Here is a 57,671-nt window from a genome sequence, read left to right as displayed (position 1 = left end):
AGGCTTCAAAGGCTGCCTGTTGCAAACGCGAGTCAATGGTGAGATATAATTTTTCGCCAGAGACTGGGTTTTTTTTGTTTAAAACACGGACCGTTCTGCCGCTTACATCAATTTCAACCTGCTGGTAACCCACCTCACCATGTAGGATATCTTCATAAAATTTTTCAATGCCTGACTTGCCAATGAAGTTTGTCGCCCGATAATTGGTGGAATCTACTTGACGTAACTCTTGTACGTTAATACGCCCGACATAGCCTAAAATATGCGATGTTACTTCGCCTAAAGGATAATAGCGCATTAGTCTTGCTTTAATATTGACGCCAGGAAACTGATATTGATTACTTGCAAAAATAGCTACTTCTTCCTGATTTAACTTGAGCTTTAATGGAATGGGAATAAAAGACCGATTTTGTTTGCGCGTCTTATGAAAATTATCAATATCCTCTTCAGTAATGGAGGGAAGTAAACCTTTGAGCTTTTCTAACGTTTGTGTCATGTTTTTAACACGCTCTGGAATGATTTCCAGAACATAAACAGGAATATTTTCTGCCAAAACAATGCCATTCCTATCGAGAATAATACCTCTTGGAGGCGCAATGGGAATAACATTCATTTGATTTTTTAGGGACAAGGTCTGGTAACGCTTGAATTGTGAAATTTGTAAATAGGCGAGGCGAATAATCAGAACAAACGATAGTAAAATAGTAAGAGTTATCAGCAAATTTAATCGAAAGCGTTGTAGCTCCGCGTCTCTTCGTTCATTTTTTACAGATTTGTTTAAACGCATATTAAATTGCTTGATATTAAAAAAATAAAACAACACATCTTAGCGTAAAACTTCATCGATGGTAAGGGTGATTATGGAGAATAGACCATGCTCTGTAGAGTGCTTCCAATAAAATAATACGCACCAAAGGATGGGGAAGTGTTAATTTTGATAAAGACCAGCGTTCCTGGCATCGATTGAGTACCTCTGACATTAGTCCTTCAGGACCCCCGATAATAAAACAAAGATGGCTACTAATATTGTGTAGTTGTTCCAGCTTTTGAGCCAAATGTTCACTGCTAAAAGTCTCACCTTGGATGTCCAAAGCAATAATCCTGGCACTGGAAGGAAGGGCAGCGATAATTAAAGATGCTTCTTTATCTAATATTCGAGCCAAATTACTGGTTTTTCCACGTTTGGCTAAAGGAATTTCTACAAGGTTAAAGTTGGCATACTCTTGCAGGCGCTTTGAAAACTCAGACACTGCCTCATTAATCCAGGAAGGCATTTTATTACCGCATGCAATTAAAGTTACCTTTATCATAGTTATTTATTTACTGGGTTTTGCCAGAGGCCCTCTAGGTTATAAAAAGAGCGAATATCGGCTTGCATAACGTGAAGTACAAAATCACCAAAATCCACCAATACCCACTCGCCGGTTTCCAAACCATTTTGGCTAAGGGGCATTAAACCCTCTGCTTTCATTTTTTCAATAACCAGTTCAGCAATGGCTTTAACATGCCTTGAAGAGCGGCCGCTGCAGATAATCATGTAATCAGTGACAGAGGTCTGTTGGGCCACATCAATTGTGACGATATCAATTGCCTGATTATCATCGAGAGCTTGTAAAAGTTTCTTTAATAGTAATGGTTGCTCAGACATAGTGGGTAAGAATCTCTTCAAAAGGGATGGATGATATCAGTAATTTAGTAAAGTCTCAAAGAGATTATACGAAGCATAAAGCGAAGCCATGACATATTAAAAATGCTAGAATTAATAAAAAATCAAGTTAAGAAGGTTAGCATGCGTGATTTAAGCAGAATCATACTATTTCTTTTGCTTGTTTTTTTCATTCCCTTTTCTCACGGAACAGCACCTGATTTAAAAAAACTAATCAAAGTTACCAAAGAAAATAACCCGAAATGTGTCGTCTATTATAACTACAAAAATCAGCTTTATTGCAGCAGCGAACCGGCGAAAGCGAGTGAGGGAGATATCAAGCTTATTAGCGATGAGAAACAAAACATTATGTTTGATGATCGCTTATGGCAGGCTGCCTGGGGAAATAAAACTGACGATATAGTCACTATCGAATATATACCGGCAAATGATGATATTAACAATTGGAATGAATTGATTACGAGTCAGTTTGCCCCCGGATTACAAGATAAAGTTAGTCCTTTGCAATTTAGTGCAGGAATTATTCAATCAATAAAACAATCAGGATTTAATCCAGAAGTAACTTACTATGAAAAATCACCTGATCGCGTTATTTTCGAGTTTCGGATAACTGAACCTGCCAATGCCTTGCAAGATGAGTTACAAATGATTTCAAAAGGTAAGGATGGCTTGTACTTATTGCATTATGTAATTAAAAAACCAGATATGGGTAAAGCCGAGAGGGAAAAGTGGCTACAGAATTTAAAAAATAGTGGGCCAAAAGAGAATAGCCAGTAGGCTTGGGTCGTTTTCGACCCAAGCCAAAACACGTCGCTTAAGGAATTATTTATACATGTTCTGCATTCGTCGCGTCAGTTCCTCTTCAGAAACATCTTCTATGTGAGTAGCAACGTACCATGAGTGACCAAAAGGATCTTCTAGGCAACCGCTGCGATCACCGTAGAATTGGTTTTCTACTTTGCGAACAAGTTTTGCACCATGTTTGACAGCTAGTTCAGTCACTGCATCCACATCTTTTACATAGAGGTGGATACCTACAGGAGACCCTCCAAATGCTTCAGGACTTTTTGCATTCATTTCAGGACAAGCATCAGCAAGCATAAATTTTGAGTCACCTATAGTTAACTCCGCATGACCTATTGTTTTGTCTGGTGTTTCCATGCACATTGCAACGCTGGCTCCGAATACATTTTTATAGAATTCAATAGCCTTAGTCGCATCATTAACAATCAAATAAGGAGTAATTGTTGAATAACCTTCTGGTTTATAAGCAGTCATAAAATTCCCTGTTAATTAATGTTTACTGTTTAAGATTTGAGCAGAATCGCGTGTACGTCTGACAACTGCAAGAATAATGGCGCTTCCTGCCAGACCGGCAACAGCCAACAACATGGGTAATACAGCACCTACTTGAGCAATCACGCCGGTAAAAATGGAGGTTAATCCGAAACAAAGTGCCATGATAGATCCTGTCACCCCCATAACCCAACCTTGTTCATTTTCATTAACCAAGTTGGAGAATATTGTTATTAAAACCGAGTAAGCCACTGAAAGGCTCATGCCAATTATCAGTGTAGCTACCCAGGCTACCCATTCAACAGGAATTGATATGGTAAAAAATACACTAATGGCTGTGATTATCAAGCTAATGATGACAATAGCATCATAGGGATAACGCTTTGTACAATAATCAACAATATAGCCACAACCAATACTAAAACCTAGTCCCATCAAAGCAAGGAAAAAAGAATTTTGCAAGGCAGAATAGTGGTAAGTTTGGAATAAATAAAATGAAATAAACGAAAAATAATTCGACCAGCCAAAGATCATAACCAGTAGCACCAGTGAATATTTTTCTATCGCTTTATGTTTGAACGCTGAAATAAAAATTTGAATCGCATGGTGCCATTTAATGGTAATCTTGTCGTGTGCTTTGGTAAATGTTTCGTCAAAAAAGTAATAAAGCGCGACAGCATTAATAAAGGCTAAAAGGGATGCGAAGTATAACGGGGTTTGAAAACCAAACCAACTGACAATACGATTATCTGATAATAAACCACCAAAAATGGGCCCAAAAACAAAGCCAAGAGAAACGGCCAAAAGGATAAAGCCTATATTTCTTGCCTTATGTTCTTCGGTACTAACATCAACGATGGCGGCTTGCGCAATAGGTTGGCTGCCTGCCGTAAAACCAGCAATGATTCGCCCAAAGAGAATTAGCCAAAAGCTGTGCATAAGGATAGCAATGGCAGAGATTAAATATCCCAGGAATGAACCGATTAAACAAATCATTAAAGATTTCTTTCTACCAACACTATCTGACAAATCACCTAAAATGGCAGCCCCAAAAAACCAGCAAATCATAAAAATGCCGATAGTGAGGCCATAATAAAAATCACGTAATCCCATACTAATATTCTCTGATAAGAAGCCGGATTGAGGTTCAATCAGGATAGTATTTAAGATAGGGAATAATAATCCTAACCCCATTCCATCAATAAACAGTACTAAAAATAAGGGCAGGATAGACCTTAATGATTTGGAGTCAGTCATAATTTAACCTGGAAAATCAAGTTTGCGAATGATGTCATATCTAAATTCGAGCGTCAATTTGACTGGGCCTTTACAGAGTATACGCGTCTAACAGCAAGATATAAGTAAAATGCCTGCATTCCGAGCTTTTTCGCGGAATCCAGTACCTGGCTTAAACAGATCGCATGGATGCCGTGCATAAACACGGCAAGTAGGAAAGAGAAAGCGATTTATGCTCAAAAATTTGATGTGCTTACCTGAAAATCTATAAGGCCCGAATACTATGCTGAAGCTTCAGACGGTGCTTCGTAATTAATTAATAGTGTCTTAATTGTGCGATTTAAAATAAGACAAATAAAGGTAGCACCGAGCAATATAAATAAAAGAATAGTAAAGGTATGGCTATAATGAGCCTTCAACTGCAATATAGACAGTTCATTTGGTTTTATGGCAGTTAAATTAGCTAATTTTCCGGACAAAAATGCGCCAATTCCCAAAGATACGAAAAAAATCCCCATCATGGTACTTACTTTTTTCCGGCTGGCAAGCACAGTAATTGCTGCCAATCCTACCGGTGATAGCAACAATTCAGCAATGGAGATTAATAAGTAAGCGGGGATAAAATACAGCGGTGATAGCAAAGTGGTGCCGTGGCTACTTTTGGAGACTAAGGTAATGAGCAAATAAGCCAGCGTAATAAAAACCATCGCTAGCATGAATTTATTACCGGTAACGATTCCGCTGTGAATGGCATTAATAGGTGGTCGACGTGAAAGAAAATAGCCGAATACAATCATGCCAATGCTTTGGATGCTCACATAATAGGGAGGGGGAAATAATATTCCAAACAATTTGGGCTCTACGACTCTTGAAATGAAGAGGGTAAGTGATAAAAACATCTGGAAATAAAAGGCCCAAAACATGACGGAAATCATACATAACAATCCAATCACGATGGTTTGCTTTGCTTGTTGGGGCGATTCTCGTTTTACTACATCAATCAAATAAAGAAGGGATAAAACAATAACGGCACCAAACGCCGTATCAGCAAGAATGGGATTATGGAGAATCACATAGGCAATAGCCCATAACCCAAATAAAATAAAGAAAGCTTTGATGAGCTTTATAACGGTGAGTTCAGCAGGGTGGTAATCAGCGATTTTATACCGGTGAACACCGTAGGCAAAAACAGTAAAGGCAATGATCATCCCGAAAGCTGCACTTGCAAAAGCAACCGACCAACCAAAAAAGTAATATAATTGACTGGGCAATGTCGTTCCCAGAATAATTCCTGTCGTTATACCCATATAGAAAATAGTGAAACCGCTTTCACGCCGTGAAGAGTTATCAGGATATTCATTTCCCAGTAGTGATGAAATATTAGGTTTTAATAATCCTGTACCTACTGCAATACCCGCCAGAGCAGCAGAAAGAGCATTATCAGAAGTAAGTATAAAAAGCGATAAATAACTAAAAAATAAAAAAACAGCACCGGTGAGGATGGCTTTTTTCTGCCCAAGTAAATGGTCTGCTATCCAACCTCCTATAACGGGTGAAAGATAGGTTAATGCGGTAAAAGTCCCTACCAGTGTATAGACTCGTTCGTCTTTCCATTTAAAATAAAACGCAAGATAGAGGGCTAATAAGGTTTGGACCACATAGAAACCGTACCTTTCCCACATTTCAGTGGCAAAGAAAATACTAAGCGAAGGAGGGTGTTTTATTGATGCATTAGTCACGATGAAGTCTAAAAAGCAAACATTCAGCCAGTTTATCATGTTGCCGTTTATTTTGACAGTATGGCTTGTCATTTGATTATATATCCCAGTATGATTAACAACTTACAAAAATCCTGGGATGGATAAGAAATGGATACACCTGATAAAAAACGTCATGTTTCAGCAAAAAAAGGATGGCAATTGGAGGCAAAAAGCTGGCTGACTGAGGCACCATTACGCATGCTCTGTAATAATTTGGATCCAGAAGTAGCTGAAGATCCAGATTCTCTGGTTGTTTATGGAGGTATTGGCCGAGCTGCTCGTAATTGGCCGTCCTTTGACAAAATTGTCGCAGTGTTAAAACAACTGGAAGCTCATCAAACCCTCCTGATTCAATCGGGCAAACCGGTCGGTGTATTTACAACCCATGAAGATGCCCCTCGTGTATTAATTGCCAATTCCAATCTAGTGCCGCGCTGGGCAAATTGGGAGCATTTTAATGAGCTGGATAAAAAAGGCTTAATGATGTATGGGCAGATGACGGCTGGTAGCTGGATATACATTGGCTCCCAGGGGATTGTTCAGGGTACTTATGAAACTTTTGGTGCCTGTGCGAAAAAGCATTATCAAGGGGAACTTGCCGGAAAATGGATATTAACTGCCGGACTAGGTGGAATGGGAGGAGCACAACCTCTGGCTGCGGTCATGACTGGTGCTAGTATGCTTGCTGTTGAATGCGACAAAGCACGAATCGAGAAACGTTTGAAAACACGTTATCTTGATAGATACACAGAAAACCTTGATGAAGCCTTGCATTGGATTGAGGAATCCTGCGCAAAGAAAAAACCGCTATCCGTTGGATTGCTTGGTAATGCCGCTGAGATTTATCCCGAATTAATCAAACGTAACGTAAGACCTTCCTTAGTTACTGATCAAACCAGTGCTCATGATCCTTTAAATGGCTATTTACCTATAGGATGGACGTTAGAACAAGCAGAAGAGTTACGAAAAACAGCACCAGGAAAAGTTGTTATGGCTGCCAAAAAATCCATGGCTGTGCAGGTTAAAGCTATGTTGGCTTTTCAACAATTAGGCATTCCGGTATTTGATTATGGTAACAATATCCGACAAATGGCCTATGAAGGGGGTGTTGGTGAGGCATTCACTATCCCAGGCTTTGTACCAACTTACATTCGTCCATTATTTTGTGAAGGGATAGGCCCTTTCCGTTGGGTTGCTTTGTCTGGTGATCCCGATGACATTTATGCAACCGATGAGAAAGTAAAACATTTAATGCCAGAAGACAAACATTTGCATCGATGGCTTAAGATGGCTCGAGAGAAGATAGCTTTTCAAGGTTTACCCGCTAGAATCTGCTGGGTCGGTTTAAAAGATCGTGCCCGCTTGGCGTTGGCATTTAATGAAATGGTTAGAAATAAAGAAGTAAAAGCACCTATTGTCATTGGACGTGATCATTTGGATTCCGGGTCTGTTGCCAGCCCAAATCGTGAAACAGAAGCCATGTCAGACGGCAGTGATGCTGTTTCTGACTGGCCCTTGCTAAATGCCCTGTTAAACTGTGCGAGCGGGGCTACCTGGGTAAGTATTCATCATGGAGGCGGTGTAGGTTTAGGTTTTTCTCAACACGCAGGTATGGTTATAGTAGCTGATGGTACAGACAAGGCTGCCGAGAGGCTTAAACGGGTTTTACATAATGATCCTGCAACCGGTGTTATGCGGCATGCGGATGCTGGCTATGAATTAGCAAGGCAGTGCGCTAAAGCAAATAACCTGTGGTTACCCATGGAGTCAATTGGAGGGGACTGTGAGTAAAGCATTTATGTTGGTTCCAGGGGAGTTAACACTTAAAGAGGTTAGGCAACAGTTGCAAGAGCATCGACCCATCGTGATGAGTGATAATGTTTTGTCGCGAGTAGAATCTTCTTGTGAAGTAATCCGGAAAGTTCTCGAAGATAAAAGAACAGTCTATGGAATAAATACGGGATTTGGATCCCTTGCCAGACAATCCATTTCTACCGAACACCTAAAGCAATTACAGCGTAATATCGTTTTGTCTCATGCCTGTGGAACTGGGGAGTTATTATCAGACAAGCAGGTTGCATTAATTTTACTTCTTAAAATTAATAATTTGTGCCAAGGTTATTCTGGTGTTAGGAGAGAGCTTATTACAGCACTGTGTGACCTTTATAATAAACAAGTTTTTCCTTGTATTCCCGCCAAAGGTTCTGTTGGCGCCTCTGGAGATTTAGCACCGCTTGCCCACTTGGCTCTTCCGTTGTTAGGTGAGGGGCAGGTGCGTATCGATGGTAAAGTTGTCAGTGCGCTAGAGGGTTTAAAAATTGCAGGCTTGAAACCTTTAGAGCTCGCTCCGAAAGAAGGGTTAGCTTTACTGAATGGATTGCAGGCTTCCACTGCTTTATGCATGGAGGCTTTTTTTTACAGTGAAGTTCTTTTTGAAACAGCCATTGTGGCAGGAAGCCTATCTGTTGATGCCGCAAGTGGCAGTGATGTTCCTTTTGACGATCGAATCCATCAAGCACGCGGTCATCAAGCACAACGTGATGTAGCAGCTATGTATCGAAAGCTTTTAGCGGAAAGTCCAATCAGAGAATCCCACAGAAATTGCTCACGAGTGCAAGATCCTTACTCGCTAAGATGTCAGCCGCAAATTATGGGGGCAGTTTTGCATCAAATGCAATTTGTCGGTCAAACTTTGCAGGTCGAAGCAAATGCCGTTTCCGATAACCCCTTGGTGTTTATTGAGCAGGGGGATATTTTGTCGGGAGGAAATTTTCATGGTGAAATTGTTGCCATGGCTGCTGACAATCTAGCGTTGGCTATCGCTGAAATGGGGGCGAATGCTGAACGGCGAATCGCTTTGCTAATTGATAAAAATTTAAGTGGCCTACCCGCTTTTTTGGTTAAAGAAAGCGGTTTAAACTCAGGCTTCATGATTGCCCACGTAACGGCTGCAGCCTGTGCAAGTGACAATAAGGCGCTGGCACATCCACACTCTGTAGATAGTATTCCTACATCAGCCAATCAGGAAGATCATGTCTCTATGGCAACAAATGCCGCTAGACGATTAAGTGCGATGATTGATAATACCGCAACCATTCTTGCTATAGAATTACTGGCAGCTTGTCAGGGATTAGAGTTTCATAAACCCTTAACGACTTCTATATGTCTGCAAGAAGCTTATAACAAAGTCAGAAGCCAGGTAGCTCCTTACAATAGCGATCGCTATTTTGCTCCTGATATTGAAGTGATAAAGCAAATGATTCTTAAGGGCGAGTTTGTTATTTTTTAAGCAAAGAATTTGTAATGCCGCTCTTAAACGGCATTTACGCTCAATCCATATCAACGTCATTCTGAACGTAGTGAAGAACCTCCTGAATGTGGCACGAGAACCGTCCCCTTAAGACTCTACCTAAAGGGTTCAGGACGCCCAAGCCTATTTATTCATTGACGTCTAGCTCTCTATACAGCAATATTTAGCAGGCATGCTCAATAGTTATAAGAGATAATAAATGGAATTAAGCTTTCTGTTTGAACAACTGAAAGGACATTGTTTAACAAATCCTTATCCCGCTATAAAAGAGAGACGGGAAAGTTTACTTACCCTTCGAACTTTATTGCAAATTCATGCAGAAGAGATTGTTAATGCTGTTAATACTGACTTTTCTCATCGGGCGCGTTATGAAACGTTATTGTTGGAAATTTTCCCTTCAATCAATGCCATAAATTATTGCTTAAAAAATCTAAAAAAATGGACAAAGACCCGTAAACGACACGTTTCCTGGTTATTTAAACCTGCGAAGGCTTATTTATTACCACAACCCTTAGGAGTGGTAGGAATTATTGTGCCCTGGAATTACCCAATTCTTTTAGCTATAGGTCCTCTTGTTTATGCTTTGGCTGCGGGTAACCGCGTTATGATTAAAATGTCTGAACTCACTCCTGAAACAGGAAGTTTATTTCAAAAATTAATAAGATTATGCAAGCTAGATCACCAAATTGTGATTGTAAATGGAGACCAGCAGGTTGCACAGAAATTTACGAATTTACCTTTTGGTCATCTTCTCTTCACAGGTTCACCTACTGTTGGCAAACTGGTCATGAAAGAAGCAGCTGAAAATTTAGTGCCGATTACACTAGAACTCGGGGGAAAATCACCTGCATTCATTTCAATGTCTTGTAATGAGAGACATTTCAAACGACTGTTTATGGGAAAAATGGCAAATGCTGGTCAAACTTGTATCGCACCAGATTTTTTATTGATTCCAGAACATTGGGAAAAGCGTATTGAAATAGCGGCTAAAGAGTTTGTTAATCAACATTACTCTCAATTATCAGACAGCGAGGATTATTCGAATATTATTTCAACAAAACATCAAGAACGGTTAATGACTCTCCTTGATGATGCTCGCCAAAAGGGTGCACGAATAGTACAGATTGGTGACGATAGTCAACAAGGTAGGATGCCCTTGATTTTACTGTTTAACGTGAATAATACGATGCGAGTAATGCAAGAGGAAATATTTGGCCCCATCTTGCCTGTCATGCATTATAAGTCGCTCATTCAAGCAATACAAAACATTAACGCCTACCCCAATCCTCTGGTAATTTATTATTTTGGAAATGATGCAGAAGAGGTAAAAATAGTTAAAAAGAATACATTGTCAGGCGCATTAGCTATTAATGATACTTTAACTCATATAGCTATAGATTCTTTACCATTCGGTGGCGTGGGACGCAGTGGTATGGGACATTACCATGGACAAGAAGGTTTTGATGTATTCTCGAAATTAAAACCTGTATTTGTTCAAAGACGTTTTGCTACAACAACATGGTTTTATCCGCCGCATGGAAAATTAATTAACTTTCTGCTTGGCTGGATTGCCGGCATTCATCTTAAGGAGAAGAAATGACTAAGGTAATATTTATAACCGGTGGCAGTCGTGGGATAGGAAGAGCGATTGCGCTCCGTTTTGCTCGGGAGAAAGCCTGTATCGTGATCGCAGCAAAAACAGATACCCCACATCCCAAGTTAGAAGGAACTATACACAGCGTCGCTGCTGAAATTGAAGAGATGGGTGGTAAAGCGCTCCCTTTAATGGTGGATGTCCGCGATGAAGAACAAATTCAACGTGCTATTGAGAAAACCGTGGACACCTTTGGTCAATTGGATATTTTAATTAACAATGCCAGTGCAATTAGTTTAAGTAATACCACATCAACCCCCATGAAGCGTTATGATTTAATGCAGGCAGTGAACACAAGAGCTACGTTTGCCTGTTCGCAAGCAGCAATACCCTACTTAAAAAAATCCAATAATCCTCATATTTTGACTTTATCACCTCCGCTCACTATGAATAGCAAATGGTTTGCGCCTCATTTAGCCTATACCATCAGTAAATATGGCATGAGCATGTGCACGTTAGGGCTCGCGGAAGAATTGAAATCCTTAGGGATTGCAGCCAATTCATTGTGGCCTCGAACGACCATTGCAACAGCCGCAATACGAGTACACTTTCCAGAGGAAATTTATAAGGCGAGCCGAAAGCCCGAAATTGTCGCTGATGCGGCCCACTGGATCTTAACTCAACCTGCAAAACAGATAACAGGGCAATTTTTTATAGATGAAGAAGTATTAATAAAGACTGGTATTACTGATTTTTCAAGGTATGCTATTGACCCACGTGTTGAGCCTTATCAAGATTTATTTATATGACCATTGAAATTTTTACGGATGGAGCCTGTAAAGGGAATCCAGGCATAGGAGGTTGGGGGGCATTATTACGGTATAATGGCCATGAAAAAACCCTGTATGGGGCAGAGGCTCATACCACGAATAATCGCATGGAACTAACCGCTGCAATAAAAGGGCTTGAAGCGTTAACGAGACCCTGCAAGGTGGATTTATATACCGACTCCCAATACCTGCGGCTTGGTATGACTACCTGGCTTGCCCAGTGGAAACAAAATGGTTGGCGTAATTCAAGAAAAGAGTCTGTAAAAAATGCTGACTTATGGCAGAAACTGGATGCATTAACAACAACCCATACTGTCCATTGGCACTGGGTTAAAGGGCATGCTGGACATCCTGAGAATGAAAGGGCAGATGCATTAGCCAATCAGGCAATAATCGAACTGATAACTTCGTAGTTCTGCATTTAAGTTCTTGGCTATTTACGATAAAATTGCCTCTTTCTTTTTTGTGAGTCTCTTATGCGCCAAGTTGTGTTGGACACAGAAACCACCGGTATCGGCCACGAAATAGGCCACCGTATAATTGAAATAGGTTGTGTCGAACTAGTTGATCGTAAATTAACTGGAAACCATTTTCATATTTACCTTAATCCTGAACGTAGTGTTGATGAAGGCGCTTTTCGGGTTCATGGTATTAGTAATGAGTTTTTACAAGACAAACCTCTTTTTAAAGAGGTTGTTGGTGAGTTTATCCAATTTATTGAAGGCTCAGAATTAATCATCCACAATGCGGTTTTTGATGTAGGTTTTCTTAATGCTGAACTTAAGCTGCTTAATTGGCCTTTGCTAATTAATGATTATTGTGCTGTTTGTGACACCCTTATTCTCGCCAGAGAAAAGCATCCTGGGCAGAGAAATAGCCTTGATGCACTCTGCAAACGCTATGAAATTGATAATTCAAATCGTACCCTCCATGGGGCTTTATTAGACGCAGAAATCTTAGCTTCTGTGTATCTGGCAATGACAGGAGGGCAGGGAACTTTATTTGCTAGTGAAGAAGAGGTGGTAGCGGCGAACTCTCAAGCCGTTACAGCCAATTTGGACGTTCTGATAAGTCGTTCCCCGATTCTTCTTGCTACTGAAGAAGAACGTCAAAAACATGAGGAATTTATTACTTTCCTCACTCAAAAAGCAGGAATCAACTTATGGAGTGCGGATGAGGAAATTGTTTAAAATTTGAACTATATTAAAGAAAAAGCTTATCTTGTTTGAGGAGCTGTCATGGAAGTAAAGACTCACAAGTACTGGCCTCTCGCTTTAATCGGTTTCTTTCTGGTTTATTTTGGTAGTTCAAATGATGCTTTTTCTCTAAACCTTGCATCCAAGGGGTCTTATCTCACTCTCGCATCAAATACTTTTATTTTTAACCCTCGTTCACTGACATGGAAAGCTGTAAAAAATGGAAAAGTAATTAGGAGCGGGAAGGCTTCCGGTGGGAGTAAGTATTGTAAAGATGTTCGGCGCGCTTGCCGAACCCCCTCAGGCACTTATCGGATCATAAGCAAAGGGAGTGCAAGTTGTCGCTCCAGTAAATACCCTTTGCCAAATGGTGGTGCCAAAATGCCTTACTGCATGTTTTTTAGCAAAAATTATGCGATTCATGGCTCTTATGATGTACCAAATTACAATGCCAGCCATGGATGCATCCGCGTAAGACCAAGTGATGCGCTTTGGTTACATCGAAATTTTATAAGAATTGGGACTAAAGTAATCGTTCAGTCTTATTAAGAGCTTAAGTTTAGGAATTTAAATGGTGTAGTCTGTGGTGCTTGGAAATTAGACTACATTATTCTTTACTCATCATCTATACTAAACGACGATCCGCAACCACACGTTGTTTTAGCATTGGGGTTGCGAATAACAAATTGCTCGCCTTGAATGTTTTGTACGTAATCAATTTCAGCAGCGTATAAGTATTGATAACTTATTGAATCAACAAGTAATTTAACGGAAGATTTTCCATCAGAACAAATTTGTTCAATAACGGTATCATCTTCCTGTATTGTCTCATCAAAAGTAAATCCATATTGAAATCCTGAACAACCTCCCCCTGTTACACAAACCCTTAAATTTAAATTAGGATTTTCCTCCTCAGCAATTAGTGATGCAACTTTATCGGCTGCATTCACTGAAAAGAGGATTCCTGAAGTCGGAGAGACATCTATTGCGGCCATTCTTTACTCCAAATTAATTCTTAATAAACCGTCATTTCTCTAATTGTACAATATTATCGAATGATTTGTTCTATAGTGGCGCCTCCCAGACATTGATTTTTTTCGTAAAATACAATGTATTGTCCCGGAGTCACTGCACGTTGAGGCGTTGAAAACATCACACAGTGTTGATTATTATTATCAGGCGATACTACACAAGCTTGTTCCAGTTGGCGGTAACGAGTTTTTGCGTAACATGTTAGAGGCAGTTTATCACTGTATTCAGCTAACCAATGTATTGACCCACAAATTAAACCCTGGGCGTAGAGCAGAGGATGATCATTGCCTTGAGCTACCACCAGAGTATTAGTCTTCACATCCTTGTCCACTACATACCAGGGTTCTTCACTGGCAGATTGACGTCCACCAATACCCAAGCCTTGTCTTTGGCCAAGTGTATAGAACATTAGTCCATCATGTTGGCCTATGAGTTCGCCAGTACTACTTTTAACATCGCCTGGTTTTGCCAAAATGAATTCCTTAAGAAAACTTTTAAAACGTTTTTCCCCAATAAAACATATTCCAGTAGAGTCTTTCTTATCATGGGTAATCAATCCTAATTGCTTGGCAAACTCCCGAATTTGTAATTTATGGTAGTCTCCAACAGGAAAAAGGGTTCTTCCCAAAGCCTCAGGCTCAACGGCATGTAAAAAATAAGTTTGATCCTTATCCCGGTCTTTTGCCTTAAATAACTCGCCTACACCATTATGGCTACGAACTTTGGCGTAATGGCCGGTTGCTATATAATCAGCACCCAAAGCAAGGGCATGATTTAAAAATGCATTGAATTTTATTTCTTTATTACAAAGGACATCAGGGTTAGGTGTTCTCCCTTGTTGATATTCATTAAGAAAATGGCTAAACACACGCTCCCAGTACTCTTGGGCGAAATTAACACTGTGTAGAGGTATTCGCAATTGATTACAAACTGCTTGGGCATCTGCCAAATCTAAAGCTGCAGCACAATAGCCTTCCGTATCGTCCTGTTCCCAATTTTTCATAAAAAGTCCTTCAACCTGGTAACCTTGCTCATGTAATAACCAGGCTGCAATAGAGGAGTCAACTCCACCGGACATACCGACAATAACTTTGGCTTTCATATTCACGAAGATGTATAAAAAAAATATAATTCTACGCTATAATAGCTTATTTTAAAATTTTTTGGTCACCATCGCTCTTTTCTATGACTGAATGTACTCTAATCACGTCACATTAGTCGCTTGAAGGATCTTGTTTTGCTCGGGATGAGGGTAATGGCATGATTTTGCCATATAGAAATTGTGGTAATTAAACTCATTAATTCTAGGTTGGGTATTAAAGATTCATCCGTACTGGTTTATAATATAAACTAAGTAATGGTCTCATTCGCATTATAATCTTTTGTAATACCAAATCCTGCCATCGTTGGAGTATTGCTATTAACAATGCTTATGATTTGTTAAGTGAAAGTTATGTTGATTAATCTAAAAGCTGCTGCGGTAAAAGCTGCCCCTGAGCTAGTAACCCTGGAGTTACATGAAAGATTGCCTGCACATGTTAAGCCAGTGTGCAAGGTAAGTTGTAAGTTTTCAGTAGAAGAGCAAAGTCGTTATTATCTGTTAACGTTAAGTGTGAACTCAAATTTGAAGATTACTTGCCAGCGTTGTTTAAAAGAATTTAATTATCAATACGCGAATGAAACACAATTGGCAATCTGTTCCTCAGAAGAGATGGCTGAAAGGCTGATGAGTCAATATGAATCGGTGATTGCGGATAACAATGAGGTTGATTTAGTCGAGTTAGTTACTGATGAATTACATCTCTATACACCTGAATTACATTCTGAAATCGCTGATTGTGATGACATAAATCATTTTATTGGTGCTGATAACATATAAAATCGTAAATTATCGTTATAATACTTGGATTACCGTTAAAAAATCGGTAATATTCCGCCCCAACAAATGCAAATTGCTTAGGAGTAATACACAATGGCTGTACAACAAAATAAAAAATCACGCTCACGTCGTGATATGCGTCGTTCGCACGATGCTTTAAAAAAACCTACACTTTCAGTGGATTCTGTTACTGGCGAAACCCACTTACGCCATCACATGACAGAAGACGGTTATTACCGTGGTAGAAAGGTTTTAGATACTGATAACGCTTACGAAGAAAAAGAGTAATCGCTTGAAAAACATCACCATTGCTATTGATGCGATGGGCGGGGATCACGGGTTAAAAGTTGTGATTCCTGCTTGTGTCCGTGCTGCTCGACGCAACCCTGACTTGAAGTTGTTGTTGGTTGGTGATCAAAGCCAGGTAAATACGCATCTTAAAAAATTTGGCGTAGCTAATAGTAATCAATTTTCTGTGATTCATGCTTCAGAAGTGGTTGCTATGGATGAATTACCATCACATGCAATGCGCAATAAAAAAGACTCTTCGATGCGTGTTGCTATTAATTTGGTGAAGGAAGGTCGTGCCCAGGCTTGCGTAAGCGCAGGAAACACTGGTGCTTTAATGGCAACTGCCCGTTTTGTTTTAAAGACGCTGCCTGGGATAGATAGACCCGCTATTATCGCTGAGTTACCAACGATGCACGGCAAAACTCGTGTGATTGATTTGGGTGCGAATGTTGATTCCTGTGCGGAACACCTTTTTCAGTTTGCTGTAATGGGATCAGCGTTAATTCAAGCAGTGGATAAAAAACCAAAACCTAGAATCGCCTTACTCAATATTGGTGTTGAAGAAATTAAAGGTAATGACCAGGTAAAGCGCACTGCCCACATGTTAGCAGAGTGTAATCTGATGAATTATGTTGGCTATGTGGAAGGGGATCAATTTTATTCGGGTTATGTTGATTTGGTTGTTTGCGATGGCTTTGTTGGGAATGTGGCTTTAAAAGCAAGTGAAGGCTTAGCAAAGCTGATGATCGCCGTTCTTAAAGAATCATTTTCAAAAAATATATTGACCAAGTTAGTGGGTTTAGTAGCTAAACCAGCTTTAGGACATCTTAAAAAACGAATGGATCCCGCGCGCTATAATGGAGCAAGTTTGCTGGGTTTAAATGGTATCGTTGTTAAAAGCCATGGCGGGGCTAATGAGCTAGCCTTCCAATATGCGATTGAAGAAGCCATGCTTGAAGTGAAAACTAATGTGGTCGATTTAGTTCGTGACCAAATTACTGACTTTATTAATCAAGGTTTGTTGCTATGAAAAATGCCGTTATTAATGGAACAGGCAGTTATTTACCCGAGCGCTCTATCACCAATCATGAATTAGAAGCGAGCTTGGAAACCAGTGATGAATGGATACGTACCAGGACAGGCATTAGCAGCCGACATGTAGCATCCCCACATGAAACAACCTCTTATATGGCTTCTCAGGCGGCACTTAAAGCATTGGAAGCTTCCAATATTGAAGCGGACGAAATTGATTTAATTTTAGTGGCTACCTGTACGCCTAATCATTTTTTCCCTAGCATGGCTTGTCATGTGCAGCATGCTTTAAAGATAGCTCGACCTATTCCTGCATTTGACGTAGGAGCTGCATGCAGCGGTTTTGTCTACGCCATGGATATTGCCAAACAATATATTAACGCAGGTACAGCCAGGCATGTATTGGTTGTTGGCAGTGAGAGTATGTCACGAGCACTGGATTGGACTGATCGGTCGACTTGTGTCTTGTTTGGTGATGGTGCAGGGGCAGTAATTTTAAGTGCTAGTGATAAACCTGGCATTTTGGCCAGTACACTACATGCTTCCCATGATGTCGACGCATTATTAACTTTTCCCAATTATGCGACATTGGAACAGCAAGCATTTATTGGTATGCGTGGTAATGAAGTTTTTAAAATTGCGGTGAACATAATGGGGGATATTGTTGATGAGATTCTTCAATCATGCCATCTGCAAAAATCAGATATTAATTGGTTAATTCCCCATCAAGCAAATATTCGCATTATTCAGGCGATTGCTAAAAAATTAAATATGCCTATGTCACAAGTCATTATAACCATTGAAAACCAGGGTAATACTTCGGCTGCTTCTATTCCTTTAGCTTTGGATTATTCCATCAAAGAAAATCGTATTAAGCGGGGCGACTTGCTTCTTCTGGAGTCATTTGGCGGAGGTATGACATGGGGTGCCATGGTGATACGTTATTAGATATCTGCCTGTTGGAGCTTACTACTAATGAATAATTCTGCCTTTGTATTCCCCGGCCAGGGGTCACAGTCAGTGGGTATGTTAGCGGAATTTGCTAATAGTTATCCTATAGTGCGCGAACTATTTTCACTGGTTTCGGATACAGTTGGATATGATGTTTGGCATCTGATACAAGAGGGGCCTGAATCAAAATTAAATCAAACTGAGCATACACAGGTGGCAATGCTGACAGCTGATGTTGCTGTTTTCACGGTGCTAGAAAAGCAAGGGGCAGCTAATGCTCAAATAATGGCCGGGCATAGCCTTGGTGAATATGCAGCACTGGTATGTGCTGATGCTATTGCGCTTGCTGATGCAGCAATACTTGTAGCTAAACGAGGCCAAGTGATGCAAAAATATATTCCCTTAGGCCAAGGCGCTATGGCTGCCATAGTAGGCTTGAGCGATGAGCAAGTGGAGCTGTTATGCAAGCAGGCGAGTAGTGTTGAATATCAAGTAACCCCTGCAAATTATAATGCTATAGGACAAGTAGTCATTGCCGGACATACGGTGGCTGTTGAAAGAGCAGTGCAAATTGCTGAAACAATGGATGCTCGTATGGCGAAGGTTATACCAGTTAGCGTACCTTGTCATTGCTCCTTGTTAGTTGAAGCAGCTGATGCTTTTGAAGAACACCTTGCCCGTGCAAATTTTAAATCTCCCAAGGTGGCTGTTATTTCAAACGTGGATTTAAGTATTTATAATTCGCCAACGCACATTCGCACACTGCTAAAAGAGCAACTTTATCGGCCAGTAAGATGGGTTGAGACAATTCAACTTATGAAAAATAGAGGAATTGAGCGTATTGTTGAATGTGGGCCTGGTAAAGTACTTACGGGTTTAATCAAACGTATTGATAAAAGCCTAACAGCGATAAGTATTAATGACAGTGCCAGTCTTCATCAAGCTTTATCACAGTTGACTGAACAATCGTATTGAGGATTTTGCATGGGAAATTTACAGGGTAAAATAGCACTGGTTACCGGTGCTACTAGAGGAATTGGAAAAGCAATTGCTTTAAATTTGGCAAAAAAAGGGGCTTATGTTATAGGCACGGCAACGTCAACTGCCGGAGCAGAAAGTATTACAAAAGAATTTGCAGAAGAGGGGTTAAGTGGCGAAGGTCGTGTTCTTAACGTCACAAGCAAAGAAGATATTGACAATTTAATGTCCACGCTATCTGATGAAGAAAAACTTCCCTCTATTTTAGTTAACAATGCCGGTATTACTTGCGATAATTTATTGTTAAGAATGGACGATGATGAATGGGAAAAAGTCATAGACACTAATTTAAGTGCTATATTTCGATTAAGTAAGGCTTGTCTTAAACCAATGTTTCGGGCACGATGGGGTCGTATTATAAGCATTGGTTCTGTCGTAGGTGCCAGTGGTAATTCTGGCCAAGCGAACTATACAGCAGCCAAAGCAGGTGTTGTCGGATTTTCAAAATCACTGGCTCAGGAAATTGCCAGCCGCAATATTACAGTTAATGTTGTTGCGCCAGGTTTTATTGATACTGACATGACAAGTGCTTTACCTGATATAGTTAAAGATGAAATGCTGAAACGAATACCAATGAAGCGTTTGGGTAGGGCTGAAGATGTTGCTGAAACAGTTGCCTTTTTGGCATCTGATAGTGCAAATTATATTACTGGTGAAACCATTCATGTGAATGGTGGCATGTATATGGATTAAATAGGCTTGCGTTCTTTTTATAATTGAATAAACTAGCCTACAGGATTTTTTTAACCGAAGAGGAAAGACAAGTTATGAGTACAGTTGAAGAACGAGTTCGCAAGATTGTTGTTGAGCAATTGGGCGTTAAAGAAGAAGAGTTGAAGAATGACGCATCGTTTGTAGATGACTTAGGTGCTGACTCACTTGATACTGTTGAATTAGTGATGGCTCTTGAAGAAGAATTTGAAACAGAAATTCCTGATGAAAAGGCTGAAAAAATCACTACAATTCAAGAAGCAATCGACTACATCGAATCAAATCTTAACAAAGAAGAAGCTTGATAACTTCGAGGAGTTTTCATTGATTAAGCGGCGTGTTGTTGTTACCGGCCTGGGAATGCTAACTCCGGTCGGTCTAAATGTAGAGCAAACCTGGCGTAATATTTTAGCGGGTAAAAGCGGTGTTGGTATGGTTGAAGGTTTCGACACCACTGACTATCCCACTAAAATATGGGCTAAGGTAAAAAACTTTAATATTGAAGACTATGTGCCGCTCAAGGAAGCTCGAAAAATGGATGTATTCACCCAATACGGTATAGCGGCCGCAGAGGAGGCCCTTGCCGATTCGGGGTTGGTTATTGATGAGCAGCTCTCATTACGAGCGGGTGTTGCGGTTGGTGCTGGAATCGGTGGTATTGAAACCATTACCAACAATCAAGATAAGTTGGTAGCTGGCGGGCCACGTAAAGTATCGCCATTTTTTATCCCTGCAGGCATTATCAATATGGTAGCAGGGCAGATTTCTATTAAGCATCAGTTAAAAGGACCCAATATTTCTGTCGTTACTGCTTGTACAACCGGAACTCATAATATTGGTTTAGCAGGCCGCATGATTGCTTATGGGGATGCCGATGTGATGGTATGTGGTGGTGCAGAAATGACAACTACCCCCCTGTGTTTGGCAGGATTTTCGGCAGTTCGTTCTTTATCCAAGCGAAACGACGAACCTGAAAAAGCATCTCGTCCATGGGATAAAGACCGTGACGGGTTTGTAATGGGAGAGGGTGCCGGTATTTTGATTCTTGAAGAGTACGAGCATGCCAAGGCGCGCGGCGCTAAAATTTACGCAGAATTAGTCGGATTCGGCATGTCTGGTGATGCTTATCATATTACTGCTCCTGATGAAGATGCTGATGGTGCTACTCGTGCTATGGAAGCTGCAGTTAAAGATGCTCATATTGATGTGAGTGAGGTTGATTACATTAATGCACACGGTACCTCAACCTATTTAAATGATTTAAATGAGACAAAAGCTGTAAAACGCCTTTTTAAAGATCATGCCTATAAACTGGCTATCAGTTCAACTAAATCGATGACTGGGCATTTATTGGGTGCTGCCGGTGCGGTAGAAGCTATATTTAGTATTCTTGCTATTAAAGATCAGATAGCTCCTCCAACGATTAACCTGGATAATCCTGATGAAGGTTGCGATTTAAATTATGTGCCTCATAGAGCTCAGGAAATGCGAATTAATTATGTATTAAGTAATTCACTCGGTTTTGGTGGTACTAACGGAAGTTTGATATTTAAACGAGTGTAAATGAAGGGCTGGCTTAAAAGAACCATATTGGGATGTATTATTCTCAGTTTAATTAGCTTCTCGTTAGTCGGCTTATATACTTATATCATGCTAACCAAACCCATGATAGCTGGAAAGTTGCCAGTTATTGTGTCTGTTAATAAAAACACTTCCGCCGCTTCATTTGTGCATGCATTGCGTACTAAACATCTCATCAATTCCAGTCGGGTGTTGTTAGCATTTATTCGCATAAAAGGACTAGCACCGCATTTAAAAGCTGGAATTTATAAAGTGTTTCCAGGTGAGACCACGCAACAATTTCTTAATAAAGTGGTTGCAGGACAAGTCTTGATAGAATCATTCAGTATTATTGAGGGGACAACAGTTAGCCAGATTAAATCCAATTTAAATAATGCCCCGTTTTTAAATTACAGTGAAAGCGATTGGCTAAATGTTGGGAAAATTTATTCTAATCCAGAAGGCTTACTGCTTGCTGATACTTATAACTATGATGCGGGAAGTGATGCTAAACAGATTCTCACGCTTGCACATCAAAAATTACTGCGGTACCTGGACAGTTGTTGGAAGAGTCGCTCTCCGGGATTACCTTATAAATCACCCTATGAATTACTTATTGTTGCTTCTATTTTAGAAAAAGAAAGCTCTTTACCAACCGAAAGAAAATTGATTGCAGGGGTTGTTATTAATCGCTTGAAGAAAAATATGCCTTTACAAATGGATCCAACAGTTATTTATGCATTAGGACCCAATTATCGTGGCAAATTAACCCATGATGATTTAGCAGTCAATTCCCCCTATAATACTTATCGTTATCGCGGTTTGCCACCTACACCGATTGCGGTGGTAGGCAGGGATGCCATAGAGGCAGCAGCACATCCACAAGTTACCGATTATATTTATTTTGTTGCCAAGGGCGATGGGTCACATCAATTTTCAGTGAGCTATGAAGAACAAAAAAAAGCCATCGCCCGCCTTAAAGCCAAGGGATTATCATGACCAAGCGAGGACGTTTTATAGTAGTTGAAGGCCTGGAAGGAGCCGGAAAATCAACAGCCATCCAAACAATTAAACAGTATCTGGAAAACCATGTTAATGAAGTGTTACTAACAAGAGAACCAGGGGGTACCCGTGTTGGAGAAACAATTCGAACAATTATTAAAGAAAAGATTGATAATGAAATGCTGGATCCCCGTGCTGAGCTGCTTTTGCTTTATGCTGCGAGAGTACAATTGGTAGAGCAAATTATACAACCTGCTCTGAACCATGGTTGTTGGGTTTTGGCGGATCGGTTTGAAATGTCAACCTTCGCCTATCAAGGTGGTGGTAGGCATCTCGATGAGCAAATGATTTCGGCCTTATCCACGTTTTGTTTACAAGGATTTAAACCAGATTTAGTGTTATTTATGGACATTGAACCTGAGGAAGGGCTTAATCGTGTGCGACAACGCGGCACCTACGATCGGATGGAGCAAGAATCTTTAGTTTTCTTCACTGATGTTTACCATAGTTACCAGCGCTTGATAAAGACTATGAGTAATGTAGTTTGCATCGATGCTGGTCAATCGTTGGAGATCGTGCAACAATCCATAATCACCCAACTCGAAACATTTATAGCCAACAATGCAGTTGCCTAACTCGTCTGAACTAGATTCTTCCCACGCGCATTGGTGGAAGCAATTTTGTACTATTTATGCAAGAGAACGTCTACCTCATGCGCTTCTATTAATTGGGCCACAGCATGCGGATCTCGCTGACTTTTCTTACAAAATGGCTTCTGTGCTGTTGTGTTCTCAAGATACAAAACCATGTGGGACATGTAAATCCTGCCGCTTATTGCAAGCAAAAGAGCACCCTGACGTGAACCGGTTGCAACCAGAGAAAGCAGGGGGCATCATTAAAATTGACCAAATACGTGAATTGCAGACAATTGCTTTTACCTCGCCCCAGTTAGGTGAGAAAAGGGTGATCATTATCCATCCCGCTGAGAAGATGAATATCGCCGCGGCGAATGCTTTATTAAAACTGCTGGAAGAGCCACCCTCTTGTTTGTTTTTTGTATTAATTGCCGAGCAAATTAGCACAGTGCTGCCAACTATATTAAGTCGTTGCCAACAGTGGCGATTTCCCAATAAAGAAAGTACTGATATAGATTATCTGGCTATAGGCGAATACTATAACCCTGAAAGCGAACGAGGAAAAATTTTTAGCTGCCTTACGGCAATACTACAAGATTTAATGGATTTAAAAAATAAAAAAACTTCCGTATGCGGAGTGGCTACTAGGTGGTTAACGTATGAGTTTAATGAGTTAATCTGGTTGCTTTATTTACTAAATTCTCAGCTTATTCAGACTCGACTCGCTAGACGTTTGCCCGAGAAGAGTTGGTCTTCACAAGTTTATCAACTCTCCCAATACTTTCATCCTGTCTGCCTTTTTCATCAGCTCGACGAATTGAACCGCATCACAAAAAAAATGAATCAAAACATTAGTATTAATCAAACCCTGGCATTAGAAAATTTATTATTAAGATATATGCAGGACTAAGAGCATGACAGTTTTTTTGTCATGGATAGAGGTATTTTTCCTGAATAGTAGAGAGCTGCCTTCGGAACATGCTAAAATCAATACATCGAACTATATCCCATAGAAATTATGCTTGTTGATTCGCATTGCCACCTCAATTTTATTGATTTAACAGAATTTAATAATGATTTAAAAAATGTGTTCGCTGCAGCACATGATAACGGTGTTAAGCATTTTTTATGTGTGTGTGTAGAATTGGATGACTATCCTGTGCTTTGCAAAATAGCGGACAATTATCCTGACGTCAGTATTTCTGTAGGCATTCACCCAAACAGTGAGGTTGCTCAAGAACCAGATGCAAACACTTTGTGCCAACTGGCAGAGCATCCTGCCTGTATTGCTATTGGTGAGACAGGGCTTGATTATTACCGGACGGAGGAAGTAAATGCGCAGGAGCAACAAAGAGAACGTTTTCGTAACCACATACAAGCAGCAATAACCTCTTCTAAGCCCTTAATTATCCATACACGTCAAGCAGCTGAAGATACTTTAAAACTCATGAAAGAGGAAAAAGCTGACGAAATAGGCGGGGTAATGCACTGTTTTGCAGAGGATTGGGATATTGCCAAACGCGCCCTGGACTTAAATTTTTATATCTCCTTCTCTGGAATTGTAACCTTTAAAAATGCTACTAACCTCCATGAAGTGGCAAAAAAAGTTCCTCTAGACCGTATACTTATTGAAACGGATTCCCCCTATCTTGCTCCAGTGCCTTTTCGAGGAAAGCAAAATCATCCGGCGCTTGTCAAGCATGTGGCGATTGCCTTAAGTGAGCTACGCCAAGTAAGCATAGAAGAAATTGCATATCATACAACGACTAATTTTTATAAGTGTTTTAGGATTGGTCGCCAAGGGCTGTAAAAATAAATTAAAAATTGAGTTTCTTGCAGCCTCACTCGCTTACATACAAACTAAACAATGCGCAGATTAAAGCGCAAAAAAGCAAGCCAAATGCTAAACTGCTGGTGTTTATAGCGATTAAAATTCCCGTTACTCCCCCAACAATAGCTGAACAGGTCATTCTAACTGTATTTATAATAGCGGTGGCAGTACCTGCTTCCTGAGGATAGTCGGTTAACGCCAATGCAAAGGCGGGTGGATTTACAAGGCTGACCCCTAAATTAATAAGCAGGGTTGGTGCTAGGGCTAATAGGGTTAACCCTTCTTTATAAAATATCGCCAGCATTAAAATTGCACTAGAAATCATTATTAAACTGCCCAGACGAATATTCCAAACCAGCGATTTTTTTTCTCGTAATTTAATTCCAATGTAGTTACCTAGAATAAGAACAATACCATTACTACCAAAAAGGATTGCAAAAACCAAAGGTGAAAACTTTAAATTATCAATGACTATATAAGCGGCATTAATCACGACAATCATAACGCATGAATAGGAGGCAGTAACGAGGGCAATACTTACCCATAAGCGTTGATGAGATAATATTTTTTTATAGTTACTCAGTGACGTTTGCCATAAAAAGCCAATGTCTGTTTTTTTCCAGTGCACTGATTCTTGCAAAGATCTCTCTGCAAAAAAGAATAAAAAAAGCGCAATTAGTGCCATGAGTATAAACGTTGCCTGCCATCCGTAATGAATAAAAACAAGTGATCCTAAAAGTGGTGCAAAGATAGGCGAGACAGAAACAATCATAGAAATATGAGAGAGTACCCTTGCTCTATCAGTACTATCGTCTTCATCCCGTGAGGCTGAAAAAGCAACGATATAAGCACAGCAAATCGAAAATCCTTGGAATACACGAGCAACAATTAACATTTCTATACTGGTTGAAGCCATACAACCCAGGGTTGCTATGAGAAAAACAACCAAACTAAGACGTAACGTGATTCGTCGGCCAAAACAATCAACCAATGGACCCCAAATTAACTGAGAAAATCCAAAAACGAAAAAAAATAAACTTAGAGTTAATTGGCCAAGCTCGTGAGTGGTATTAAAGTAATCCGTTATCGCAGGAAGCGCTGGCTGGTACAAATCAAAGGTTAATAAAGAAAATGTCGAGAGACTTCCTAAAAGCAAAAACGGTGTTTTCTTGTTTTCTTTACCCTGCATAAGATACTGCTTATTGATTACGGTTGTAGCCAGCTTAATGAGGCTTTGCTAAGATTTCAATCTTATTTCATAAACTGGATGGATTTAGGTAGCGCTTATTGCATCTGCCAAAAAACTGCCATTCAATTCAAATCAAAAAGTAATTAATGATGATAACAACCCCTAAACATGAAAAAATATACATCGGCCTAATGTCTGGCACCAGCATGGATGGTATTGATGCGGCGATGATAGAGCTAGAGTCCAACTCTTTTATTGCTGGGATTACCAAACCCTATAGTCAGAAGGCAAAGGATTTTCTTGAGCAAGTGCTTCAAGAAAAAAAACAATCTTTACCTACATACAGCCAGTTAAATACCATGCTGGGAAGAGAATTTGCCAAAGCAGCACTTACATTAATTGAGCAAGTTCATTTACCTTGTTCCAATATAAAAGCGATTGGAAGCCATGGACAGACATTATATCATGATGCAACAGCAGAAATCCCTTATACGGTGCAATTGGGGTGTGGACATACGATTGCTGAATCAACAGGCATTACTGTAGTCGCAGACTTTAGAACACGCGATCTAATCGTTGGTGGGCAGGGTGCGCCATTTGCTCCCATTTACCATCAAGCTTTATTTAAAAATCAGCCATTGCCTTTAGTGGTAGTGAATATCGGTGGGATTGCCAATTTATCCTATCTTTCTGAAGACTCAACTGTGCATGGTTATGATACAGGACCAGGAAACTGCCTGATGGATGCATGGATAAAAAGAAATTTAGGGCAAGAGTATGACAAAAATGGTGAGTGGGCAGCCTCAGGGAAGGTAATTGAGTCATTGCTAACGGATTTATTGCAGGATTCTTATTTTAAAAAAGCACAGCCTAAGAGTATTGGTAAAGAGTATTTTTCGCTGGCATGGCTTGAACGCCACCTAAAGCCTGAATATTCACATGCTGATATCCAATCCACTCTACTAATGTTAACGGTGCATACGATTGCTCGAGCCGTTAATTTTGAAAAAAAGCCCCCATCCCAAGTCTTAATTTGTGGTGGAGGCGCACATAATTTAACGCTTCTAAATGCTTTAGGCCTATTGTTACAGGACATTCCTGTAAAGAGTACAAATGCTTACGGTGTTAACCCTGATTTTATAGAAGCCTTAATGTTCGCCTGGCTCGCTAATAAAACCCTTACCAGTGAAGCGTTGGATATGCATTTGATTACTGGCGCCAAACGTCCTGCGATATTAGGTACAATCTATCCTGCAGGCATTGACAAACGAAATTGGCTTAGGGTGTAATGTGCATTTTTAATTACTAAGATACTATTTTGAACGCATATCAATCAAATGATCATCATCCTGGCAAATTCACAGCATATGTGATTTTTTTGCTGTCTGCTTCGTTTTATTTGTACGAGTTTGTGTTGCAGGTGGCCCCGAGTGTTATGGCTGAATCAATGATGAAAACATTTAATGTCAGTGCGGCAGGTTTTGGTATCGTTTCGGCATTTTATTTTTATGCTTATGCGCCCATGCAATTGCCAGCGGGATTGTTATTTGATCGTTATGGACCACGCAAATTAATGACATTTGCCTTAATACTGTGTGCCGTTGGTTCTTTCTTTTTTGCCTCAACAGATAGTTTATATACTGCCGCGTTGGGTCGTTTTCTTATTGGTATTGCATCGGCATTTTCCTTTATTGGCGTCCTAGTCCTTGTTTCACGTTGGTTTCCACCGCAGCAGTTTGCTTTTTTAGCCGGTATTGCGCAGTTGATGAGTTCCGTAGGTGCCATGTTTGGTGAAATGCCTTTGGCAGCCCTGGTGGGACAAGTGGGTTGGCGAAATGCCAGCTTTATTCTGGCACTCATAGGCTTGGCTTTAGGAGCACTTATCTGGTTTGTCATTCGTGATTATCCTAATCAACCCACACAAAGTCCTCCAAAACGGCAACTTATCGAGGAATGGCATCGTTTGGTGAATGTGTGTAAGCGCTCCTATACCTGGCTGACAGGTGCTTATGCATTTGCTATATGGACTCCAATCGCGGTTTTTGCTGCATTATGGGGAGTACCTTATTTGCAACAGAAATATCAGGTCAGTGTCATTATGGCTTCAGGCATGTGCAGCATGATATGGCTAGGTATCGGGATTGGTAGCCCGTTATTGGGTTGGGTTAGCGATCGTCTCTATAGTCGCCGCTTGTCATTAGCGCTTAGTTCAATATTTGGTCTTCTGGCTACCATTTTATTATTGTATGTACCCAATATATCCATTAACTGGATGTATGCTGTTCTGTTTATTCTGGGTTTTGGTGCGGGTGGGCAAACCGTTAGTTTTGCAGTGGTTAAAGACAATAATCCTCCAGAGTTAGTAGGGACCGCTTCAGGATTTAATAATTTATCGGTGCTTGTTGGCGGCGCTATTTTTCAGCCTTTAGTCGGCGTTATTTTACATCACAGCTCTGATTGGTCAACTGTGAATGGCATTCCTGTCTATCCCATAGAAAACTATAACCAAGCGCTATTGGTAATGCCACTTTGTTATTTAGCAAGTTTAATTATCGCATTATTTCTTCTAAAGGAATCTCATCCAGGCCATGTAGAGCCTCGTTTAAAGGATTAACATTTGCATCTGTCCTTATTATCTGTGATAGTAAGTTTTTAACCTTTGAGATCGGTATATGCCTGAACTTACCCAGTACTTAGGAGCAATTGGAGTAGAGTTAACTCAAGATGCAGTACCGGATTTAACATTGTTAAATCGAATTATTGCAGCCCATCTTAAAAATTTTCCCTACCAAAATACTGATCTCTATATAGCTGGTACGAAGGAGGTTGGGCAACGAACAGTAAATAGTTTAACGGCCGACGCTCTCTATACGCAATTAATTATTAATAAACAACCGGGATATTGCTTCCAAAACATTGAACTATTAGCCTGGGCGTTAACATCGCTTGGTTTTGAGGTGAATCGTCATTTAGTAAAGATACTCAATAAATCCAGTGACCAAGTTGAACCTGGCTTGCTAGATGAAGAGGAGTTTTCTCATGAATGTCTTATTGTGGCGCTTGAAGATCATCAATGGTTAATAGATACCGCTTTTGCGAATAACAGTTTGCGTACAGCGTTAAAAGTTATACCCGAACGGCAAGTCATTGGACAAGAGCATTATCGATTTATTTCTGATGAGAATAATTTTTATCTAGAAACTCGGACTAAAGAGGGGTGGTTTTGTCTGTATGCTATTGATAAACACCCTAAAACAAAAGAGGAAATACAAGCAGCCCATCAAAATCTGGTGATAAGCCCTCAAGAATTTCCTATTCGAGATAAATTTTTAAAAATGGGCAAGGTAACGGATGAGAAACGAAAGACACTTGTTTTTTTTAAAGAAAATAAGCAAGGATTTTTTAAATCCATAAATAATTCCTACTACAAAAATAGAGTCATTTCTTCGATTGAAGAGTTCGCAATAGTTGCCAAAGAAAAATTTGATATAACGGTGGACGATGAAGTTAGAGGGCTTTTCGCTTAAAGGAACATGAATTAAGGCTAGCTGTTTCATTCCCGATGCAAAACCACCTACGGGTGGTTTTTGTTCATAAAGCAACCATTTATCGTTTGCAGGACTTACCCAAGGATCATTAATAGTGAGAATATATAAATTAATAAGTATTTATATTACTTCTTATTACTTTTTTGGAATAGTAGTTTTTCTTTTGATATTTGGCTTTGCAGATAGCTTAAAAATTTTAAAATCTTCACCTATGACCGACGATTTAAACGGAACACTTATTTTATTTTCCTCATTAATAGCCTGTATTTTAGTGATTTCACTGATGAGAAAGCGGTTATCACTGCAACCCTATCCCTATTTTATGCTAGGTTTTTATATTGGAAATTTATCGTTGTTATTAATTTTTCTAATACAGGCTTTATTGAACAATTATATCATTTGGGAATTTCCCGAATTTTTATTAATCTTTTTTGCACCATTTATAGAATTATTTTTCGCTTATCTTTTTGGTTTTGCCTTTATGGCGCTAATTCCGTCCTGGTTAAGTGCGTATATTCTATTTAGGGTAATAAAAAACAAAGAAAAATAATCTCTTAGCTTCGATTTGCATTCGAGGGTACAAAAAACTAGAACATCTCTGCACAGGACTTCGTAGTAACTTGGGGTGCTTTATCTGAAAACCGTTATGGTATTTAAATTTATCCTATGATATTGCCGAAGTCGATTCTATAGCTCAAGTTGACTATTGCAATTTTGGGTATCTACATATCCTTCACTTAAATAGGAGTAACAGGGATGTTTTTTAAGATTTTCCAGCAATTTATATGTGTTTGTTTCCTTTGCAGATCTAGCGCTTGTATTGATAGAAAAGAAATTGAAAAAATTAATGCACGTAGGCCTTGGTTTGATAAGGGTTTTGTAAATTTCATGGTGGGGATCGGCCAGAATCTGCATAAGCGCCTCTCCTTCCAAATTTTCTGCAGCTTTAATAAAATAATTTAAGGCCTTTATTTTTTGAGCTAGGATAATACATTGATTACCTTGACTCTGTTTTTGTGTTAAAGCATTTCGGTATGATTTTATTTCTCTCATAGCTTGAGATTCAATAAATTTGTTAAAATAATACAGTTTTTCTTGTTCATTAAAATTACTATGGTACGCCTCAGGATTATCGATAATTCTGCCATCATTAAAGACAAAGTACTCTGTCTCAGAGCTATAAGGAGATGTATCGAATTTCATGATAGCAGGAGTTGCGACAAGGATGGGTTTACCATTCGACCCTTTTCGATATTTTACTGAATATATAGGCAATTTTTCTTGTGTCTTACAATTGTAGAAATCGATATCAAGACTATGAGGTTCTCCCAAATCGACGTATTTCTTCTCGATTTTGTCTTTATACGAAACATTAAGTATATAAAAACAAGAGCTATTAAGGTGATCGCCTATATACAATATTCTTGCATTTTCTGGTTTAAATGTATTTGAGGACATTAAAGAAGATGAACGAGTATTTTTAGGCATACATACTTTCCTTAACAAAAAAGACACAACAATTAACAAATTTATTGCATTGTACATTTAAAAATTAATATGAGCAATAAATTTTCAATTATTGGGGTTTTGCCGCAAAAACAGATCAGCCGAGATCATCTCCACATATTGCATAGGAACGTTTGTTGTCCTCTGTACATGACAGGTTTTCTCTCATGTACAGAACAAGTCGTCTAAGCATGTCGGTTAAAGTAGCCCGACTATTTAATGAAATGTTTGTGAGTCAGATTCAATCGATTCGTCAGGGGGTTCATGGTCTTTCAGGGAAAGAAGCTTTTCTTTCATACAATGTTGAATTTCTTTTCGTTGACTGGAGTCAACACCAGCTTTGTAGGTAGCCATTCCTGAGTTTATCCATGTTTTTGAATGCCCAAGTGAGAGAGGATATAAAATAACTCCGGCAAGCATTTTCATAATCCCTGCGAGCTTTTGTAGAGTAGGAGAGTGGATTACAAGTCTGTCAGCCAGTGCCTCATAAGTCTTAAGACTTGCTTTATCCGGATTTAAAGTGATACTTGTTGTGCGAATTGCCGCTTCAAGCAACAAGCGTTTACCACTCACACCATTCTCTTTTTGTAATTTAATTTGTTCGAGAATGGACAAACCGGTATTAATTGCAGCTTCATTGAAATGTGGATTATTTTTATGATTGGATTTGGCTGCAAGAAGTTCTTGAATTCCTTGTTTTACCCGCAAGGTTAATAAATCTTCTACACGCTTATGCGGACAGTTATAATCGCGCCATTCTATAAGCCAACTCTGATTTGAATCCTCTCTTAAGTCATTATAATGTTCATTAACGTAAGCATCAATCACATTCCAAAGGGTCTTTAAGTGGTGATTCATGCCACGTGCCTTCACCATAGCCGGTGCTGCATGCAGAGCACATTCAAACTCTTCGCGACTCATAGGGGTATTTGTTTTAAATGATGTAAGTAAATTGTAATAGGCAGAAGAAACCCCGCCACGATCGATAGCGTCCTTGCATGAGAAATTTACACTTTCAGGGTTAAGGCGCTGGATAATATGATTAGTTAATTCGAACTTGATAAAATGAAACCACACTGCTTGTCGTTGTGAACTGGATAAAAAAGGAGTTTTATCAAAACCTAAGGCTTTAAAACTATTTACTAAAAGTTTTTCAAGCTGTTTTTTTTCTTCGGCAAGAGAGTACCTATTCCATTCATCCGTGAAAATAAGTTGCCTGACTTTATTACTGATATAGAAATCGTTAACTTTCGAGACTGCCTCAGAGTCCTGCTGTGCAATTTTAATGAATTCATCATAAATCTTTGTAGCACTGATGCGGTCTTTGGTTTTTCGATAGTGTGAGCCGGACATTAGACCTTTGTCTGCAGGGAGGGTAATTACTGCAATATTGGGATGTTTGTCTTCAAGTTTATGAAGCGCTTTGCTAAGTGCTTTTTCTTTTTTGCCCTCTGCATCGGTTCTATCAAGACCAAGATTATTGAAATAAATGTGGAGGATAGCTGATTTATCAACTGCTCTTTCATGTTTTACCTGTAACCATCTTTCGAAGAGGGGGCTTACTCGTTCTATGCCTTGGTCGCGTTGGGCTTGAGTACCAAAACGATATTCTTGTGGATAATATTGCGATGCCTCATTGGTATAATTATAGTTGCGAACGGTCGCAAGGCTGGTAGTATGTTGGGGTTTAAAATCGTCTGCAATCATTGCAGTAAATCGACCAAACATGGAGCCAGCTTCTGCAGGAGACAATGCGCGTTTATTAATTTTCTTCCCATGATCGGTCAGGACGATAGAAATTGACTTTTGAATTTCGGTATCTGTTAAAGTATGGTTCAGTGGAATAGATTTGATGGCCTTAAATGTTTCTTCAAGGATAGCATTGTCATTATGGTAAATCGAGAATATAAAATTATCTAAATCAGCGACTTTTGACGGATCTTGAACACTATCGTGCCTTGGCTTGTCATAAATTGTTTCGATGTTATCTTCGACTTCGGTAAAAAAATCGGTATAAACATCCGCGTAGGCAAAATCCTGATGATAGACAGACTGTGCTTGTATAATTTTAAGGTTGTTAGCTAACCCAGGGGATAAGCGGGTGAAAATTGAATCCGTTAATTGCAGGTGTTTTAAATAGGAAAAACAGTTTTTATTATGAAGACTATCGCTAGTCAATTTTGTTTCTGTCATGGTAACGCCATTATTTATTAAAAGTTCCCTAGAGGGTATTCTAGGTTTTAATTCTTAAGGAAATATGAGATAAGCTTACGACAAATTAAACTTTCATTGAACCAGAAAATGGACTTATGATCGAAGACCCCGTAAGTGTGCTACTATTTTATTGGTTGGGAACAGGACTTGAGTAAAACAGATTTAATGATAATGAACAAACTAATCGATCCTTTAATAATGAACACTCACCCTCAATGGCATCCTATACTGGCTAAAGCATTGCAAGAGGTGGATAAGAATTATCTCATTGAGCTTAAGGAAGATAAAAATTGGTTACCAGGTATAAATAATATGTTTGCAGCATTTAGCATACCTCTTGATAAAACAACTTATCTCTTGCTTGGGGAATCTCCTTATCCTCGTCCACAATCTGCAAACGGCTATGCATTTTGGGATGCGGCTGTTCAGAATCTTTGGAGTCCCAAAGGACTTAGTAAAGAAGTCAATCGCGCTACATCGCTAAGAAATTGGATGAAAATGTTGCTTGTGGCTCGTGGCGATTTAAAAGAAGACTTATCACAGGTGGCGATTGCACAGTTGGACAAATCCCATTTTTGCCAGACAGCCGAAGATTTTTTCAAGGGATTAATTAAGAAAGGATTTTTATTATTGAATGCTTCTTTGGTGTTCAGCAAGGATGGTGTACGTATGCATGCGCGGCAATGGAAACCTTTCATGAATAGTTTATTAGATCAGTTGGCTATCTATAATCCTTCTGTGAAATTGCTTTTATTCGGAAATATTGCAAAAGAAATACCCCAAACGAAGTTTTCTTCTTGCTTAATTGCCGAGCATCCTTACAATCTAAGCTTTATTAATAATCCACAAGTGCTGGAATTCTTTAAACCGCTGGACTTGCTTACTAATTATGAAAACAAAACCAACTGTTGATCTGCAAGAGATTGCAAAATTTTCACAACATGCGTCACGCTGGTGGGATAAAGATGGACCATTAAAAACCTTGCATGATATAAATCCAGTACGTCTTGAATTTGTTAAAAAAAGTGGTTCTTTAAATAACAAGCTTGTACTTGATGTGGGCTGTGGGGGAGGTATTTTATCAGAGGCCATGGCAAGTGAAGGCGCCCAGGTAACTGGACTAGATTTATCCGAAGAGGCGTTGGAAGCGGCAAAAGCGCATGCGGCTTCCAATACATTAGAGATTGAATACCTTTGTTGCTCCGTTGAAGAATATGAGCATCCGGGTTTCGATATTATCACCTGTATGGAAATGTTGGAGCATGTACCTGACCCACAAGCCATTATTACCCACTGTGCGCGTTTACTGAAGCCTGGAGGGACCCTTTTTTTATCGACAATCAATCGAACAGTTAAAGCCTACACAACTGTAATTTTGGCTGCTGAATATATTTTAGGTTTATTACCCAGGCAAACTCATGAGTTTGCCAAGTTCATTAAGCCAAGCGAGCTTGTTGCCATGATACGCCAATCGGGGATGGAGCTTATTGAGCTTACAGGCATGAGCTATAATCCCTGGAACAAAATGGCAACATTGGATGATTCTGTGGCAGTGAATTATTTAATCTCTTGCTTTAAGCCTTGATTTTTTTTCTCTGCATAACGTTGTTGATAACGTTGATGAGCATATTTGGCTTGCTCTTCTGTCACGACATCAACCTCATTCCCAAAAAGATCAACACGAGCGACATTGGGTTTTTGGCAATTTAAATAGGCAGGCGATGAGCTGTAATAACTCAATGCTTCTCGTAATGCCTTTTTGCTGAAAGGGGGTGTGTCCAAACGTTCATAAAAATCGATAATTTCATCAAAAATACCAATTTGTAATGGTTTCACCTGATTACCCTTTTTAAAAAAAGCACAGGGAAAATGTTCAATCAGCCAGTCGATGATCTGCAATTTGTCTTTTTTCACGCTTTCTGGTTGCTGACTCATAATTGTCTCAAAGGAAAAATTAAGTGCATTTAAACTACCATAATTACGGGTTTTGGCAAGTAAGTTTTACTGTTTAAATACCCTGCATAGAAGATAAATTTTGAATCATGTCGATTGCAAGCGTATCAAGATGCTATACTTGTTCTTCCTAGGAGTGGGGATTTTTTATGGTAGCCTGAATAGAGTTGATCTGCTCTTTTTCAATACTGGGGCTAGCCTCTTGATGGGTTGTTTGTTTAAAGCGTGCTTTAAAATCGGCTGTATTTTCTTTTTTGGAAACTTTATTTAAAAAGTCTGTTTCAATGTCCTTGGCAATATATACCTTTGTCCCTTGTTGAAATAATTTGGTCTTATTTTGGTACCCCATGGCATCACTAAAAGCACGAGCCTCTTCTCGAGAAGCAAAAGTAAGCTGCATGGAATAATCTACAACCCCTCTAGTATCTTGGCGAATGCTAGTTGGTTGGTGTGAAACACTAGGTGATTTAACTTGTGCATCAGTAAACAGTTGCGCCTTTTCACGACAAGCTTTTTGAAGGTCAATCAACCCTTCACTGCTAAGTTTTGGAGGAGGCGATAGTTTGGATACACTCAAATTCACTGCAGTGATTTTAGACAGAGCATCGGTCGTAAGATAAACGTCTTTTTCATTTTGAAACAAATTTCGTCGATCATTGATCATGACTAAATTAGTAAATTGCCTTGCTTGATTTGCATCTTGAAACGTTAATTTTGTTGTGTAGTTTGCGGATTCATTTTTACGAGGAGATAGCGGATAATGTCCTGTTTGCAGTTTGGCATTATTGAAATCCTTGCTTGCGGCAATGTTTGAAGATAATTGTGCCTCAGACGTGGTCGAAAGCTCTTGGGATGACTTTTCTATTCTTTTCTTTTCTGCGTCAAATTTCTCAACAAAGTCTTTATTGCAATTGTTCATATCCGCAAGTGTTTTTAAGGGAGTTTTTTTATCCGTTGAAATAACGGCGTCTACTGCTATTGGGGTTCCATCTTTTTTAAATGTAGTCTTATCGCTATGTTGATATCTAAAATCAGGGTGATTTGGATTTGCAGCAAAGCCTAAATCTAAGGGTAATTTTTGCGTTCCCGCATTCATGTCACCACCAACAACAAAACCAATTTGATGCTTTTTGCTGACAGTATTTACATCGTTCATGACCTCTTCTAAGTTTAGCCGTTTTATCTGAACCCCATTCTTTTTTTTATAGTCTGCTTTATCACTTTCAGCATGAATATTGGCTAATAGCTGTTTCTTACCATCAGGACCCACTCCCACACTAAATAACACTTGACCACGGGTGGCGGGATCAGAATCATATTTTTGTTGCAATTTGCTAACAGCAGCTTTCAATTGGATGTCTTCTGTCGAAGACGCCCCAGGGGTTGCAGAGTTTTGACATGAAAAGGTTAAGTTCCCAAACTTATGCTCACCGTTTTGAGCATAGCTCATTTCAAGTTTTTGCTTGGGGTCTAAATATTTTTCAATCGCTGCAATGAATTTATGTTGCTCCCCATGCGGCATTTCCTGAAGCATGCCACTATCTATCTTCCCTTCATTGATTTTTTGCGCGATTGCAAAAGCTTCCATTTCCAAGCCTTGGGTTAAATTTTTTCCAGTTTTAGCTGGACCATTTTCCTTGTCAAGATTCCAAATCAACGTTTTGCCAAATAACTGAGGATGGTGATCGGAATGTAAGTTTAAAGTAGAGTTTGGTGTCACCTTAATTTGTCTTGCCATTAGGAATTCGGTATGTGCGGGGCTATACCCACTAGTATAGGTGGTTTTGAATTAATTTTCATCAATTTGAAATAAAGAGGATACTTCCACTATACTATTTAAATTTACCCCTGCTTGATGCTAGTTTCAGTAGATGGATGATGAGTCAATTATTTGCTAAATTCAGATTAAAAAACTATCCTATATTTTTGTTAATTATAGCGAGTATTTTTTCATTACAACCTGCCTCTCTGTCTTATAGTTTACAGCCAACAGTAACGCGATACGCCCCAGAGATCGTCTCTATTGTTCAATCCCATGAATATTTGCGCAGTCATGAGTCACCGCTGTATTGGAAATTAAGTGCTTATTATATTCCCCAGCGCAATGACAGCTCTTGCTCTATAGCTACTGCAACGATGGTTATCAATGCAGCACTTGCCCATCAACACTTATTCACAAGAAAACCTTTGGCAACTCAAAACGACATTCTAAAACGCGTAAACGACGAGGTTTGGAATAAAGGGGTGAAAAAAGACGGTGAAGGCGTTTCCCTGGCGCAATTAAAGAGATTATTAGCCAAAGCATTTAAAGCTTATGGGCTGAACAATTTTACCATTCACCTCATTTATACAACGAACAGTGCGCCGCAAAATGAGAGGGTGTTGCAAAATTATCTTTTAGAAAGTGAGACGCATGGTCAGCCTATTATAATAGTCAATTTTGATCAGAAATTTTTCACGAATGACATGAGTGTTGGGCACTTTGCACCTGTTGGGGCTTATGATGCAGAAAAAAAGCGTGTTCTTATTATGGATCCTGACAGGGAGTGGTATGAACCTTATTGGGTTCCACAAAAAAAACTTTTACAAGCAATGGCGACTCAAAACACGGGTAGTCCTCATTACAGGGGCTACCTGATTATTTATTTCAAGCCTGAAAAGGGGGAAAAAGTAAATCAGTAGTGTAGACTATCTCATAGAAGTCCAAGAGATTTCTCAAATTGCAACAAGATATTTCTATATTCTATGAGCTCCTAAGCTTGCAACTAAGATTAACTTATTGAATTTAAATGTTTATTTTTAATAATGATTAAAAAATAATGGTTAGTCCTTTAAATAAACACTCTTGCAGAGTATAAAACCGGTTGCTAAATTTTAAGTATGACTTCAACGGATTTGAGGTCTCTTAAAGGGATTTTAATCATAAGGATATGACAGTCAGGGATGATATCAAGATAGGATATCTTGATTGGAGACTGCAAAGCCAGGGTGTTCACCCTGGCTTTATTTTTTATACACTCACATAACCTGAATGAGACAAGTAATAGCTATCAGGATAATAGGCAAAAACGACAGAGCCATTTTTAATAGTATTAATCACGGGCTTGGCTAACGTTTTCGCGATAGAAGGGCAGCCCCAGCTGCGTCCGGCACGCCCTGATTTTTTAATAAAATCAGGTTCAACATACCAAGCACCATGAATAACTACGCGTCGATTGTACGCATTATCATTAAAGCCGCGCTCTAATCCCTGTAAGTTGAGGGAATAGCCCTTTGAACCAATGTAAGTATTACGGGTAATGTAGGTACCTAGGCTGCTTTCTTTGCTGGAAGGCCTATTAGAAAAATGATGGGCAACCCTGTCTCCGGAGTTTCTTCCATGAGCTACGTAGGTATTATATAAAAGACGCTCCCTACGAACGTCAAAAACCCACATACGTTGTTTATTAGAGGGTAATGAGTAATCGATAACAGTTAAGACAGGTTTCTTGACGGCTCCTTTATCAGCTGCTTTTTTATAAGCAGTAAGAGCTAGTTTTAATACTTTTTTATTGAGTTGGGGTGCTTTTTGGCTAAGGTGTTGTACCTCCGTATTAACGTCAAATCCAGTTTTGGCCGGAGGAGGGGTGTGCGTCATGCCGGTTGATAAAAATGCTGCAGAAATAAAGTTTAATATGGTGTTCATAACACTCCTTTTTCCGTAGTAATTCGCAAGAATAAAGGTCGCAAAAATGTGGTGATTATATTTACAACTAAGACAAATGTAAAATTATAAGGGTGCTGCTTGTACATAAGAGGGAAATTTTAGTCTATTCAGAGGGTTAAAGAAGGGGTATATAGTAACATTTGTTTCAAAATTAATCAATAAGAAATTTATTTAATCTAAAATTACTAAAATTTGTACACTTCCGTGTGCAAAATAGAATCCAATTTATCATAATTAGTTCTACTTTCTTCCTTAAAACATCCCAGTGATTGCTTGGTTTGCGCTAAATTTATGCGCATAAATGAAGGTAATTTATGGGTGGATAGATTTCAATTCGACCTATTCTGCATTATCATCCCTGGTATTTTTGACCGGCTACATTTTGGAGAAAAACATGCTTGAGCGGTATTCTATTCAACCTCCGCAAGGCTCTCGTGCACTTATTAACAAAGCATATCGAGTCGATGAATTAACATTGATGAGCGAACTTATCGAAAAGGCCGCATTGGATAGTGGGCAGGTAACAGCAATTCGAAATCAGGCCACAGGGTTGGTGGAACAAGTTCGAGCAGAACGAAAGAAAAGTACCGGTATCGATTCCTTTTTGACAGAGTATTCACTTTCGAGCGACGAGGGAATTGCTTTAATGTGCCTTGCTGAAGCATTACTACGTGTACCTGATAATGCAACAATCGACAGTTTAATTAAAGATAAATTAACAAGCGCTGATTGGAAGTCGCATCGCGGTCAGAGTGAGTCATTTTTTGTAAATGCAACAACCTGGGCGCTCATGTTAACAGGAAAAGTTTTAACGCCTGAGAAGGCGGATTCTGTTTTAAGTAAAGCCTTATTTAAAGTGCTTAACCGTAGTGGCGAAGGAGTAGTCCGTAAAGCAGTTGATACTGCTATGCGTATTATGAGCAAACAATTTGTTACTGGCCGCACTATTCATGAGGCACTGTCACGCGCCAAGAAAAAAGAGGCAAGAGGGTATCGTTATTCTTATGATATGTTAGGTGAAGCAGCACTCACTGCTACTGACGCACATCGTTATTTTATTGCTTACAAGGAAGCCATTGAAGCGATTGGTTCAAGCGTAGATAAAAATACCAATGTTTATCAGCGGCCCGGTATTTCAATTAAATTGTCCGCATTATTTCCCCGATATCAAGAATCTCAGCATGAACGAGTAATGGCTGAGTTGCCACCCAAATTACTAGAACTAGCCCAACTTGCTAAAACGTATGATATTGCACTTACCGTCGATGCAGAAGAATCAGAGCGCTTAGAACTTTCTTTAGACATTATTGAGCGCGTATTTCGGGATGATAGCTTGCATGGCTGGCATGGTTTTGGAATGGCTGTTCAATCTTATCAAAAAAGAGCCTTTTATCTGCTGGACTGGATAGCAGATTTGGCCAGAAGTAAGCAACGTCGCATGATGGTTCGCCTGATAAAAGGCGCATACTGGGACAGCGAAATTAAGAAAGCTCAAATGCAGGGTATGTCAGAGTATCCTGTTTTTACTCGTAAAGTATTTACGGATGTTTCTTTCCAGGCTTGCGCGAAAAAATTATTAACAATGACGGATGCAATATACCCAGCTTTTGCAACGCATAATGCCTATTCTGTGGCTGTGGTTTTGAACTTGGTGGGGGATTACAAAGATTTTGAATTTCAATGTTTGCACGGCATGGGTAATGAACTTTATGAGCAGATCGTACCTGCAAATCGTTTGGGAATTCCTTGCCGTGTGTATGCGCCTGTAGGCAGCCATGAAGATTTATTACCCTATCTGGTTCGTCGACTGCTGGAAAATGGGGCTAATTCTTCGTTTGTTAATCGAATTGTGGATGAGAAAGCACCCATCAGTTCATTGGTTGAGGATCCTGTTAGCAAAGCCAACCATCTGTTGGGAAAAATTAATCAAAATATACCTTTACCAGCTTCCATCTTTTTACCCGAACGAAAAAATTCAAGCGGTTTTGATTTTACGGATAGAGCAGCTATTGCAAAATTACAGCAATTTTATGAAGGAATGGATTTTTCAGGTTGGCATGCTAAACCGCTTGTGGCAGGAAGACAAGGTGGAGGAATTGATAGAAGTGTTACTTCACCGCAAAATTTTGATAATCCTATTGGTCGTGTTAGTAATGCAACGACTGAGGATCTTGATTGGGCATTAACCAAATCGCAACAAGCATTTCCTTCCTGGAGTAGTATGCCAGTTAACGAGCGAATCGCTTGTATTGAGCGTTTTGCGGAGCTTCTGGAAGAACATACGCCTGAATTGCTTGCTATGGCTTGCTTGGAAGCAGGGAAAACATGGAATGATGGTATTGCCGAAGTACGGGAATCTGTTGATTTTTGTCGTTACTATGCCATGATGGCTGAGAAATTAATGGCAAAACCCCTACGATTGCATGGTTATACGGGGGAACTTAATGAATTAAGCCTTCATGGCAGAGGCGTGATTGCTTGTATTAGTCCCTGGAATTTTCCTTTAGCCATTTTTACCGGCCAGATTGTTGCAGCACTTGTGACAGGAAATTGTGTGGTTGCAAAACCTGCAGAACAAACCTCAATCATTGCTACATTTGCTGTACAACTAATGCATGAGGCTGGCATTCCTCTCGATGTTGTTCAATTATTACCTGGCAGCGGGGAAGTAATAGGTGCAGCTTTAGTCGCTGATCAACGGGTAAAAGGAGTAATATTTACCGGTTCAACGCAAACTGCAACTAGCATCAACAAAACGTTGGCTACTCGTGGTGGTGAAATTATTCCATTAATTGCCGAGACAGGTGGACAGAATGCGATGATCGTAGACTCATCGGCCTTATTAGAGCAAGTGGCGGTGGATGTAATGACCTCCGCTTTCGGCAGTGCTGGTCAACGCTGCTCCGCACTGCGTGTATTGTTTGTTCAAGAAGAAGTTTACCCGCGTATGATTGAATTGCTACGAGGGGCGATGGCGGAGCTGCAAATAGGGGACCCGCGCTGGTTATCTACGGATATTGGACCAGTGATAGATAATGATGCCTTGGCCGGTTTAAAAGCGCATGTCCATTCGATGCAACAAGAGCATGAAATAATTTACCAGTGCGAGTTGTCTAAAGATTGTGACAAAGGTTATTTTATGCCGCCTACCGCCATCGCTCTTAAAGACATGTCCGCCCTTAAAAAAGAAGTATTTGGTCCAATTTTGCACGTTATCAGTTATAAACGTAAGACATTGGATAATGTGATTGAGCAAATTAATGACACAGGTTATGGGCTCACACTCGGAATCCACAGTCGAATTAATCAGACTGTTGAATATATCCGCAATCGCGTACATGTTGGAAATTGTTATGTTAATCGCAATATGATTGGTGCAGTAGTAGGATTACAACCTTTTGGTGGGGAAGGGTTGTCAGGAACTGGCCCTAAAGCAGGTGGTCCTTATTATCTACAGCGTCTATGCCATGAGCGAACTTATACAGTAGATACTACAGCCGCTGGAGGTAATGCCAGTTTAATGTCCCTTCCTGAAGGCTTTTAAAACAGCTAAACTCCCGTTTGCACCCAACATAAGCGTTATTCTGGATTCAGAATAACGCTCAGGGTATTCCTTTCAATCCACATAATGATCTGGATGGGTTTTATCAAACACTTCTTCATGCTTTTTGGCAAACCACCAAGGTATAACAACAAACAAAAATAAACCGCCGATTAAAAAAGCTTCAAAGAAAAAAACATTACTGATAGGAATTTGAGTAGGGGGAACAAAACCAATTAACATTGCTGTAATGCAACATAGCGTACCAACTCCAGCAACTAGCCACATCACTGCATTGCCTCCTGGTATTTTATAACTGCGCGGTTGATCAGGTTTACTATAACGCAATTTAATTGCCGCAGAAAACATAAAAACATAAACTAATAGAGCCATCTGGGCGCTTAAATCACTTAGAATCCAGTATGCAGCATTAATAGAATCGAATAGAATAAACACTGAACTCAATAGTGAAAAAATAATACCTTGAGTCATTAAAATTGCCACAGGGGCGCCATAGCGGTTAATCTTGGAAAATATCTCAGGAAGTGATCCATCTTGGGCCGAAACTAACAATCCTTTTGTGGGGCCTATAATCCATGCCGAAACCCCACTTAATCCTCCAAGAATGATAAGAAGGGCAATTACAGCCGTCATCTTGGGTAAATTATAGGCGTTAAAAAATACGGCATAAGCATCGATTAATCCTGAAACTACGCTCAATTGCGGATTGGGAACCACAATCACAATAGCTAAAGAGCCAAACACCAGTGTGGCAAAGATGAGTAGGGCAGAGTATAAAATAGCGCGTGGATAGTCTCGTTGCGGGTTTTTAACTTCTTCTGCATGCACCGCAGACATTTCCATGCCTAACAATCCAAATAAAACAGCAGAAAAAAGAGATAAATTGCCGATGGAGCTAAAGTCCGGTAACCAGTTGGAAGGCATATCCACAGCAAGAGGACGCCCTTGTAAAAGCCATAACACACCCAAAATACTAATGCCAACCATAGGCAAAATTGTTCCCAATGTCGCACCGATAATACTGACGATGCTTGAAATTTTCATGCCAAAACAATTTAATAATGTAAATATCCAAAACAAGCTTAGCGTTGTGCCCAATAGGTAGAATTTATTATTAGCTAATTGAGGTGCAAAGAGATAAGACAGCGTGGCGGCTATAAATGCCAAAATGGTTGGATACCAAACGACATTGTAAATCCATTGCAGCCATATCGTAATAAAGCCGGCGCGTCGCCCGAATGCTTCACGAACCCAAACGTAAAGTCCACCGGTATTAGGATATGCCGTAGCTAATTCTGCAGCCACCAGTGCGACAGGAATAAAAAAAGTAAATGCAGCAACGGCATAGTAGGTTACTAAAGGTAATCCAAGTTTTGCACTTATAGGAAGTGTCCGTAAGCTGTCAACTGCAATGATATTAATCATTACCAATGAAAAAACCGATAAAACCTTTTTAGGACGCATGCGAAATCCTTAATGGATGCCCAGAAACTGTTGGGCAGAAGCCCAACCAACGCAAACTAATTCACACTTCAACGTAAGGATTGTCGGGTCTCGCCCCGACCTCTCACCAAGAAAAGTAATGTTTTAAAGTCCTTTGATTCAATCGCAGGAGATTTAAATAATTTACATTAGATTGCGAAGTACATATTGCAAAATACCGCCATGCCGGTAATAGTCCAGCTCATTATTGGTATCGATGCGACAAATTACCTCAATGGTTTCTTTTGTTCCATCCCAACGCTCGATGACCACCGGTAATTTAGCGCCTGGCTTCAAGGAATCATTAATATCAATGCTGATTCGCTCAGTGCCGTCCAAGCTTAAAGTTAAACGATTGGTGCCTTCCTGGAACTGTAAAGGTAATACGCCCATACCAATTAAATTGGATCGATGAATACGCTCAAAACTTTCCGTAATAACGGCTTTAACGCCTAACAAATTAGTTCCTTTAGCTGCCCAGTCACGAGAAGAACCAGTACCGTACTCTTTACCGGCTATTACTACTAGTTGGTGATTCTCCTTTTGATAGAGCATTGACGCATCATAAATGGACATAATTTCATTGGATGGAATATGCCGGGTAATACCCCCCTCAATGCCGGGAGTCATTTCATTACGGATGCGAATGTTAGCAAAAGTACCCCGCATCATGACTTCATGATTTCCCCGTCTGGAACCATAAGAGTTAAAGTCCGCTTCACTTACGCCCTTGGATTTCAAATATAAACCGGCAGGTGAGCTCGCTTTAATTGAACCAGCGGGCGAGATATGGTCAGTCGTTATTGAGTCACCAAGGAGAGCCAATACATAGGCTTTCTTAATTGGTTTAATAGGGACTGGAGTTTTGGGTAAGTTTTCAAAGAAAGGTGGATGCTGGATATAGGTGGATTCGGCATTCCAATTGTAGGTTGACCCGCTTCCGGTCTGAATCGCTTGCCAATGTTCATCTCCCTTGAATACTTCAGCATACTCTTTACGAAACATCGTTCCGTTGACTTTGGCAACTTCTGCAGCCACTTCTACATTGGAGGGCCATATATCTTTTAGATAAATGTTGTTGCCACTGGGGTCTTGGCCAATAGGATCTTTACTTAAGTCAATACAAGTTGTACCACACAATGCGTAGGCTACTACTAATGGCGGAGAGGCTAACCAATTGGCACGAACCTGTGGATGTACTCTACCTTCGAAGTTACGATTCCCAGAAAGAACAGAACACACAACCAGGTCATTGTTACTGACACATTCGGCGATAGGATCAGGTAATGGACCTGAATTACCAATACAAGTAGTACAACCATAGCCGACCAGGTTAAAGCCTAACTGGTCTAAATACTTTTGCAAACCTGCATGCTTTAAATAATCCGTAACCACTTTGGAGCCCGGTGCTAAAGAAGATTTCACCCAGGGTTTTCTCTGTAATCCTTTCTCCACTGCTTTTTTGGCGACTAATCCTGCGGCCATAAGCACACTGGGATTGGATGTATTGGTACAACTGGTTATAGCTGCGATCACGACATTCCCATGTGCCATTGTGTAATCATGTCCCGCTACCGGATATTTCATTTCTTGTTCGAGCGTTTTGCCAACTTCTTTCATGAAGGTACAAAAAGCGTCAGGGAGCGATGTCAAAGTAACCTTATCTTGTGGGCGTTTAGGTCCAGCGAGTGAGGGTTCAACTGTCGTTAAATCAAGGCTTAAAATATCAGTAAAAACAGGATCTTCCATATCTTTGTCATACCATAAACCTTGTGCTTTACAATAAGTTTCCACCAATGCAATGGTATGTGGGTCGCGGCCAGTTAATTCCAAATAACGCAAGGTTTCTTTATCCACCGGAAAAAATCCACACGTAGCGCCATATTCAGGAGCCATATTAGAGATGGTTGCCCGATCGGCAAGTGGCAAATCGGCGAGGCCAGGACCATAAAATTCAACAAATTTACCAACAACCCCTTTCTGGCGAAGCATTTGTGTTACAGTTAACACCAAATCAGTGGCTGTAATACCTTCCTTTAACTTACCGGTTAATTTAAAGCCAATCACTTCTGGAATCAGCATAGATACAGGTTGCCCCAGCATAGCAGCTTCTGCTTCAATACCACCAACACCCCATCCGAGAACACCTAAACCATTAATCATTGTGGTATGGGAATCTGTACCAACTAAAGTATCAGGATAAGCATAAAGTTTCCCTTTATCTTCACAAGACCACACTGTCTTCCCCAGATATTCCAAATTCACTTGGTGACAAATACCTGTGCCAGGGGGGACAACCTGAAAATTGGCGAATGCTTTTTGTCCCCAGCGTAAAAACTCATAGCGTTCCTTATTGCGTTTCACCTCAATTGCTGTATTCACTTCGAGGGCATCTGTGCTTGCAAATTTATCGACCATGACGGAGTGGTCAATGACTAAATCTACAGGGGATAATGGAGAAATCCGTTGTGGATCTCCCCCTAATTGCGCCAAAGCATCGCGCATGGCTGCTAAGTCTACGACGGCGGGGACGCCTGTAAAATCTTGCATAAGAACTCTTGCGGGACGATAAGCAATTTCATGCTGTGAGGTTCTGGTCTCTAACCATTTGGCAATTGCTTTAATATCCTTTGTAGTCACTGTTATCCCGTCTTCAAAACGCAGTAAATTTTCAAAGAGTACTTTCAATGAGTACGGTAAACGGTTAATGCCTGGAAAATGCGTTTTCTCAGCATCTTTAAGACTGAAGTAATGATATGTTTTGCCGTCTACGGATAATTGTGATTCCGTTGAAAGGCTATCTTGACCTACTTTCATAGATACCAACTCCATTGAGTTCAAAAAAAAAGTAATGATAGCCTAAATGAAGCAAGTTTTCATGAGAAAAGGATATATACTTCTCAAATTTTTTAATTTAAAGAACAAAGCAACTCAAGAAAATTGCCCCTGCTATCTCTTGAGTCATAGGATTATGCGGTAGCTGGCTGGTCAACCCTTACTTCTAATTCGGGTGAATTAGTTACATTTTCTGAGTTTAAGCAAGAATAAAGTTCGGTAAACAGGGCTTTTTCCTCTTTTTTAATTTTTGTTTGATTAGGGATAGTTTCCACTAAGGCATAAAATGCAGTTGGTAACATGACGGCTAAAGAGATCCCAAGAACAATTAAGCCAATAGGCATACTAAAAGGAAGGGTGACGAAACTAAAAACAAAAGCAGTTAAACCGACTTTTAAGAGGGTATTATTTATTTCATCAAATAATGTGTAGGCATGGTTGTCATCTGAGCCAACGGGACAATAATCAGAAGATTCATAGTAATTTTTAATATACTCATTAATATTTTGCGGCGTTTGAATACATTGTAGAAGCGTTTCGGCAAAAAGTGCATAACATCGTAGAATAGCGTTTTTTTCCAAAGCATTTTGAGAGTGAGACAGTTGGCATTGAAAGGCCCATTGCTTTTGTGTGATAAGCTGTAAAATTACTTGCTGATTCTCTAAATACTTCAAGCTTTGTGAAATCAAGGTATTGATTTTGTCTTCGCTTTTTTTTGCTTTTGATTGAAAGAAAGTTAGCATAAGCTCATCCTGATCTTGTGTATTCAAAATGAGCCTACCATCACTTGGGATGTGGCGTATTTATGTTTTACATCCGAGTAATAATTTTTAACAAATGGAATAATCCTCCTAAAAATGATCTAAACTTCTCTTATTGGAATTTTTCAAAAGATAAAGATTGGTATGGATTTTGCATCAGAGGAAGGGATAAACAGGGAGTTATAGATGCTTGATTTAATTCAGTTAATATCGATGCAATTAACGGCCGCGGAAAAGAGTATTTCGCTACAACAAGAAGAAACTGCAATACCTAACCCTGGGCAAGATGAAGTTGCTTTTATAGCTTTAATGACTGAATTATTAGGCAAAGAACCTGCTAGTCCCCAAAGGCTTTTTTATAATCTGCAAGCTCTGAATTTAAATCCTGATGGACCTGAAGAGACAAAGCCGATTGAACTGCAAATAGAGTCCCAAATAGAATCTATAGATACTAACGAATTAATCCCAAGCCATGACTCAAGTGAAATAAAGAAAACAGAGGGTAATGAAAAAGACATAAATGACTTGGAAGAGAGTACTTTGCCGTTTGCCTGGTTTAAAGCCTCCTCTTTTGAACCTCCCAATGCAGAACGCTTCAATGGCATGGAGGAGGAGAGTGAATCACTATCACGCCTAACTTTAAACTCTGAAATAGCTAATGAAACTATTCCCTCAACGCGTGTTTTAAACAATAACCCAAAAGTGGAGGCTGTGCCTCTATCCACCATTCCTTCGTTGTTCACTGAGACTCAAGCAGAGCCACCTGCAAGGACTCAAGAGAGCTTGGTACAGGAAGCGGTATATAAAGAAACTTTAAAACTGGCGACAGACAGAAAAGAGACTATCCCTGAAAAGAGCGAAATCGGCGCTTATCAGGGGATAGATGAGGCATTGTTATTCAGTAGTGACGCTGAGGTAGCTCGCTTTAAAATAGAGAGTAACGATAATTTTTTCGACAACACTCTTATAAAGCCCCCTAACAGCACTACCACTATTAAAAGGTCTCCTGTTGAAATAACTACTCCTGCTATGCCAATGAATTCAGGAAATGATTTAAAAATACCTACTAACGAGATAGCTCCTAAACTACTCCATTTGACACAGGCTGTTTCTGATGCTGAGTGGGGAGAAAATTTTAACCAGCAAATACTCTGGCTAGGTCAACAAAAAATTAAATCCGCAGTGATAAAGCTAAACCCTCAAGAGCTGGGGCCATTGGAGGTTAATATTAAATTGGTTAAGGATGTGGCCAGTGTGAATATAACCACCCACACCACCCAAGTGCGTGATTTAATTGAGCAATCACTTCCAAGACTAAGGGAAATGATGTCTGAACAAGGGGTTAATCTCTCACAGGTAAATATTGAATCAAATAGTCACCAGCGTAATCCATCAACACAAACTTATGAAGCCACGACATCTGAGTCAGAGAATAATGAGGAGCCGCTTCTTCTCACTTCCTTAACGCCCCCCCATAATAAGGGAATTGTTGATTATTTTGCATAATGTCCTTGACTAAATAGCTTAGCTGTTCAATAGTAAAATTTAGCCAATAAACAAGGATGATTACGGTGTCTAAAGTCAATATTTCCACATGGGTAAAAAACTTCGGTTTTCTATTAGAGGCGGTTATTCCACTTGATGCAGTTCAATTGAATGTTGGAAAAAAAATTTCCGATTTTAATAACAATTTAAAATTAGCAAAGGATAATAAGGAAATTGTAAGAACTCAGGCAAAGATTATTGATTGCAAATTAAGACAAGCCTTTTCAAAACTTTCTATTAATGATTTTTCTGATCCTTCCGGATTTGCCGAAATGAAGAAAGCCAGTTTTCGCGTGAAACATTATTTGGATGTACGCAGTACCCTGGAATCCTACATAAAAAACAATATAGAGGGGTATAAGCAAAAGGAGTTGCAACTTAGAGGTTTTCAACAATGGCTGATGACCGCTGAGCATTTGCAAAAAGCTCAATGTTACGAAGGTGCATTTTTAGTAATTAATGCATTATTACAACTGGATATTAAATTTAAGTTGACGCCTCATTTATCTGCTTCAGACCAACGAAAATTTGCTAATCACATGGAAATGATTTCACCCTCGGGGAATTTTATAAAACTTCGCAAGGAAATTGCCCAAGCTAAATCAGCACAAAAATTCGTTCCGGTTTTTTTAAGGGCGAAAGATATTACTACCTTAAACTATTTGTTGGAGGAGAATTCTAATGCGGAAACCAAGGAGGCAAATTTTAAGAAAAAAATAGGAATTCTTAAGGGTATTAAGCAAGAGCAAACACAAAAAGTCCCTGCTTTACCTGATGAGTTAGAGAAAATTTATCAAAGGGCTCAAGCTAGATATGGTAGTGAGTGTCATGTACCCGCAAAGCATATTGAAGACAAGAATCAATTCAATTCTTCTTCCAATAAAGCTGACTTGCCAGCCGGAAACGAGACTACCCATTATCGGGTTATCAAAATTAGAACTGAAAAAAGTACCCGAGTTTATCTCCATAATGAGCTACCTTCTTTTTGGCAAAAGGAATATCGAGAAACCGTGCAAATGGAGCAGCTGATATCACAGTCCAGTATAAATTTGGCACGCTAATCGTTTCAAATGCCTTAACCAATTAGTAGCAACGTTTAACACAACGGATAATGACCCCATTCCAACGATTTATTAGGCAGCTTCGTTGGCAACGGTAACCATGACGATAATAGTAGGGGCGCCAGCCTGTCCAGTACACATTTGAATGATAATGGCGATGTCTCCATGGTCCCCAATATCGACCGGGATATCTGTCATAAACGTAAAAGTAAGCCAGCTCCGTCTTGTTTGCATTAGGCGTTAGAGGCGTTGATGTTGCTGCCTGAGTGGTTGCTGCAAAAAAAACTGCAGCAACGAACAAAAATAAAGAAGCCATGAAAGCAGGTAGCAACCTAAACTTTTTAATAGAACAGTGATGCATAACCATGTCCTTAACCTTAGATTGGCCTATTTCTAATTATAGGATATGGATTTTATTTAACCAAAGAGGGTTCAATTGGAAAAATTTTTTATTGGCTTGCGCCGATATGTATTAATAGGGCTAATTTTAACAAGTTCGTCCCCCCTTGCACTAGCGAATGAAATTTCCTTTTGCCCTAAAAATATTGAAGTATCCGAACAATTAGTTAAGCTTCCGCCTAAATGGGAATCATTCGCTACACACTCTGTCCATTTTTTAAATGCCATTTCTATTTATTCAGGGCATCCACGAGAATTAGCGAGTCTTAAACCTGCCATGCGCTCCAAAGAAAAATCAACCTGGTTTTTTTCGCTTGACGACACGATTTACATTGTTTGTGAATACAGAGACACGGGTATTCAACTTACCCAAAAGCTACCTGCAAAGATGCGTTATTGTGATGTGTTTTATGATCTGACCGCACAAGGTGGAAGAGGATTTATACCCACGCACATAAAATGTGGCAACAATCCCAGAAAATAGCAGTTGAAATTTAATTGTCCAAGACAATTGCCATCTATTTTAAGTTGATGGCACTGGGATTAAAAGCACAGTGCCGGACAATGACATTTGCAATCACTATGGGTTTAATTGAGAGAGCCTTTTCTCAATGTTGTGACATTCTTCTACGAATGCACCGCCTCGTGCTTTTGTACTGAAGAAGGAAGGTGGCTTATTGGTAAAACTTGAATAAATAAGTAGGCCAACCCCAGGTACAATACCTGTGGCAATAACACCGATAATAATGAGTGATTGTTTAAGGAACCGTTTCCATTGTGGGTCACGGTGTAAACTCAACTTATGTTCAATAGCCGTTAATGAGTGTTTGAAATGTTCTAGTCGTTCGCTTGCCAACGGCACAGATTTGCTATCTGCCAAATCTTGCTTTAAATCGCGTACAGCATTGAACTTTTCTTTTATTTTTTCGTAAATTGGATTTTCTTGCAGAGACTCAGGCAATGGTTGATTAATATCATGCCTTTTTAACTCTGGTTTTAACGCAATAGCTTCCTCTAATAAATGTTGCATGTAGTTATTGACTAAGGGAATGAGCTTGTCATTTATTAATGTTGCTTTTTTCAGCTCAACTGGTGATAGTAGTCTTTCAAGCAACTGCTCGGTTTCTGATGCTAACTGTTTAATCGTTTCTTCTTTTCCATTAATGTTATCCGCGTAGTTCTCACTGAATAACTGTTCCTGTTGTAAGTGCTTTTCTTGGGCTGATGCCATTTCTCTTTGCAGCGCTTCTTTTTCTTCTTCTAACTGAGCAATGAATCGATCATTTTCTGCTGTTTTCACCGCTAAATCTTCTACTTCAGGAGAGCTGGATCCTAAGGCGATGGCTTCATTTTTAATAAGCTCAAAAAAAGGCTGGCTGATAGAGTCAGGTTTTTGCCGTAAATTGACATGGCGTTCTTTAAGAAGCATCGCGCCTAGGTGGATTAAATTCAGACAGCGGAAGTGAAGTTGTTTGTTATCAATGGTTAGGGGTACTGGCGAAAGAAGTCCATTAAGGCCTGGAAAATCTTTCTTTAAATTTTCTGCTAAAATGTAAAGTTGCTCAAGGGTAGACAAATATTTTTCAATTGAAATTTGCGATTCCTCAAAAAAGCGTCCTAAATGAGAATTTTTTTCATTCAATATCAAAGCATTGATTTGTCCCTTTTGTTCGATAGACAAGCTATCGTCGAGTCGGATTTCATCCAGGACGACGGATAGTGTTTCATTGACTTTTTCAATAGAAACTGGTTGTTCAAGTGACTGTAAGCGTTGTTTAATTTGCCCAATCCTTCCTGTTTTATCCGCTTCGACATTGAGATTGCGAACAAAGGCATGAAAGGTGTTTTGAAATTCTTCAGGTGAAGCAAGTGCAAAGCTAATTTGATTATCAAGTTCATCCACTTGTTCAAGGATCGAATGATAATGGGTTTCGATGGTTTGTTTTAACCTGTTTTTCAAGAACTCTCTGCATTCGCTAAGGATAGCTTGATTATTTTCTGATAATTCCCCATTAGCACCTGCTAGCGCTGTATTTAGTACTTCAAACGGTTCTTGAATGACATTGCGCAACAGAGTGGCTTCTTCAATGGTTAAATGGTTTCGTAAGTATTTTTGGCTAATGACATCAATACATATGGACAGTCCATCAAAAAGAATTGCTCGTCCCTGTTTCGCCTGCACCAGCTTTAATAGTTTAGAGGGCTCTTTTTTATTAGCGACCATTTCAGCAATGATGGCTTGCATGGCGTTAGTTATGGCTTTAACTAACGTATCGGGGGTTGCCACAACCAGGCGATCAAGCTGTATAAAATCTCTAAGATAAAGCATTGCATGCTCTGGATTGACAAAACTGCCATGCATTTGGGGGGCCACATTGACCATTTTATCGTGCCTATTACCGCGGTAATGGACAAAACGTTCACGCTCTTTTGTGTATTGAGCGCCCAGGTAAGCATAAGACCCATTGGCAAAATAACGAAAAGCTTCATCATTTTTTTCGACGGCCAAATAGTGTTGGAGTATCACTTGGTATCTTTCAGATTCAGTAGCATTTAAAAACTGATTTAACACATTATCAAGTGCATCATGTGCAAGATTTAAGTGATAACCAGCGGGTTTAAAAATACCGGTTGACTGATGAAAAAAGTGAAATAATTTACAAAGCACCAGATCTTGTACGGTTGTGGTATCTCGATGTTCTATCGTATTCGGAACTTCCATCAGCTGCTGGTTGTAACGATTACCGCTTGCTGACCCATGATGGCCTGGAATGATCAGGGGTTGCATGCCGTTAGGTACAATAGGGGTGAAGCAGCGTGTACGCTCATCACGGTATAATAATAATTCATAGCTATTACAGGCAGGTTGTTCAAAAAAGCGTTCATCTTTCCAGGCAATACCAGGAATTTTTAAGAAACCGCCGCCAGGAACAGGATCGATTAAGAAGGAATTAATTTTAGCTTCCTTTAATCGTTTTAAAAGTTCCGCTCTTAATTCTGCACCTCTTACATCCGCTTCTGCGTCTGTTTTTTTGAAAAATTTCCCTATGGCAGTGCTGGTATAACTACAGGGACTTGCGTTAAGAATTTCAAAAAGTGATTTTTGAGGTTCGTTCTCAAGTGCTGTTTGAATACGTTTCAATTCATGCATTACTAAAATTGATTCAACTGCACCCCGACTATGCGCAGAGATTTGTATCGTTTGTTTACCGGATGCTAAAGCACGCAATGCTAGAAACACGGCTTGTGCGATACGCTCACCCACTTCACTGCCCAAGGTAGTTGGGCCATTAACAACATCAACCGAAGGAGAACTATAGGAGAGAGGGTTATTGGATTTAGTAACTTCTGCTTTTTCACCTAATAAGCTAACAACGGCCTGTGCCGCATAGGATAAAGTTTCCCCACGTTCATAGGATTTTTTATCAATAGGATTTTCAAGCGTAATGGTTGGTGTTTCTGTAAAGACAGTGTCTGTCCCTAATAAAAACAAAAAATAATGCGGCTGTGCAGTTTTTTCTTGTCCTAAAAGGGTAAAAATTTCGTTTAGATCGTTAGGCTTAGGCATGTATAACTCCCGAGAAACCATATTTCATTCCCTGGAAAGTTATTTATCCCTAATTTATAAATGGTTGCTCATTTATAAGTGGGATAATTGTACTACTTTTGTACTTTTTGAGTCAATGCTTGTATGGTTGACTTACAAATAATTTACATATTATAAAAACAAGCACTTTTTATTGATTTAAAAATTAAACATACCGCTCGAACATTCGATTGGGATGGCTCAATCTATGTGTAGTAGTTGTGGAGACATACAATTCTGCAGTGTATACTGGGGAAACTTTTTCATTTTTAATGATGAATATGCAGTTACTCCATATTACGAATGGTGACTACGCAGCTGAATTAATAAAAAAGGCTTTTAATACACAGGACGTTGTTCCTTTGTGCGATATTCTGTACGAAGGTCCCGTTCAAAGTAATTTAAACAGTAAGCAGTTCAGTCATGAGCGTGCAGAATACCTTGCCAGTCGAGGCTATGGAAGCTATGAAACGATAGCTGCTTCCTTTCATAAAATAGAAACCCAGCTTACTTGCCTAACCCAATTTAATGAAATAGTTTTATGGTTTGAACATGATACTTATGATCAATTGCAGCTTTTGCAAATACTTTCTTACCTTAGCCAACACCAGCCCAATAGTGCACTGTCTTTGATATGCATTAATCATTATCCTGGAATAGAGCTATTTTTAGGGTTAGGGCAGTTGGAAGAAGAGCAGATAAAAGCGTTGTTTCCTTGTCGTCAGAAAATAACTGAAACGCAATTAAAACTGGGCAATCAACTCTGGGAAGCATTTATAGCACCAGAACCTTTACCTCTTTTAAAACTAACAAAAAATGATTTGTCAGATTTGCCCTTTATCAAAAATGCCTTGATACGATATTTCCGAGAATTTCCATCTAACCATAATGGATTGACCTGGACTGAACAATATATTTTGGATTCTATTCTCGCAGAAACTAATACTATTGTGGAATTATTCCGACAATTGCCTGTCATAGAAGAAGAGTATTTTTTAGGGATGGGGGATGTCACGTTTAAACAGATCATTACCCGCTTGGCAGAAGCTGAAAGTCCTCTGATTAAAATCAAGCCTATAAAAGGAAATGATGATGATGTGGAGCTTGAGTTAACCACTCTTGGTGAACAAATAGCCCAAGGTGGGGGGGATTGGGTAGTCGTTAATGGAATTGATTGCTGGCGAGGTGGTGTTCATTTAACACCCGAAAACCTCTGGCGATACTCCCTAGCCACGAATGAACTTATCGGTCCTTTTAATTTAAATGTATGAGAGAGATAATTTCGCTAATCCACATACTGATGCTGCTCTATATGAAACGCAGGACGGCAAGAAATGAGCAATTCCATGTCGCCTTCCCAAAAGTATTTTTCGCCCGGTTCAATTAATACCACATCACCCGTATTAAGTTTATTCTCACATCCTTCCACAACAACTTTACCGTTACCGCTTTTAATATAAACAATTTCCTGACAAGTTAAATTGGTTGCCCTTCGGGTATCTGGGTAGCGTCCATTGATTTTGACCATGGCAAAATCAATATTTTTATCATTAATTGGGTATTCTGTAACCAGACAATTATCGCTATTTTTTCGGTGTATCGTCTGATTTTTTAATGCAATTTTCATTAGGTTTTATCCTTGTTTATTTTTCTAACAGCAAACTGTATTTGGCCAAAGAAGGGATATGAGCCATCATAATTTTTGCAACGGTTAGTAATGGAATAGAGAGTAACCCCCCGCCAATACCCCACAACCATACCCAAAAAATGATACTAAAAAAAACAATAAGTGGATTTAAATTCAAGCGGTGGCCTAATAAAATGGGAGTGATAATTTGTCCCTCGAGATTACTAATCAAAAAATAGAGAAGGGGGGGGAGCAAAATATAGAAATAGGAGTCAAACGTTAATAAAGAAACAAAAAATATCACGAAAATGCCTATAGCGGCTCCAATATAGGGAATAAAATTAAGACAGGCAGCCATTACTCCCCATAGCATGGCATTGGGAATTGAAAGCAGCCATAATACCGTAGTAATAACCAAGCCAAGACAGATACAAATGATCGTAAATGTAATTAAATAGGTAGAAACATCTTTTTCAATCGTTAATAAAAAATCATTAGCAATTTTTGTTTGTCGATGGGTAATAATTCTTTGGAGGTTTTTAAAAATAGTGTCAGTATAAATGAGGAAAAAAAATAAATAAGCCAATACAAGAAAAATTAACAATATAACATTCGTTGTTAAATCAAATATTGAATAGCCAATATCAGTAATACCAGTTTTTATTTCAACCTTAGGTGATGGTTTGGTTTCTGTAATAGTTTGTGCTCTTTTAAGGGCATCACTTAATTTCGCAATTGGTTTTTTTATAGAAGAGAATTTTTGCTCCAGGACTTGCATTTTTTGAGGCGCTTGATCTATCCAATGCGCTGCAGGCTCTGTTAATGAAGATATGCCAAAGCTAATCAAAGCTAGCAGGGATGCTGTGATGATTGCAGAGGCAAGTATTTTAGGAATTCTAAGTTGTAGTAGAACTTGCATTAGCGGGTTTAATAACAAATAGAGAAAAAAAGCCAATAAAAGCGGAAGTAAAATAGTTTGTGCTATATACAAAACAAAAATGATAGCAAGAAACGTTACTATTTTTATTTCCCAATTAACGGTGGTTTGGGCGCTTGATTTATTCATATAAAATTAAGCCTAATGTGCTTATAGTTATGGGTATGATTTATCTGCTAATGCGTTTTACATGGAAGGATAAGTATGTATCTTTTCCTTTTCTTCCATTCGTAAAGCCCTTTGTCGGACTGCTTCCTGTAGCTCTTTGAAAAATTCACTGGTTGGGGGAGAGGATAGCGGTATTTCTTCCAGTGTTTCACAAGGCATATCAGTGTAATTCTCTTTATATTCTGTCAAGATATGTAAAGGGTTTATTTTTTGTTCATAAGCGATTAAAAAAAATCTTAAGCATTTAGAAAAACCTGACTCAGGAGACATTTTTAATACAATAGCCGAACTAGTCAACCGTGCTATCAGCGTTTGATCAGAATAATGATGGGGATTTTCTTTTATCTCTTTATGAATCGCACGTAGCTTTGGGTAGATATGAGGATAGAATTCATCGGGTGAGCTTTTATAAGACTTCATAAATTGCTCAAATAACCGACTCACTCCAGGACTAATAGGCATTCGCTAGACTCCATTCTTCTATTTTAATTATTAAATATCAACAGGGGTGAAACTGCAACCATAATTTTTTATATTATCCCACTCTAGCTTTGTTCCCTTACCCTAGTTATTATGTAGGAGTCTGTAAGTCTATGTGCAGAAAGACAAAAAGAATGGTTCATTTGTGACTATACTATAATATAAGATAAGGAAATAAGGAGAAAGTCATGGCTGATAACAATGATAATAGTGTTGGTATTGTTGCTATTATTGTAATTATAATTTTGGCAGGTATCGCATT

At 39.4% G+C, this 57,671-nt stretch carries 54 protein-coding genes (1 of these 54 only partly in view); 32 read left to right on the top strand and 22 right to left on the bottom strand.

Going from position 1 to position 57,671, the window contains the following annotated elements; genetic code table 11:
* The 3 genes in view from mrdA to rsfS are tightly spaced (at most 52 nt apart) and all read right to left on the bottom strand, a layout consistent with a single transcriptional unit that may run on beyond the window.
* On the bottom strand, positions 1-787 hold the 5' end (the start) of the coding sequence (mrdA, locus tag Ljam_RS04170) for a penicillin-binding protein 2 (RefSeq protein WP_058448868.1). 1,067 nt of this gene lie to the left of the window's left edge; 787 of the gene's 1,854 nt are visible here — the first part of the coding sequence; the start codon lies at positions 785-787; its stop codon lies beyond the left edge, outside the window.
* 52 nt (positions 788-839) lie between these two features.
* A complete protein-coding gene (gene rlmH, locus Ljam_RS04165) occupies positions 840-1,310 on the bottom strand; it encodes a 23S rRNA (pseudouridine(1915)-N(3))-methyltransferase RlmH (RefSeq protein ID WP_058448867.1) in 471 nt (156 codons plus the stop codon).
* 2 nt (positions 1,311-1,312) lie between these two features.
* Complete coding sequence (gene rsfS / locus Ljam_RS04160) at positions 1,313-1,648, bottom strand: ribosome silencing factor (protein ID WP_058448866.1); 336 nt, start codon at positions 1,646-1,648, stop codon at positions 1,313-1,315.
* 141 nt (positions 1,649-1,789) lie between these two features.
* On the opposite strand from rsfS, the gene Ljam_RS04155 reads away from it, so the two are divergent.
* Complete coding sequence (locus tag Ljam_RS04155; RefSeq protein ID WP_058448865.1) at positions 1,790-2,443, top strand: hypothetical protein; 654 nt, start codon at positions 1,790-1,792, stop codon at positions 2,441-2,443.
* A gap of 45 nt (positions 2,444-2,488) precedes the next feature.
* On the opposite strand, the gene Ljam_RS04150 is transcribed toward Ljam_RS04155, so the two are convergent.
* The 3 genes from Ljam_RS04150 to Ljam_RS04140 form a co-directional block, all read right to left on the bottom strand.
* Positions 2,489-2,944: a VOC family protein gene (locus Ljam_RS04150; protein ID WP_058448864.1), complete on the bottom strand. Its 456-nt coding sequence runs from the start codon at positions 2,942-2,944 to the stop codon at positions 2,489-2,491.
* A 15-nt stretch (positions 2,945-2,959) separates the two neighbouring features.
* On the bottom strand, positions 2,960-4,219 hold the full coding sequence (locus Ljam_RS04145; protein WP_058448863.1) for an MFS transporter: 1,260 nt from the start codon (positions 4,217-4,219) through the stop codon (positions 2,960-2,962).
* Between the two features lie 260 nt (positions 4,220-4,479).
* Positions 4,480-5,976, bottom strand: coding sequence for a peptide MFS transporter (locus Ljam_RS04140; RefSeq protein WP_074881779.1), 1,497 nt, complete (start codon positions 5,974-5,976; stop codon positions 4,480-4,482).
* A gap of 90 nt (positions 5,977-6,066) precedes the next feature.
* Between Ljam_RS04140 and hutU the strand changes: the two genes are divergently transcribed.
* The 7 genes from hutU (at position 6,067) to Ljam_RS04105 (ending at position 13,437) form a co-directional block, all read left to right on the top strand.
* The gene (gene hutU, locus Ljam_RS04135; protein ID WP_058448862.1) at positions 6,067-7,749 is read left to right on the top strand and encodes a urocanate hydratase; all 1,683 of its coding nucleotides are present in this window, start codon (positions 6,067-6,069) and stop codon (positions 7,747-7,749) included.
* A complete protein-coding gene (gene hutH, locus Ljam_RS04130; RefSeq protein ID WP_058448861.1) occupies positions 7,742-9,247 on the top strand; it encodes a histidine ammonia-lyase in 1,506 nt (501 codons plus the stop codon). The genes hutU and hutH overlap by 8 nt, the downstream gene beginning before the upstream one ends.
* A gap of 220 nt (positions 9,248-9,467) precedes the next feature.
* On the top strand, positions 9,468-10,868 hold the full coding sequence (locus Ljam_RS04125; RefSeq protein WP_058448860.1) for a coniferyl aldehyde dehydrogenase: 1,401 nt from the start codon (positions 9,468-9,470) through the stop codon (positions 10,866-10,868).
* Entirely contained in the window at positions 10,865-11,671 is an 807-nt protein-coding gene (locus Ljam_RS04120) for an SDR family oxidoreductase (RefSeq protein ID WP_058448859.1), read from the top strand. Before Ljam_RS04125 ends, Ljam_RS04120 begins: the two co-directional genes overlap by 4 nt.
* The gene (gene rnhA / locus Ljam_RS04115; RefSeq protein WP_058448858.1) at positions 11,668-12,105 is read left to right on the top strand and encodes a ribonuclease HI; all 438 of its coding nucleotides are present in this window, start codon (positions 11,668-11,670) and stop codon (positions 12,103-12,105) included. The genes Ljam_RS04120 and rnhA overlap by 4 nt, the downstream gene beginning before the upstream one ends.
* 63 nt (positions 12,106-12,168) lie before the next feature.
* On the top strand, positions 12,169-12,882 hold the full coding sequence (dnaQ, locus tag Ljam_RS04110; protein WP_058448857.1) for a DNA polymerase III subunit epsilon: 714 nt from the start codon (positions 12,169-12,171) through the stop codon (positions 12,880-12,882).
* Positions 12,883-12,930: 48 nt separating this feature from the next.
* On the top strand, positions 12,931-13,437 hold the full coding sequence (locus Ljam_RS04105; RefSeq protein WP_058448856.1) for a L,D-transpeptidase: 507 nt from the start codon (positions 12,931-12,933) through the stop codon (positions 13,435-13,437).
* Between the two features lie 65 nt (positions 13,438-13,502).
* On the opposite strand, the gene erpA is transcribed toward Ljam_RS04105, so the two are convergent.
* Both erpA and mnmA read right to left on the bottom strand, forming a co-directional pair.
* A complete protein-coding gene (gene erpA, locus Ljam_RS04100) occupies positions 13,503-13,883 on the bottom strand; it encodes an iron-sulfur cluster insertion protein ErpA (RefSeq protein ID WP_058448855.1) in 381 nt (126 codons plus the stop codon).
* 53 nt (positions 13,884-13,936) lie between these two features.
* Positions 13,937-15,022, bottom strand: coding sequence for a tRNA 2-thiouridine(34) synthase MnmA (mnmA, locus tag Ljam_RS04095; protein ID WP_058448854.1), 1,086 nt, complete (start codon positions 15,020-15,022; stop codon positions 13,937-13,939).
* 351 nt (positions 15,023-15,373) lie between these two features.
* Here mnmA and Ljam_RS04090 point away from each other — a divergent pair, with 351 nt between their 5' ends.
* The 12 genes from Ljam_RS04090 (at position 15,374) to Ljam_RS04035 (ending at position 24,829) form a co-directional block, all read left to right on the top strand.
* On the top strand, positions 15,374-15,799 hold the full coding sequence (locus tag Ljam_RS04090) for a YceD family protein (RefSeq protein ID WP_058448853.1): 426 nt from the start codon (positions 15,374-15,376) through the stop codon (positions 15,797-15,799).
* A 93-nt stretch (positions 15,800-15,892) separates the two neighbouring features.
* Positions 15,893-16,087 (top strand): 50S ribosomal protein L32, encoded by a 195-nt coding sequence (gene rpmF, locus Ljam_RS04085; protein ID WP_058448852.1) that lies wholly within the window; start codon positions 15,893-15,895, stop codon positions 16,085-16,087.
* A gap of 4 nt (positions 16,088-16,091) precedes the next feature.
* Positions 16,092-17,120, top strand: coding sequence for a phosphate acyltransferase PlsX (plsX, locus tag Ljam_RS04080; RefSeq protein WP_058448851.1), 1,029 nt, complete (start codon positions 16,092-16,094; stop codon positions 17,118-17,120).
* On the top strand, positions 17,117-18,070 hold the full coding sequence (locus tag Ljam_RS04075) for a beta-ketoacyl-ACP synthase III (protein WP_058448850.1): 954 nt from the start codon (positions 17,117-17,119) through the stop codon (positions 18,068-18,070). Before plsX ends, Ljam_RS04075 begins: the two co-directional genes overlap by 4 nt.
* Before the next feature lie 27 nt (positions 18,071-18,097).
* The gene (gene fabD, locus Ljam_RS04070; RefSeq protein WP_058448849.1) at positions 18,098-19,048 is read left to right on the top strand and encodes an ACP S-malonyltransferase; all 951 of its coding nucleotides are present in this window, start codon (positions 18,098-18,100) and stop codon (positions 19,046-19,048) included.
* A 9-nt stretch (positions 19,049-19,057) separates the two neighbouring features.
* Positions 19,058-19,804: a 3-oxoacyl-ACP reductase FabG gene (gene fabG / locus Ljam_RS04065; protein WP_058448848.1), complete on the top strand. Its 747-nt coding sequence runs from the start codon at positions 19,058-19,060 to the stop codon at positions 19,802-19,804.
* Positions 19,805-19,878: 74 nt separating this feature from the next.
* Positions 19,879-20,127, top strand: coding sequence for an acyl carrier protein (acpP, locus tag Ljam_RS04060; RefSeq protein ID WP_003631752.1), 249 nt, complete (start codon positions 19,879-19,881; stop codon positions 20,125-20,127).
* 19 nt (positions 20,128-20,146) lie between these two features.
* Positions 20,147-21,385: a beta-ketoacyl-ACP synthase II gene (fabF, locus tag Ljam_RS04055; protein ID WP_058448847.1), complete on the top strand. Its 1,239-nt coding sequence runs from the start codon at positions 20,147-20,149 to the stop codon at positions 21,383-21,385.
* Positions 21,386-22,381 (top strand): endolytic transglycosylase MltG, encoded by a 996-nt coding sequence (gene mltG / locus Ljam_RS04050; RefSeq protein ID WP_058448846.1) that lies wholly within the window; start codon positions 21,386-21,388, stop codon positions 22,379-22,381.
* A complete protein-coding gene (tmk, locus tag Ljam_RS04045; protein ID WP_058448845.1) occupies positions 22,375-23,019 on the top strand; it encodes a dTMP kinase in 645 nt (214 codons plus the stop codon). The genes mltG and tmk overlap by 7 nt, the downstream gene beginning before the upstream one ends.
* Positions 23,006-23,929, top strand: coding sequence for a DNA polymerase III subunit delta' (holB, locus tag Ljam_RS04040; RefSeq protein ID WP_058448844.1), 924 nt, complete (start codon positions 23,006-23,008; stop codon positions 23,927-23,929). The genes tmk and holB overlap by 14 nt, the downstream gene beginning before the upstream one ends.
* A 108-nt stretch (positions 23,930-24,037) precedes the next feature.
* Positions 24,038-24,829: a TatD family hydrolase gene (locus tag Ljam_RS04035; RefSeq protein WP_058448843.1), complete on the top strand. Its 792-nt coding sequence runs from the start codon at positions 24,038-24,040 to the stop codon at positions 24,827-24,829.
* 31 nt (positions 24,830-24,860) lie between these two features.
* On the opposite strand, the gene Ljam_RS04030 is transcribed toward Ljam_RS04035, so the two are convergent.
* Positions 24,861-26,039 carry a multidrug effflux MFS transporter gene (locus Ljam_RS04030; protein WP_065235519.1) on the bottom strand — a complete coding sequence of 393 codons (1,179 nt, stop codon included), beginning with the start codon at positions 26,037-26,039 and terminating at the stop codon, positions 24,861-24,863.
* Positions 26,040-26,185: 146 nt separating this feature from the next.
* On the opposite strand from Ljam_RS04030, the gene Ljam_RS04025 reads away from it, so the two are divergent.
* From Ljam_RS04025 to Ljam_RS04010, 4 genes are all read left to right on the top strand, one after another.
* Positions 26,186-27,328, top strand: coding sequence for an anhydro-N-acetylmuramic acid kinase (locus Ljam_RS04025; protein ID WP_238583690.1), 1,143 nt, complete (start codon positions 26,186-26,188; stop codon positions 27,326-27,328).
* Between the two features lie 26 nt (positions 27,329-27,354).
* Positions 27,355-28,653, top strand: a complete 1,299-nt coding sequence (locus tag Ljam_RS04020; protein WP_131762350.1) for an MFS transporter — start codon at positions 27,355-27,357, stop codon at positions 28,651-28,653.
* Positions 28,654-28,711: 58 nt separating this feature from the next.
* A complete protein-coding gene (locus tag Ljam_RS04015; RefSeq protein ID WP_058448840.1) occupies positions 28,712-29,566 on the top strand; it encodes an arylamine N-acetyltransferase family protein in 855 nt (284 codons plus the stop codon).
* Between the two features lie 115 nt (positions 29,567-29,681).
* Positions 29,682-30,137, top strand: coding sequence for a hypothetical protein (locus tag Ljam_RS04010; RefSeq protein WP_058448839.1), 456 nt, complete (start codon positions 29,682-29,684; stop codon positions 30,135-30,137).
* Positions 30,138-30,274: 137 nt separating this feature from the next.
* On the opposite strand, the gene Ljam_RS04005 is transcribed toward Ljam_RS04010, so the two are convergent.
* Together Ljam_RS04005 and Ljam_RS04000 are read right to left on the bottom strand one after the other, a co-directional pair.
* The gene (locus tag Ljam_RS04005; RefSeq protein ID WP_058448838.1) at positions 30,275-31,075 is read right to left on the bottom strand and encodes a hypothetical protein; all 801 of its coding nucleotides are present in this window, start codon (positions 31,073-31,075) and stop codon (positions 30,275-30,277) included.
* A gap of 234 nt (positions 31,076-31,309) precedes the next feature.
* Complete coding sequence (locus Ljam_RS04000) at positions 31,310-33,286, bottom strand: hypothetical protein (RefSeq protein ID WP_058448837.1); 1,977 nt, start codon at positions 33,284-33,286, stop codon at positions 31,310-31,312.
* A 192-nt stretch (positions 33,287-33,478) separates the two neighbouring features.
* Here Ljam_RS04000 and Ljam_RS03995 point away from each other — a divergent pair, with 192 nt between their 5' ends.
* Both Ljam_RS03995 and ubiG read left to right on the top strand, forming a co-directional pair.
* Positions 33,479-34,219 carry a uracil-DNA glycosylase family protein gene (locus Ljam_RS03995; RefSeq protein ID WP_065235518.1) on the top strand — a complete coding sequence of 247 codons (741 nt, stop codon included), beginning with the start codon at positions 33,479-33,481 and terminating at the stop codon, positions 34,217-34,219.
* Positions 34,194-34,892 (top strand): bifunctional 2-polyprenyl-6-hydroxyphenol methylase/3-demethylubiquinol 3-O-methyltransferase UbiG, encoded by a 699-nt coding sequence (gene ubiG, locus Ljam_RS03990; RefSeq protein ID WP_131762352.1) that lies wholly within the window; start codon positions 34,194-34,196, stop codon positions 34,890-34,892. The genes Ljam_RS03995 and ubiG overlap by 26 nt, the downstream gene beginning before the upstream one ends.
* Here ubiG and Ljam_RS03985 read toward each other — a convergent pair.
* Both Ljam_RS03985 and Ljam_RS03980 read right to left on the bottom strand, forming a co-directional pair.
* The gene (locus tag Ljam_RS03985) at positions 34,865-35,242 is read right to left on the bottom strand and encodes a ProQ/FINO family protein (RefSeq protein WP_058448835.1); all 378 of its coding nucleotides are present in this window, start codon (positions 35,240-35,242) and stop codon (positions 34,865-34,867) included. The genes ubiG and Ljam_RS03985 overlap by 28 nt on opposite strands.
* A 148-nt stretch (positions 35,243-35,390) precedes the next feature.
* Entirely contained in the window at positions 35,391-36,998 is a 1,608-nt protein-coding gene (locus tag Ljam_RS03980) for a hypothetical protein (protein ID WP_058448834.1), read from the bottom strand.
* A 137-nt stretch (positions 36,999-37,135) separates the two neighbouring features.
* Here Ljam_RS03980 and Ljam_RS03975 point away from each other — a divergent pair, with 137 nt between their 5' ends.
* Complete coding sequence (locus Ljam_RS03975) at positions 37,136-37,942, top strand: phytochelatin synthase family protein (protein WP_082651569.1); 807 nt, start codon at positions 37,136-37,138, stop codon at positions 37,940-37,942.
* A gap of 328 nt (positions 37,943-38,270) precedes the next feature.
* Here the strand turns inward: Ljam_RS03975 and Ljam_RS03970 are convergent, their stop codons facing one another.
* Positions 38,271-38,897 (bottom strand): murein L,D-transpeptidase catalytic domain family protein, encoded by a 627-nt coding sequence (locus Ljam_RS03970; RefSeq protein ID WP_420795602.1) that lies wholly within the window; start codon positions 38,895-38,897, stop codon positions 38,271-38,273.
* A 463-nt stretch (positions 38,898-39,360) separates the two neighbouring features.
* Here Ljam_RS03970 and putA point away from each other — a divergent pair, with 463 nt between their 5' ends.
* The gene (gene putA, locus Ljam_RS03965; RefSeq protein ID WP_058448831.1) at positions 39,361-42,510 is read left to right on the top strand and encodes a bifunctional proline dehydrogenase/L-glutamate gamma-semialdehyde dehydrogenase PutA; all 3,150 of its coding nucleotides are present in this window, start codon (positions 39,361-39,363) and stop codon (positions 42,508-42,510) included.
* A gap of 72 nt (positions 42,511-42,582) precedes the next feature.
* Here putA and Ljam_RS03960 read toward each other — a convergent pair whose 3' ends face one another.
* From Ljam_RS03960 to Ljam_RS03950, 3 genes are all read right to left on the bottom strand, one after another.
* The gene (locus Ljam_RS03960) at positions 42,583-43,992 is read right to left on the bottom strand and encodes an APC family permease (protein ID WP_058448830.1); all 1,410 of its coding nucleotides are present in this window, start codon (positions 43,990-43,992) and stop codon (positions 42,583-42,585) included.
* Between the two features lie 162 nt (positions 43,993-44,154).
* The gene (acnA, locus tag Ljam_RS03955) at positions 44,155-46,827 is read right to left on the bottom strand and encodes an aconitate hydratase AcnA (RefSeq protein WP_058448829.1); all 2,673 of its coding nucleotides are present in this window, start codon (positions 46,825-46,827) and stop codon (positions 44,155-44,157) included.
* 152 nt (positions 46,828-46,979) lie between these two features.
* Positions 46,980-47,588, bottom strand: coding sequence for a lpg1689 family Dot/Icm T4SS effector (locus Ljam_RS03950; protein WP_058448828.1), 609 nt, complete (start codon positions 47,586-47,588; stop codon positions 46,980-46,982).
* Between the two features lie 204 nt (positions 47,589-47,792).
* On the opposite strand from Ljam_RS03950, the gene Ljam_RS03945 reads away from it, so the two are divergent.
* Both Ljam_RS03945 and Ljam_RS03940 read left to right on the top strand, forming a co-directional pair.
* A complete protein-coding gene (locus tag Ljam_RS03945) occupies positions 47,793-49,112 on the top strand; it encodes a flagellar hook-length control protein FliK (RefSeq protein ID WP_058448827.1) in 1,320 nt (439 codons plus the stop codon).
* Between the two features lie 65 nt (positions 49,113-49,177).
* Positions 49,178-50,212: a RasGEF domain-containing protein gene (locus tag Ljam_RS03940; protein ID WP_058448826.1), complete on the top strand. Its 1,035-nt coding sequence runs from the start codon at positions 49,178-49,180 to the stop codon at positions 50,210-50,212.
* A 22-nt stretch (positions 50,213-50,234) separates the two neighbouring features.
* Here the strand turns inward: Ljam_RS03940 and Ljam_RS15125 are convergent, their stop codons facing one another.
* The gene (locus Ljam_RS15125; protein WP_131762354.1) at positions 50,235-50,573 is read right to left on the bottom strand and encodes a hypothetical protein; all 339 of its coding nucleotides are present in this window, start codon (positions 50,571-50,573) and stop codon (positions 50,235-50,237) included.
* A 75-nt stretch (positions 50,574-50,648) separates the two neighbouring features.
* Between Ljam_RS15125 and Ljam_RS03935 the strand changes: the two genes are divergently transcribed.
* Positions 50,649-51,095: an STY0301 family protein gene (locus Ljam_RS03935; RefSeq protein WP_058448825.1), complete on the top strand. Its 447-nt coding sequence runs from the start codon at positions 50,649-50,651 to the stop codon at positions 51,093-51,095.
* Positions 51,096-51,191: 96 nt separating this feature from the next.
* Here the strand turns inward: Ljam_RS03935 and Ljam_RS03930 are convergent, their stop codons facing one another.
* Positions 51,192-54,179, bottom strand: a complete 2,988-nt coding sequence (locus tag Ljam_RS03930) for a hypothetical protein (protein WP_058448824.1) — start codon at positions 54,177-54,179, stop codon at positions 51,192-51,194.
* A gap of 299 nt (positions 54,180-54,478) precedes the next feature.
* Between Ljam_RS03930 and Ljam_RS03925 the strand changes: the two genes are divergently transcribed.
* Complete coding sequence (locus Ljam_RS03925) at positions 54,479-55,468, top strand: DUF1835 domain-containing protein (RefSeq protein WP_058448823.1); 990 nt, start codon at positions 54,479-54,481, stop codon at positions 55,466-55,468.
* Between the two features lie 14 nt (positions 55,469-55,482).
* On the opposite strand, the gene Ljam_RS03920 is transcribed toward Ljam_RS03925, so the two are convergent.
* From Ljam_RS03920 to Ljam_RS03910, 3 genes are read right to left on the bottom strand one after another with little or no spacing between them, the layout of a single operon-like run.
* Positions 55,483-55,824, bottom strand: coding sequence for a cupin domain-containing protein (locus Ljam_RS03920; protein WP_058448822.1), 342 nt, complete (start codon positions 55,822-55,824; stop codon positions 55,483-55,485).
* 16 nt (positions 55,825-55,840) lie between these two features.
* Positions 55,841-56,890 carry an AI-2E family transporter gene (locus tag Ljam_RS03915; RefSeq protein ID WP_058448821.1) on the bottom strand — a complete coding sequence of 350 codons (1,050 nt, stop codon included), beginning with the start codon at positions 56,888-56,890 and terminating at the stop codon, positions 55,841-55,843.
* Positions 56,891-56,947: 57 nt separating this feature from the next.
* Positions 56,948-57,391, bottom strand: a complete 444-nt coding sequence (locus tag Ljam_RS03910; RefSeq protein WP_058448820.1) for a hypothetical protein — start codon at positions 57,389-57,391, stop codon at positions 56,948-56,950.
* Between the last annotated feature and the right edge of the window lie 280 nt (positions 57,392-57,671).

This window comes from Legionella jamestowniensis (assembly GCF_001467745.1).
GTDB lineage: Bacteria > Pseudomonadota > Gammaproteobacteria > Legionellales > Legionellaceae > Tatlockia > Tatlockia jamestowniensis.
The sequence above is the reverse complement of the archived record's forward strand: the minus strand, read 5'-3'. Positions and strand labels throughout refer to the sequence as shown.

What these genes read in the sequence shown, in the direction of transcription:
- Ljam_RS04035 (WP_058448843.1), top strand. Translation starts at nt 24,038, where the DNA reads ATGCTTGTTGATTCGCATTGCCACCTCAATTTTATTGATTTAACAGAA.
- erpA (WP_058448855.1), bottom strand. Translation starts at nt 13,883, where the DNA reads ATGGCCGCAATAGATGTCTCTCCGACTTCAGGAATCCTCTTTTCAGTG.
- Ljam_RS04155 (WP_058448865.1), top strand. Translation starts at nt 1,790, where the DNA reads ATGCGTGATTTAAGCAGAATCATACTATTTCTTTTGCTTGTTTTTTTC.
- Ljam_RS04075 (WP_058448850.1), top strand. Translation starts at nt 17,117, where the DNA reads ATGAAAAATGCCGTTATTAATGGAACAGGCAGTTATTTACCCGAGCGC.
- Ljam_RS04015 (WP_058448840.1), top strand. Translation starts at nt 28,712, where the DNA reads ATGCCTGAACTTACCCAGTACTTAGGAGCAATTGGAGTAGAGTTAACT.
- Ljam_RS04120 (WP_058448859.1), top strand. Translation starts at nt 10,865, where the DNA reads ATGACTAAGGTAATATTTATAACCGGTGGCAGTCGTGGGATAGGAAGA.
- Ljam_RS03960 (WP_058448830.1), bottom strand. Translation starts at nt 43,992, where the DNA reads ATGCGTCCTAAAAAGGTTTTATCGGTTTTTTCATTGGTAATGATTAAT.
- rnhA (WP_058448858.1), top strand. Translation starts at nt 11,668, where the DNA reads ATGACCATTGAAATTTTTACGGATGGAGCCTGTAAAGGGAATCCAGGC.
- holB (WP_058448844.1), top strand. Translation starts at nt 23,006, where the DNA reads ATGCAGTTGCCTAACTCGTCTGAACTAGATTCTTCCCACGCGCATTGG.
- putA (WP_058448831.1), top strand. Translation starts at nt 39,361, where the DNA reads ATGCTTGAGCGGTATTCTATTCAACCTCCGCAAGGCTCTCGTGCACTT.
- Ljam_RS03985 (WP_058448835.1), bottom strand. Translation starts at nt 35,242, where the DNA reads ATGAGTCAGCAACCAGAAAGCGTGAAAAAAGACAAATTGCAGATCATC.
- Ljam_RS03945 (WP_058448827.1), top strand. Translation starts at nt 47,793, where the DNA reads ATGCTTGATTTAATTCAGTTAATATCGATGCAATTAACGGCCGCGGAA.
- fabD (WP_058448849.1), top strand. Translation starts at nt 18,098, where the DNA reads ATGAATAATTCTGCCTTTGTATTCCCCGGCCAGGGGTCACAGTCAGTG.
- Ljam_RS04030 (WP_065235519.1), bottom strand. Translation starts at nt 26,039, where the DNA reads ATGCAGGGTAAAGAAAACAAGAAAACACCGTTTTTGCTTTTAGGAAGT.
- Ljam_RS03995 (WP_065235518.1), top strand. Translation starts at nt 33,479, where the DNA reads ATGAACAAACTAATCGATCCTTTAATAATGAACACTCACCCTCAATGG.
- Ljam_RS03920 (WP_058448822.1), bottom strand. Translation starts at nt 55,824, where the DNA reads ATGAAAATTGCATTAAAAAATCAGACGATACACCGAAAAAATAGCGAT.
- rsfS (WP_058448866.1), bottom strand. Translation starts at nt 1,648, where the DNA reads ATGTCTGAGCAACCATTACTATTAAAGAAACTTTTACAAGCTCTCGAT.
- Ljam_RS03910 (WP_058448820.1), bottom strand. Translation starts at nt 57,391, where the DNA reads ATGCCTATTAGTCCTGGAGTGAGTCGGTTATTTGAGCAATTTATGAAG.
- Ljam_RS03975 (WP_082651569.1), top strand. Translation starts at nt 37,136, where the DNA reads ATGATGAGTCAATTATTTGCTAAATTCAGATTAAAAAACTATCCTATA.
- Ljam_RS03980 (WP_058448834.1), bottom strand. Translation starts at nt 36,998, where the DNA reads ATGGCAAGACAAATTAAGGTGACACCAAACTCTACTTTAAACTTACAT.
- Ljam_RS04000 (WP_058448837.1), bottom strand. Translation starts at nt 33,286, where the DNA reads ATGACAGAAACAAAATTGACTAGCGATAGTCTTCATAATAAAAACTGT.
- Ljam_RS03915 (WP_058448821.1), bottom strand. Translation starts at nt 56,890, where the DNA reads ATGAATAAATCAAGCGCCCAAACCACCGTTAATTGGGAAATAAAAATA.
- fabG (WP_058448848.1), top strand. Translation starts at nt 19,058, where the DNA reads ATGGGAAATTTACAGGGTAAAATAGCACTGGTTACCGGTGCTACTAGA.
- Ljam_RS03925 (WP_058448823.1), top strand. Translation starts at nt 54,479, where the DNA reads ATGCAGTTACTCCATATTACGAATGGTGACTACGCAGCTGAATTAATA.
- Ljam_RS15125 (WP_131762354.1), bottom strand. Translation starts at nt 50,573, where the DNA reads ATGCATCACTGTTCTATTAAAAAGTTTAGGTTGCTACCTGCTTTCATG.
- Ljam_RS03970 (WP_420795602.1), bottom strand. Translation starts at nt 38,897, where the DNA reads ATGACGCACACCCCTCCTCCGGCCAAAACTGGATTTGACGTTAATACG.
- mltG (WP_058448846.1), top strand. Translation starts at nt 21,386, where the DNA reads ATGAAGGGCTGGCTTAAAAGAACCATATTGGGATGTATTATTCTCAGT.
- dnaQ (WP_058448857.1), top strand. Translation starts at nt 12,169, where the DNA reads ATGCGCCAAGTTGTGTTGGACACAGAAACCACCGGTATCGGCCACGAA.
- acnA (WP_058448829.1), bottom strand. Translation starts at nt 46,827, where the DNA reads ATGAAAGTAGGTCAAGATAGCCTTTCAACGGAATCACAATTATCCGTA.
- acpP (WP_003631752.1), top strand. Translation starts at nt 19,879, where the DNA reads ATGAGTACAGTTGAAGAACGAGTTCGCAAGATTGTTGTTGAGCAATTG.
- Ljam_RS04140 (WP_074881779.1), bottom strand. Translation starts at nt 5,976, where the DNA reads ATGATAAACTGGCTGAATGTTTGCTTTTTAGACTTCATCGTGACTAAT.
- rlmH (WP_058448867.1), bottom strand. Translation starts at nt 1,310, where the DNA reads ATGATAAAGGTAACTTTAATTGCATGCGGTAATAAAATGCCTTCCTGG.
- Ljam_RS04090 (WP_058448853.1), top strand. Translation starts at nt 15,374, where the DNA reads ATGTTGATTAATCTAAAAGCTGCTGCGGTAAAAGCTGCCCCTGAGCTA.
- Ljam_RS03950 (WP_058448828.1), bottom strand. Translation starts at nt 47,588, where the DNA reads ATGCTAACTTTCTTTCAATCAAAAGCAAAAAAAAGCGAAGACAAAATC.
- Ljam_RS04025 (WP_238583690.1), top strand. Translation starts at nt 26,186, where the DNA reads ATGATGATAACAACCCCTAAACATGAAAAAATATACATCGGCCTAATG.
- Ljam_RS03930 (WP_058448824.1), bottom strand. Translation starts at nt 54,179, where the DNA reads ATGCCTAAGCCTAACGATCTAAACGAAATTTTTACCCTTTTAGGACAA.
- Ljam_RS04125 (WP_058448860.1), top strand. Translation starts at nt 9,468, where the DNA reads ATGGAATTAAGCTTTCTGTTTGAACAACTGAAAGGACATTGTTTAACA.
- hutU (WP_058448862.1), top strand. Translation starts at nt 6,067, where the DNA reads ATGGATACACCTGATAAAAAACGTCATGTTTCAGCAAAAAAAGGATGG.
- mnmA (WP_058448854.1), bottom strand. Translation starts at nt 15,022, where the DNA reads ATGAAAGCCAAAGTTATTGTCGGTATGTCCGGTGGAGTTGACTCCTCT.
- Ljam_RS04145 (WP_058448863.1), bottom strand. Translation starts at nt 4,219, where the DNA reads ATGACTGACTCCAAATCATTAAGGTCTATCCTGCCCTTATTTTTAGTA.
- Ljam_RS04005 (WP_058448838.1), bottom strand. Translation starts at nt 31,075, where the DNA reads ATGCCTAAAAATACTCGTTCATCTTCTTTAATGTCCTCAAATACATTT.
- rpmF (WP_058448852.1), top strand. Translation starts at nt 15,893, where the DNA reads ATGGCTGTACAACAAAATAAAAAATCACGCTCACGTCGTGATATGCGT.
- Ljam_RS04105 (WP_058448856.1), top strand. Translation starts at nt 12,931, where the DNA reads ATGGAAGTAAAGACTCACAAGTACTGGCCTCTCGCTTTAATCGGTTTC.
- Ljam_RS04150 (WP_058448864.1), bottom strand. Translation starts at nt 2,944, where the DNA reads ATGACTGCTTATAAACCAGAAGGTTATTCAACAATTACTCCTTATTTG.